Genomic DNA, 56,892 nt, shown 5'->3' on the forward strand with positions numbered 1-56,892 from the left:
TCGCAATTTGCGAGGCGCGCCTGCCACGCGCCACCTTACGTTCACCTCACTTCCGTCCGCTTTGGGACTCACGCGACTCGAGCCGATGAACTCCACACCACCCATGCGTGACGTCGCTTCTGCACAAGAACGGACTTCGGAGAATGCCGACAGACGCACCGGCACGGTTTCGGCAGACATGTCGCCAGCCGCGGCCTTCTCGACGCTGGTCGCGCCAATGGTCGCGCAGGTGGCGCTACGCGTCGGCAACTTGTGCAGGAGCGCCGATCCGGAAAGTCCTCACAAACTTCGTGTCGTGCTGCGTCGTCTGCGCTCGCTGTGGTGGGCTTACGATCCGCTTATCGACGGGTCGCAGGCAAGACGGCAGCGACGCGAATTCAAGGCCCTGGCTGACTCCGCCGGTCAGACACGTGACTGGGATATCCTGAAGCACTTACTGGCAGATGACATGCAGATGCCGCAACCTTTTGCGGCGCTCGTTGAACGTGTCGATCTGCTGCGCGGCGATGCGCTTCTGCACAGTCGCGCAACGATAGCCGCCGCGAACGTCGAAGCCATATTGGCGCAGGGAATCGCGGGCTTAATATTGCAACTCGACGCTCGCGCGTTTGACGAACCGCTTGCGGAATTCGCTGCGGACCGTATCGCAACGGCGAAAAAGGCGCTGCGAAAACGGATGAAGCGTCTGCTTATGGATCAGCACCACGGATACGCCGGGTTTCACGAAGTCCGGATCGCAGCGAAGAAAGTGCGTTATCTGCTGGAGTTTTTCGCGCCTCTGATCGATGGCGGGAGTGGGATCGGCATCGTCGAACTCACGCAAATGCAGGATGAACTAGGACAACTCAACGACATCGTTTCGAGCGAATCGCTACTTCTGGCGCACAGGGATCGGCTCGGCGAGTGCGGCGTAGTAGACGATGCGATCGCGTATCTGAGGTACCTCAGAGGCCATCACATGCAAAGCGCCGACGCCTCGTTGCGCGCTGTCGGCGACATGCTGGCCAGCGAGCATTCCGGCTCCGACATGAGCTAACGGCGCCTGCGTGCAGGCGCCGCGAATGCCGAAACCGGACGCACTGCCACGCAGTTGGCTTGCCCTACCGTTCCTTGCGCCGGCGAAATGCCCACCATCCGGCCAGTCCTGTGAATCCGGCCACGAGCAACACCATCACCCAGAAACCGTGCCGGTTTTCAGCGAGCGGAATACCGCCCACATTCATGCCAAAAAAGCCTGCGACGATATTGATCGGCATAGCCAGAACCGTGACCAGTGTCAGCGTGAAGAGCGTGCGATTGTTCTGCTCTTCCAGCCGGGAAATGATTTCCTCCTGCAACAGCCTGACCCGTTCGATTAGCCCGGCGACATCCGAGAGAACCACCGAAAACTCTTCCGTCGACTCGCGTAGATCCTGCACGTCCTCTGAGTGAAGCCAGCGCGGCGGCCTCGCCAGCAGCCGGAAGATCGCGCCGGGTTCAGGTGCGAGCATGCGTTGCAAGCGCGTCAGCATACGACGCATGGCGCCCAGATCGATCCGGTTCTGCGTCGGCCGCTGCGACAGGAATCGATCCTCTATCCGGTCGACGTCGGCGCTGGTGTGCCGGACGATCTGCACGAGCAGGTCGGCCTGATCGCGCATCAGGTGAACCAGCAATTCCGCGGGAGACCTGAATACCTCCCCTTCCCGAACGGATGCGCGCAATCGGTCTACCGAACGCAGTGGCTTGAGTCGCGCGGTCACGATGATCCGCTGATTCGCGTAAATCCACAGGGTCGCGATTTCTGAGGGAATAAACTCGAGATTGAACATGACGTCGTTCACGACCGCGCGCAACGCGCCGTCCGCATGTTCGATACGCGTGGAGTGCGAGCCCTCGCGCAAGGCGTCGAAGAAAGTCTCCGGCAAATCGAGTTGCGTCCTCATCCAACGTTCGCTCGCACTGTGCGCCAGATTGAAGTGAAGCCAGAGGAACTCGCTGCCTTCTCTCGCTGGGCCATTCGCGTCGTGCGCCTGCAGCCATTCGACGACTTCATCCGCATCGACAGACCGCCCGGCGCGCGTCGACGAAAAGAGAAAGCCACAGACGATCCCGGACGAGTCCGCACCGTAGGTTTGCAGTAGCAGGTCAGATTTCATAGGTCATTCAGCGTTTGCTTCCCGTGCGGGAATTGGCATATCAGGCAATTTGCGGCCGACATTGGAACTGCGGCGATCGCCACGCCACGCCTGCGCCAGGCGTCGCCCGAATTGAACCGCAATCAAAGGCCTGAGCATATCGCGACCGATCGGAAGATGGTTAATCAGGCAGGGCTCGCCACGTCGATCCGGCTGATCCTCAACGTTCAGCAGTCGAATCATTTAATTCGAGCGGTCACGAGAACGTCATATTTCACCCTTAAGTTGCAGGCCATCTAAGGCGACCCTATCGCCACAAGGAGTCTCGACATGAATCTCAAGCAACTTACGCTGATTCTATGTGCGTTGTGTGCCAGCGCCGCGCACGCCGCGGACATCACCGGCGCGGGCAGCACCTTTGCTGCGCCGATTTATACGAAATGGGCCGATGCCTATCAGAAAAGGGGCGGCGGCAAAGTCAATTATCAGGGTATTGGTTCGTCGGGCGGGATCAAGCAGATCATCGCCAAAACGGTGGATTTCGCCGGCTCGGATGCCCCACTGAAAGACGACGAATTAGCCAAAGATGGCCTGTTCCAGTTTCCCACGGTGGTCGGCGGCGTGGTGCCGGCCATCAACGTGCCGGGACTGAAGGCTGGCGAACTGGTGCTGTCGGGTGAAGTGCTCGGCGACATCTATCTGGGCAAGATCAAGAAGTGGAACGATCCCGAGATCGCCGCGCTGAACCCGAAAGTCAAGCTCCCGGATACCGACATTGCCGTGGTTCGTCGTGCCGATGGTTCGGGTACGAGCTTCATCTGGACGAACTACCTGTCCAAGGTGAATCCGGAGTGGAAATCCAAAGTGGGCGAAGGCGCGACGGTGAACTGGCCGACCGGCACCGGCGGCAAGGGTAACGACGGCGTTGCCGCGTTCGTTCAGCGTCTGCCGGGCGCGATAGGCTACGTCGAGTGGGCATATGCGAAGCAGAACCACATGACCTACGCGTCGATGAAAAATGCTTCGGGCACCATAGTCGAGCCGGCAACCGACACATTCAAGGCCGCGGCGGCGGGCGCCGACTGGTCGAAGTCGTTCTATCAGATCCTGACGAACGAGCCGGGCAAGAACGCGTGGCCCGTGGTCGGCGCGACGTTCGTGCTGTTGCATACGACGCAGGACAAAGCAGCACAAGGCGCCGAAACGCTGAAGTTCTTCGATTGGGCGTTCAGGAACGGCAGCAAGGCAGCCGACGACCTCGACTATATTTCGCTGCCGGAATCGGTAACGGCTGAAATCCGCTCGCAATGGAAGCAGAAGGTGAAGGACGCGTCCGGCAAGCCGGTCGCGCCGTAAGCGGCAGATACATCAGATGAGGCGCGCGTCGCATGCGCGCCTTTCTTCACCACGTGTCCGATCTTCCGGCACAGGTCAGGTCGCGACCTTCGACATCACCGCCGTAGCCGGGTCGTAGCGATAGCCCTTCTGCGCGAGTTGGTGGCTCATCGTCGCGCCGATCAGTTTTTGCTGCGTCTCTCTGGCGATCAACTCGTGATCCGGCTTGAGCCGCTCCAGTTCGGATGAAAGCCGCCTGACGAGCGCCACCTCGCCGGTGCTGCGTGCGTCGATGAACAGGATCCTCTCGCTTGCCAGACCGAGCCGCTGTTTGAGATCCTTGGCGTGCGTGACCCACTGTTCGGCAGTAGCGCGAAGCTCACTAAGGGCCTTTGCGTTGGCTTTGGCTTGTGCCGCTATCTGCCGTTGCAACACGGCGACTTCCTCCGCGCGCTCAGCCTCGTCGGCTCGAACGCTGGCCTGCTGAGCGCGCTGATTCTGTTGCGCGATCGCTGCGGATTGCGCTGCGAGGCGCTGCTCCAACTGCGCAACCTGCTGTTCCGCGGCCTCCGCGCGTTCCCTCGCCGCGGACGCATCCTGCAATACCCGAGCCAGATCAGCGCTCGCGGCCGCCTTCGCCTCATTCATGGTCCCGATCTGCTGCCGCGTCTCTTCCAGTTCCTGAGAGACGCGCTGCAGGTCGTTGAGATGAACCGAGATTTCGTCAGCCCGCGCGGCGGCGGCCTCGCGCTCCGCTGCCAGCGCAGCGCGCGCTTGCTCCAGTTCAGCCTCCAGCGCCGCGAGTTTCGCGAGGCTCCCGCTTGCCTGGACCTCGGCGGTTTTCGCGTGCGACAAGGCTGCACCTAGCTCCGCCGACAACCTTATCGCTTCTTCCGATTTCGCTTGATGAGCGTCGCTCAGGGTGACGATCTGCTGCTGCGCGTGATCGCGTTCCTGAGCGGCTTGCGCCAATTCATCGCTCTTGCCTGATATAGCAGCGACCAACTCCGCTCGTGCCTTGCGCTCTTCGTCCAGCAATGCGACCGTGGCTTGCTGCTCCGCAGCTTGCGACGTTACCTGCTGCACGAGTTCTTCTACGCGTGCCTCTGCCTGCTGTGCGCGTAACCCCGCCGCACTCAGTTCCCCGGACAGTCGCGTCACTTCTTCGGACTTCGTCTGATGGGCGTCGCCCAGCGTAGCGATCTGCTGCAGCGTCTGATCGCGCTCCTGAGTAACACGCGTCAGTTCCTCTACCTTGCTCGAAACTACCGCCGCCAATTCTTCACGAGCCTTGTGTTCCTCTTCAAGCGACACCTTCGCCGCTTCGAGGCCGGCATCTTGCGACGACACACGTTGCACGAGTTCTTCTATACGCGCCTCGGCTGCTTGCGCGCGTGACGTTGCCGCGTTCGCTTCCTGCGACCATCGCGTCAGTTCCTTCGCGTTCGCCTGACAGGCGGCGTCCAATGCTGTGACGTGCTGCAGCGCCTGCTCGCGTTCCTGAATGACTCGCGTCAGTTCGTCGTTCCTGTTCGATAGAACCGCTGCCAACTCTTCACGTGCCCTGCGTTCCTCTTCAAGCGACGCCTTCGCCGCTTCGAGGCTCGCATCTTGCGACGACACACGCTGCGCGAGTTCGTCTACGCGCGCCTCAGCCGTTTGTGCACGCGACGAAGCCACGCTTGCCTCTTGCGACCACTGCGTGACTTCTTGCGCTCTGGCCTGACAGGCGTCGCGCAAACTGGCGATCTCCTGCTGCGCCTGCTCATGTTCCTGAGTGACGCGCGTCAGTTCGTCGGTCTTACTCGATACGACCGTCGCCAACTCTTCACGGGCCTTGCGCTCTGCTTCGAGCGATGCGTTCGTCGCTTCCAGATTGACGTGGTCCACCGCCGCGCGCTGCACGAGCTCCTCGATGCGCGCCTCCGCCGCCTCGGCACGCGACGAAGCCGCGCGTGCTTCTTGCGACCATTGCGTAACTTCCTCTGTTCTGGCGTGACAGACATCACTCAACGTCACGATCTCGTGCCGCGCCTGATCGCGTTCCTGAGTGAGTTGAGCGACTTCGTCATTTTTGCCCGCGAGAGCCGTGGCCAGCTCTTCGCGCGCCAGGCGTTCCTCGTCGAGCGAAGCCTTCATGGCTTCCAGATCCGCGTCTTGTGCCGACGCGCGCTGCGCGAGTTCCTCGACGTGAGTCTCGGCCGCCTCCGCCCGGCCCGTGACGGTGGCGAGTTGCGCTTCGAGGCGCAGAGAGGCACTTTCCGAGGCGCTGAGCGCGTCCGTCAGCGCGATGACCCGCTGGCGCCCCGTTTCGACTTCATCGATCATTTTCTGATACTCGGCAAGCGCTTCGTCCCGTTCCGCGACGGCCGCTTCGAGATCCAGGTTCACTGCGGCCAGACGCTGACTGAATGCCCGCTCCGCATCGTGTTGGGATGCCGACCAGATCCGGTCCGCAGCGCTCATGACGGTTTCGGCCAGACCCTCCGGCAAGCCGGGCTGGACCTGCATTGCCGGCGTTTCGCCCTGCCGCGCTTCACGCCAGCGTTGCAGGGCCGCGACTATCGCCACCAGCGAACCGCCGCGAACCTCTTTCCAGATTGTCACTGGCGAAACTCTTCTGCCTTCTTCGACCATGCGATCGGCGATTGCAGCGATCTGTTCATCGGTGATTGTGTCTGCGTCCGTGGACATAAGCGTCTCAAGAATCAATGTAACGGGGCAAAAGGTTAAATTTTCAATACGGTACTACGTCTGCGGACGTCCGGCGACGTTCGGGATACAAGGTAAATGACAGCTGGCATGGCGCGGATGGATCTTATAGCTCAACGGCCGTTTCGAATCCACGGAACAGCGGACCATAAAGCGGCTATATCGGCGCGCATTGCTCGCCCAGAGAGGTAGCGGCGATACCGGTAGAAGAGCTTGCCTTGTTGACCGGCAACGAGGTTGCAACAATGCAGGCGAGCTGATTGGGCAGCCCGTCGGCGTGAAAACCCCCAACCGGCATCCACACGATTCACGCAACTTCACTGGGGCATACGGCAATGCGTATTTCGTTTCTGCACACGATGGAAGGAAACCGGCAAGTCTTTGAGCAGGCAGCAAAAACGCTTGGAATGCGGGCTGAAGATCTGCACCATGAAGTGAGAGCGGACCTGCGCGAAGCGGTCACCCAGACGGGGACGTTTTCAAGCGATTTGAAAGCCGAGACAAACCAGCGTCTTCTCGCGCTGGCGGCCCATTCCGACGCTGTCATTCTGACTTGCGCGACGCTCGGGCCGGCCGTGGCGGATCTCAAGCGCTCACCGGCGCCCATTGTCAGAGCGGACATTGCGTTGGCCGCAGCGGCAGCAAAAGTGGGCGGAAAAATCGTGGTGTTGTGTGCCGCTGAATCCGCAGTGGAATCCACGAGGAAGCTCTTCGTGGAGCATGCAAGCGGAAATAACGCGTCAGTGGAGGTCGTTCACCTTCCTCAGGTTTGGGCATTGTTCAAAGCGGGTGCCCTCGACTCGTGCCTGGCTGCAATCGCGTTGGCTGCGGACGACGCGTATGAAGCGGGTGCGACCATTGTCGCGTTCGCTCACCCGTGGATGGCGCCCGGCGCGGACCTCGTCCGCAAGGGAAGACGGCCGCTCGATAGTCCGAGCGAGGCACTCCGCGCTGCAGCGCAACTGTTCGGCGAATCTCCCGCCTTGTCAGCGAAGGCAAGTTTCCGATGAGAAAAGCGCGCGCGCGCTCCACATGCGCCAATCTTGCCCAACCGCTTCGTCGCCGAGCCCATGTGCGGGGCATCCAGGCATTGCCGGCAAACGCGCCGGCAGAGGCTCAACCGTCCACGAAACTGGCGCTTCGCCGCCAAATGTTATTATCGGAAACAACACCGTCCCCCAAAAGCGTGCATTCGAAGCATCAAGCCCTATGGACACCCACCTCGCCAAACCCGCCGACCCGTCCACCACCGACCTCGGCCGCCGCGTCCGCGCCGCCCGCCAGGCGCAGGATCTGACGCTGGAAACCGCCAGCCGCCTCTGCGGCGTTTCCCGCTCGACGCTCTCCAAGGTCGAAAACGGCCTGATGTCCCCCACTTTCGACGTGCTGCAGAAAATCGTCCTCGGACTGAAGATCGAAATCGGCGAACTGTTCGGCTCCACGCCGAAAGTCAGCGCCAGCGGCCGTCGCGCGCTCACCCGCAAAAACGAAGGCCAGCGCCACGCCTATCGCGGCTATCAGATGGAACTGCTCGCCACGGACCTCGCGCATAAAGCGATGCTGCCGTTTCGCATCCGCATCTCCGCGCACACGCTCGACGCATTCGACGACTGGGGCCGCCACGAAGGCGAAGAATTTCTGTACGTGATCAGCGGCAGCGTGTGCCTCTATTCGGAGTTGTACGCGCCGACGCATCTGAACGCCGGCGACAGCCTCTACTTCGACAGTCGCACCGGCCACGCGGCGGTCTCCACGAGCGAAGAAGACGCCGAAGTACTGTGGATGGCCACCAGCGCCGACATTCCGCACGCGCCGGCCGCCACCGAATCCGAATCGACGAAGAAGTAGCCCACGCACATACAACGCGCACGAACGCGGCTTACCGAGCCGCCAACGCCCGCTGCGCGAGTTGCGCAATATGCATTGCATGACGCCCCGTACCCTGCTGGATCTGTTCACGGCAACTGAAGCCATTGGTCAGCACGATCGTTTCGGCGGGCGCCTCACGCACTGCGGGAAATAGCTTGTCCTCGCCGATCTTTTCGGAAAGCCCGTGGTGCTCCGCGTTAAAGCCGAACGATCCCGCCATGCCGCAGCATCCCGTGTCGAGCAGTTTCCATTTCACGCCGAGCCTGTTTAGCAGCGCGGTGTCGCCTTGCATGCCGAACAGCGCCTTTTGATGGCAATGCCCGTGCACGATCACGTCGGCGGGAAGCGTCGGCCAATCGAACGGCTGACGCGCGACGAAATCGGAAAACAGGAAAGTCTGCGCCGACAGTTTCTTCGCTAGTGCATGACCGGGCAGTTGCTTCAGCAGTTCGTCCTTGAACACCGACAAACAGCCTGGCTCGAGACCGACCAGCGGCACGCCGGCGGCGATATCGTCCGCGAGATCATCGAGAATATGCGTGAGCAGTTCGCGCGCGCGTTCGAGCAGACCGAAGTCATACAGCGGACGCCCGCAGCACAACCGGTTCTTCGGCAACACGACGTGCCAGCCTAGCTGCTTTAAAACATCGGCCGCGGCCTGAGCTATCTCGGGCGTGAAGTGGTCGTTGAACGTATCGACCCATAGAATGACTTTCTTCACCTCACCGCGAGCGTCTGACGCCGTTTGCGGCGAACGCCGTGCGATCTGCCGGTAGGTGGCGTGAGCGAACCGCGGCAGTTCGCGCGCTTGCGCCACGCCCGCCACCCATTTGCCGAACGAGGCCAAACCCGGCGCCGACGTCATGAAGTTCGTCAGACGCGGAAAGCGCGCCGCCCAGGGCGCCCATTCGCCGATACGTCCCATGAACAGCGCCTGGCGCGGCCGGCGCTTCGTCTCGTAGTAATGCGAAAGAAACTCCGCCTTGTATGAAGCCATGTCCGTATGTGTGGGGCAATCGGATTTACAGCCCTTGCAGGCAAGGCACGTGTCGAGCGCTTCTTTCACTTCGCGGCTTTGCCAGCCATTGTCGATCACGCCGCCTTGCAGCATTTCCCAGAACAGATGCGCGCGGCCACGGGTCGAATATTTCTCCTCACGCGTCGCGCGATAACTCGGGCACATGGTGCCGCCTTCGAGCGAACGGCATTTGCCCATGCCGATGCATCGCTCGATCTCGCGCTGAAAACCGTTGCCTTCCTGGCTGGCAAACGTGAGCTTCGTTTGCAGCGTGACCGGCTTGTAGGCGGGCCCCATGCGCAGGTTTTCGTCGGCGCGATACGCATGCACGACCTTGCCCGGATTCAGGCGATTGGCCGGATCCCAGATCGCCTTGAACTGCTCCATTGCCTGCATCAGTTCAGGGCCGTACATGATCGGCAGAAATTCGGCCTTGGCCTGGCCGTCGCCGTGTTCGCCCGAGAGCGAGCCGCCGAATTCGACCACGAGTTCGGCCGCCTCGCGCAGAAACTTGCGCCATGTCGAGACACCTTCCGCGCTGCGCAGATCGAAAGTAATGCGCGCGTGCACGCAGCCATCGCCGAAATGACCGTAGAGACTCGTCTCGTAGCCGTAGCGATCCACCAGCGCCTGGAACGCACGCAAATAATCGCCGAGGCGCAGCGGATCGACCGCCGCATCTTCCCAGCCGACCACCGGGTCCGGCATGCCGGAATCGACCGACAACGCCACCGCCGAGGCGCCCGTCTCGCGGATCGACCACACCTTCGCCTGTAACGCGCGATCTTCGACGAGCATCGCGGAGACATTCGGCCCTGCTTCGCCCGCGCGGAAGTAAGCGGCGGCGGCTTGCGCCTGCAGCATCACCGCCTCCTGCGTGTCCGCGCCGAATTCGAGCACGACCCACGCGTCGCCTTCGGGCAGCAACGCGATCTCGTCCTTCTTCAAACCACGCACCTGCAAGCCGCGAATGATCGCGCGGTCGAGTCCTTCGATAGCGATCGGATCGCAGCGCATGAAATGCGGCACGGCATCCGCTGCCGTATAGATATCCGTGAAGCCGACCACCACGATCACGCGTTTCGCAGGACTCTTCACGAGGCGCACTTTCGCCTGCAATGTCACCGCGCACGTGCCCTCGGTGCCGACCAACGCGCGTGCCACGTTGAAACCGTTCTCCGGCAGCAGTTGATCGAGATTGAAGCCCGACACGCGGCGCTTGATCTGCGGGAATTTCGCGCGAATCTGTTCGGCGTAGGTGTCGCGCAGCCGCTTCAGTGCGGCGTAGATTTCACTCTGGCGGCCACCTGCCGCGATGATGCGTTCGAGTTCATGTTCCGATGTCGGGCCGACCCAGAAGCGCGCGCCGTCGAAGGTCGCGATTTCCAGCGCCTCGACGTTTTCGACCGTCTTGCCGGCCATCACCGAATGCGCACCGCACGAGTTGTTGCCGATCATGCCGCCGAGCGTGCAGCGGCTGTGCGTAGCCGGATCGGGCGCGAAGGTGAGGCCGTGCTGTTCGGCGGCATCGCGCAAGGTGTCGCAGACCACGCCCGGCTCGACGATCGCGACGCGCGCGGCCGGATCGATCGACACGACACGGTTCACGTACTTGCTCGCGTCAGCCACTACCGCCACGTTGACACATTGACCGTTCTGCGACGTGCCGCCGCCGCGCGCGAGAAACGGCACGTCGTTGCGACGACAGGCGGCGAGCGCGGCCACCAGATCGTCGATATCCGCGGGCACGACAATAGCGAGCGGCACTTGCCGATAGTTCGACGCATCCGCCGCATACAACGCTTTCGAGCCCTGATCGAAGCGCACTTCGCCACGCACGTGGCTGCGCAAATCGGCTTCGAGCGCCTGCATTACAGCGGCGCTGCCCGCATAAGGCGTGGCAACGCGCGGCGTATCTTTCAGCGCGCGACGGCCGGCATCGTCCAATTCATGGAGGCCCGCGCCCTGTTCTTCATCAAATGACGTTCCCACTGCGCTCCCCGTCTCCCGTGCCTGGGCTGCCGCCTTGCGCTCACGCAGCCTGGTTCGCGGTCATCTTGAAGATGCCCTGTGCGTTGCCCGCGTCGAAACGCAGGTCCGTTTCCCAACGACGCGCGTCCTGATCGAAAGTCCGCTTACGCGTGATGAACTCGTAGAACGAACCCGGCACTTCACGCGTCACGATGTTTGCGTCGGCTGCCCGAAACTCGCGCAGCACGGTGTCGGCGCGATACGCCGTCTGGAACACGCGGCCTGAGCGCGAACGCTCCACTTCCGGTTTCATCGGACGACCCTTGGCCTTCTCGTCGTCGGACAGTTGAAAGACGTCCGCGACGCGATCGGTGGCGTGGTTGAACGCGTTGCCTTCGGTCGCGATCCACGCCATTTCCGCCGATTCCTTCAACAATACTTCGTAATCGGCTTCGCGTGGCGTCTCATGCTGGCGCGCAAACGCGCCGACAATGACCGGCAGCAGTTCATGCGCTGCGTCGAGCGGCAACACACCGTCGCGCTCGAGCTCCCACAACTGGCCGAGGGCACGCGGCGTCAGCGGATCGCGCGACTCGCCGATCACATTGGTCACCGCCCGCTGAAACTCCGCCGAGAACCGCTCGGGATGCAATTCGCTGACGAAAAACTGCGCGATTTCATCCGGGGCGTCGTCGTGTGCCCACGCGCGGCCGGTCATGCCGAGGCGGTCGAGCGGATAACGGCCGTTGATGCTGAAGCCGAGCGGACGCAGAATGCGCGCAAACGCGGCTTCGCCCGTCGGCAGCGCGCCGCTGTGCGGCCAGCGCACCGTGCGCAACGCGCCGTGGTCGAAGTACACGCTGCCGCCCGCCGCGAACGTCTCCTCCGTGTACCGGCGGCCGTTCGCCGAGCGCGCCAGCAGATCCTCGAAAAGCGCCATGTTCATCGCCTGCGCGAGCTCGGCGCGCGTGACGATACCGCCTTCCCATTCGTTGAGGATCTGCGGATGATTCAGCGTCGCGAAGAGCCGGGCGGTTTTGTCGGCGCCGAGGAACTTCAACAGCAGTTGTTCGACATTCGCATTCTTGATGTTTCGCATATCGGTTCTCTACTTGGCTCTACGCGCGCTGGCTGATGTGCTCGAAGCGACCTGCCGGTGCGCGCGCAAGGCACAGGATGGCATGGTCAAAGGCGTGATTATTCAAATCGGCGGGCTCGCCGTAAAGCGAGATAAAATCGCCACTTGATGCGTTTCTGGAATCAACGTGCGAAAGTTCAAGATCCCCAACATGGGCGCGCTGCTCGCTTTCGAAGCCGCCGCGCGGCACGAAAGCTTCACGCATGCGGCGCGCGAACTCTTCCTGACCGAGAGCGCGGTGTCGCGGCAGATCAATACGCTGGAGAGCAACCTTGGCGTGCGGCTGTTCGTGCGCGTCAAGCAGCGCGTGATGCTGACCAAAGCGGGCAAAGTCTATAGCGCACAGGTGCGGCGCTCGCTGGAACAGCTCGATCGCGACACGCTGTCCATCATCGCGCATGGCAGCGGCGGCGGTTATCTGGAACTGGCGGTTCTGCCGACTTTCGCGTCGCAATGGCTGATTCCGCGGCTCGCGGCATTCAATGCGCAATATCCGGACGTGCGCGTGAACATGGGCGTGCGAACCGGCACGTTCCCGTTCGCCGAGACCCATTTCGAGGCCGCGATTCATTACGGCAAGCCCACGTGGCCGGGCACGTCGGCAGATTTTCTGTTTAGCGAAGAAGTCGTGCCGATATGCGCGGCGAGTCTGCTGAAGCGACCCGTTAAGAGCGCCGCCGATCTTCTGGACTATCCGCTTGTTCATTCCACTACGCGGCCGGACGGCTGGGCAGCCTGGTTCGCCAATATGGGCGTCGACGATAACCGGACCATGCAGGGCGTGCGCTACGAACTCCACACCATGCTGATCAGCGCGGCCGCCGCCGGCCTCGGCATCGCGCTGGTGCCGCGTTTTTTTGTCGACGCGCAGCTCGAACAGCTCGGGCTCGTGGTCCCGCTCGATGCGCCCGCAGTCGCCGACTCGGCGTATTACCTCGTCTATCCGACCGAGTTGAGTCACGGCAAGCCGCTCGCGAGTTTCCGCGAGTGGCTGTTGCACGAAGCAGCAGCCTATAGCGCGGTGAATCCCGAATTAGCCGGTCCACGCGATACGGATTGACCCGGCCTCGGATCAGGCGTCAAACCAGGCATTGAGCCAGGCACCGGCCAGGCCTCAGGCGCCGGCTTGTTCGCGCGCCTGCGCCAGTGCGCTCAGATTGCCTTCGCCAAAACCGTGGTGTCCCTGGCGCTGCACGATCTCGAAGAATATTTCGCCGGCGCGGCGGCGCACGAAGGTCTGGAAAAAAAGCAGCGGCACCCCGTCCGCGCCGATTTCGCCGTCCACCAGCAGGTGCGTGCGCTTGAGCCGCTCGACGTCGAGCCCGTGGCCCGGCAGACGCGCGTCGAGTAGCTCGTAATAGCGCGCCGGGGGCTCGACGAATTCCACGCCGTTCGCGAGCAACAGCTCGACGCACGTGAAAATGTCGTCGGTTGCAAGCGCGATATGCTGCACGCCTTCGCCCGGATGGTCCGGCAGAAACTCGTGCATCAGGTTGGTCCGGCGCGTCCCTTCCTCATACAGGGGCACACGGATCGCGCCGCATGGCGACACCATCACGCGCGATTCCGCCGATACATGCCAGTTGGCGTGCAACTCGTGAATCTCGCGGAAATTGAGCAGGTCGTGATAGAAGTCGAGCCATTCCTGCATCCGGCCCTCGCCGACCGTTTGCGTCAGATGATCGACCGCGACGAGGCCGGTGCCTGCGTGGCTCAAGTCGGCTTGTGCCGTGTCGATCTGGATGGGCCGGAAGTCGATATCGAAGATCGAGATGTCGCCGAGGCCGCCACGCTGGCCGCCGCGGCCGCGCCAACGGTCGACGAAATAGATATGCGAGTCGCCAATGCCCTGAATGGCCGGAATCAGCAGCTCGCCGGCGCCGATCTTCTCGCCTTCGAACGCCCATGCGCCAAGTTCGATCGCACGGTCGAACGCGCGTTGCGCGTCGGCCACGCGAATGCCGATCGCGCAAATGCCCGCGCCGTATTCCTCGGCATAGCGCGCGGCAAACGAATCCGGCTCGGCGTTGATGAGGAACTGCATCCCACCCTGGCGATATAGCGTGACGTCCTTGCTGATATGACGCGCAATCGCCTTGAAGCCAAGTTTGGTGAAGGTTTCACCGAGCGCGCGCGGGTCGCGCGCGGCGAATTCGACGAATTCGAGGCCGGCCGTGCCGAGCGGATTGTGCTCAGGGGCCGACACGGCGCGCAGCGCGGCGTCTGGAGTGGGCAAGTCGCTGGGCATGGCAATCTCCTTGACAGTCTTTCGACGCCGTTTCCGGCGTTTCTGATGTTCGATTATGACGTTTCACGCGAGCCGCCGGCGACCCACGGTGTACCGCGGCAACGCGGCCCGTGGCGGCTTTTTGCACCGTGTTTGTACACCGCCCGGCAAACCATTCGCAACCTTCATTTTGTACTAGATGGTTCACAAAGTGGAGTAGTAGTCCGACCGGGCCGACGGACGGCCTCGCAACACTCGGGACGCACTCACCGCCCCGCAAAATCATGACCGGACGCGGGACGCCTTATTTGCGACTCCGTTTCCGCACTCCTTGTCCCGTTGCCGCACCCGCCGCCTTATCCGCACTCACCGCACTGGCCGCCATGCGCTGCTGCGCGACCTCGCGCACCGCGTCGATAAACGCCCGCCCAGCCGGCGACGGCTGCGTGTCCGAGCGCCGGATCAGTCCGACCGGCTCGCCGGTGCCGGCAAAAGGCAACGGCAAACGTACCAGCATGCCGTGCGCCAGTTCATATTCGACCGCGCTCAGCGGCACGAACCATACCGCACTGTTCTCCAGCGTCAACGCACGGCCCGTGGAAACCGACAATACTTCGACGAACGCGGACAACGGCGGCACGCCCCACGCACTCAGCAGGCTTTCCGCCGATTGCCGGATCAACGTGCCGAACGGCGGCAGCACCACGGGAAAATCTTCGAGCGAGGTGGCCGGCAAACCCGCTCCCAGCGCCAGCGGATGCCCGGCGCGCACCACCGCGATCAACGGCTCGCTGAACAGTTGCTCGAAACTGAGCCCGACCATCCGCTCAGGATCGGCCAAACGCCCGATCGCGAATTCGATCGTGCCCGCTTTCAGACGCTCGAGCAATTCCGGGTTGGCGCCAGTCGCGAGGCGCACGATCACGCGCGGCCACAGCGCGGCGAACCGCTTCAGCACCGGCGGTATCAACACCGCGGCGACCGTCGGCAGAATGCCGATTTCCAGCGTGGCCGCGGCCGCGCCTTCCGCGTGCGCGAGCAGATCGACGCCCTGCCGCAGCGCGCTGACGCAGGCGCTCGCGTGCGGCATGAAGAGTTGCCCCTCGCGGGTCGGCACCGCGCCGTGACGGCCGCGCTCGAACAGCTTTACCCCGAGAATCGCTTCGAGCTCCGCGACCGTCTTGGAAACGGCGGGCTGGGTGATCGACAGGCTGCCGGCGGCCCGCTGGACGCTGCCGAACTGCGCGACGGCCAGAAAGCACTGAAGATGACGGAATTTGACGCGGCTGTCCGCGAGGCTGCGTTGCATAACGGCAGGTTATACGAAAAGGGTGAAAACGTCATTTTGCATAACCTTCCAGTTTGGATAAAGTCCCTCCATCGCGCCGTATCCCACAATTCCTCGAAGGAGACACTGATGGACGAGTCCTTTCTCACCGCGCGTGATTTCACGTCGCATCCTTCTTACATCTATCCCGGCTACGGTTCGTCGGTCAAACGCGGCCCGACGCGTCCACTGATTCCGCTGAAGGAAAAGCTGCGCGATCAGCATGTGCCCGTCTACGGCACCGAAGACCTCGGCGCGCTCGATCACGATCTGACGCGCAACGCCGTGCGCAACGGCGAGCCGCTCGGCGAGCGAATCATCGTGACGGGCCGCGTGCTCGACGAGGGCAACCGCCCGGTGCGCAATACGCTGGTCGAAATCTGGCAAGCCAACGCCGCCGGCCGCTATGTGCACAAGGCCGATCAGCACGACGCGCCGCTCGACCCGAATTTTCTCGGCGCGGGCCGCTGCATCACGGACAACGAAGGCCGCTACCGTTTCCTGACGATCAAGCCGGGCGCATACCCGTGGGGCAACCATCCGAATGCCTGGCGTCCGAACCATATCCATTTCTCGCTGTTCGGCGACCATTTCGGCTCGCGCCTCGTCACGCAGATGTACTTTCCCGGCGACCCGCTACTGGCGTTCGACCCGATCTTCCAGGGCACGCCCGAGCATGCCCGCGACCGTCTGATCGCGAACTTTTCGCTCGACACCACGCAGGAAGCCTATGCGCTCGGCTACGACTTCGACATCGTGCTGCGCGGTCGCAACGAAACTCCGATGGAGCGCTAAGCCATGACCATCCTCAAGCAAACGCCTTCGCAAACGGTCGGGCCTTACTTCGCGTACGGCCTGTGTCCGCAGCAATACGATTTCGACTTCAAGAGCCTGTTCACGCCCGTTGTGGCTGATCGCGAAGCGGCCGGCGAGCACATCACGATTGTCGGCCAGGTGTTCGACGGCGACGGCAAGGTGATCGGCGACGCCATGCTCGAAGTGTCGCAAGTGGACGCGAGCGGGCGCTTCCCGGAGTCGCGTGAAGAAATCCTGAAGACGGGCTTTCGCGGCTTCGCGCGCGTGGGCACCGGTACCGATCCGCACAAGCGCTTTGTGGTGGAAACGGTGAAACCCGGCCGCGTCGGTCCGGATGCAGCGCCGCATCTGAATGTGGTCGTGACCATGCGCGGCATGCTGCTGCATACCTTCACGCGCGTCTATTTCGAGGACGAAACCGCGGCGAATGAAAAAGACCCAGTGCTGGCCGCGGTTCCCGCGGATCGCCGCGACACACTGATTGCGCGCCGCGAGCCGAATGTGGCGAACGTTTACCGCTTTGATATTCACATGCAGGGCGATAAGGAAACCGTCTTTTTCGACCTGTAACGCGGTTTTCCCTACACTTTCATATTGCTTTCACATACACTGAGCATGATCCTTCTAGCGACTGGATCGCGAAACTCCGAGTAGTTGAGCCCGCCTTGCGCGGGCTTTTTTTTGATTTCTGGATACTGAAGCCGTTGGCACGACCCGGTCAGCCGGCATGCGAACTCCGTGCACTGCCATTAGCAACGGAAATGATCCATGCTCTGTCCGGCGTAAATCGCGCGTGCGAGCCAATCCGGCTTATCGCCGTGACCGTCCCAGGTATTGCCGTAGGCGTCGCGATACATGACGGCCCGCGTTGCGGACGCATCCGCTTCGATCGCCTCGGCGAGCGCTTCCATCGTAATGCCGTATTCGTCCATGCGTCGGCGGATCCACACGATCAGGCGCTCACGCGCATTCCCGTCGAGGTCGAACAGCCGTTGTTCTTCTCGCTCTTTCATAACGTACCGGTGGCGCGGCTAATAATGCTCGCGTTAGAAAAAACAAAGGCTTCGCTAAACAACGCGAAGCCTATGCGTGATTCAAATGGATCGAGTGCGAATCGAACTCGCGATGCCTGTTCCGGTGCATTAAAACCCGCACCTGAAAATCATGCCCGATAAATCCTGCATTAGGGGAATTCGTCGGCAACCGGATCGAATTGCGCTCTTGTCTCGCCTCGTGGTTCGAGGCTGCTTCAGCGTATGGAAAGTCATTCTAGCATCCAATTTCTTTGGCCCGAGCAACGAACTGGAGACCCGGCGATGCGTTGCTTTTCAATTCCGGCTGGTTTTATCGACGCTACGGGACAAGCGGTAATACTCACTGATACTCACTGACCCGAAATGAGTTGGAGTCGGCGGCAATCGTGAAAAACAACACGCCCCTCTCTCATGCTATGTTCCACTGATTAACACGCCTGCGCATAGGAGACACTCGACCATGTCCGCTTCAACCGCCATCATCACCATTCTCGCCGCGCTCCTGCTAGGCGCGATGAGTCCTGGACCGAGCTTCGTAATCGTCGCCCGCAATGCGATAGGGTTGTCACGCGGCGACGGTCTCGCCACCGCGATCGGCATGGGCGTCGGCGGCGTCTTTTTCAGCGGCATCGCACTGCTCGGCCTCTATACTTTGCTGGCCAGTGTCGAATGGCTCTATGTCGGCCTGAAAGTGGCCGGCGGTCTTTATCTGATTTATCTCGCCTCGAAAATCTGGCGCGGCGCCGTCAAACCGCTCGCCTTCGATACGACGCAAGCCGTGCCGGCCAATGCCCGCAAATCGTTCTGGATCGGCTTGAGCACACAACTGAGCAATCCGAAGACTGCCGTCTATTACGGCAGTATCTTCGCGGCCCTGCTGCCGCAACATCCGCCGCTGTGGTGCTACTTTGCATTGCCGCCCGCGATCTTCGCCATCGAAGCCGGCTGGTACACCATCGTCGCGTTGTGCTTTTCGAGCAAGCGGCCGCGCGAAATCTATCTGCAATGGAAAGCCTGGGTCGATCGCATCGCTGCGAGCGCTGTCGCCGCGCTGGGATTACGCCTGATCCTGACGGCACACAAAGTGGGCATCTGACACACGCTACCGCTCGAACGGCTGGCCGTGTCGCGCGACACGGCCAGCCGGGAACGGGTGTCTCTTCGACAGGCGCGCGGCGCAAGCGATTCTCAGCGCCCACCAAAACAGTTACAAGTTAAGTGTTGACGCCGCCGCCCCCGGCGGTTACTGTTGCGTCCGAAGTTCAAGAAGTTCGATTGCTGTTCATCAATGTCTCGCTCCTCAGCGGTATTCGTTGTCCTCTCCCTCCTTGACGCTTCACGCGCTCTTTCACAGAGCAAATTCTTCTATTTTTACTTCAAGGATTCTTTATGGATACCGGTACCGTTAAGTGGTTCAACGACAGCAAAGGCTTTGGCTTCATCACCCCGGACAAGGGCGGCGACGACCTGTTCGCGCACTTCTCCGAAATCAGTGGCGACGGCTTCAAGACGCTGGCTGAGAATCAGAAAGTGAGCTTCGAAACGAAGCAAGGCCCGAAGGGTCTGCAAGCGGCTAACATCAAGCCGATGTAAGTTTGAAGGGCTCGGTGTCCGGCAACGGACATCGGGCTGCAGCGACATCTTCGCGGAGCTTTGTCTCCCACAGTTGGCGCGATCGCCTGGAGCTGCATGTCATTCAAGCAGCTTGCCTGAGCGCCATACGCCTCGTTGCACCTCATTGTCCCCTCCGGCTTCAACGCCCGATTTTTCGCTTTCCGACTGCGTCAGGATTCGGCCCGCAATAGCTTGAATCAGATCGTTCGTGCGACTCGTACAAGGGTCCGCAAGGAAGGCGCGCACTCGAACATTATTAAAAAATAAAATGCAAAACACACATATTCATCATTACAACGGCTATGCCGTCAAACCTTCGGCGCACCGTTTGCCCGATGGCACTTTTTCATCGAATCTGCTGCTCGAACGCGCCGACAGCGCGCGTGCCGAAGGACGCTACCAGTTCTATTCGCTCGATTACTTCACGAACGAAGAACAGGCCTTGCAGCACTCGGCAAGCTGGGCACGTCATTGGGTCGATACGCGCGGCTAAGCTCGCGATCGGCACGAGATCCCGCGCGATGAAGCGCACATGAACCGTGCGTTCGTCTTGCGGTATGAACTACCGGCACCGGCGTGCCAGTCGGCACGCCACACCATCACACGCGCAACTGCATTATTGGTTTTCTTCCGTCTTGATGCGCGCGCGTAGTTCGAACTTCTGAATTTTTCCCGTCGATGTTTTCGGCAATTCGCCGAAGCGCACCGCTTTCGGCAACTTGTATCCCGCAAGAAACAGCCGGCAGTGCGCAATGATCTCTTCCGCGCTCACCTGGGCGCCTTCCTTGAGTTCGACGAAGGCGCACGGCACCTCCCCCCACTTCGGATCGGCCATCGCCACCACGGCGGCAACAGCCACCGCGGGGTGACGATACAGCGTGTCTTCGAGTTCGATACTCGAGATGTTCTCGCCGCCGGAGATGATGATGTCCTTGCTGCGATCGCGAATGCGGATATAGCCGTCGGGCATCCGTACGCCGAGATCGCCGGTATGGAACCAGCCGCCTTCGAAGGCCGCTTCCGTCGCGCGCTCGTTCTTCAGATAGCCCTTCATGCAGATGTTGCCGCGGAACATGATCTCGCCGATCGTCTCGCCGTCGTTGGGCACGAGTGCCAACGTCTGCGGATCGAGCACGGTCACAGCCGCCTGCAAGTGGTAGCGCACGCCCTGGCGCGCATTCAGTTCGGCGCGCGCGCTGTCGTCCAGTGTCTCCCACGCCTCCTGTTTCGCACAGACCGCGGCCGGCCCGTAGGTCTCGGTGAGTCCGTACACGTGCGTGAGATCGAAACCAATTTCCTTCATCTTCGCGATCACCGCCGGCGCGGGCGCCGCGCCCGCCACCATCGTCGACACGCGATGGTTGATGCCGTCGCGCCATTCGGCCGGCGCATTCGCGAGCGCGCTCTGCACGATCGGCGCGCCGCAGTAATGCGTGATGCCTTCATTGCGAATCAGATCGAACACCGTCTTCGCGTCGAATTTGCGCAGACAGACGTTGACGCCGGCACGCGCGGCCACCGTCCACGGAAAACACCAACCGTTGCAGTGGAAGAGCGGCAAGGTCCAGAGGTAAACCGCGTGCTTGGGCATATCCCATTCGAGGATATTGCTCACCGCATTCAGATACGCGCCGCGATGGTGGTACACCACGCCCTTCGGATCGCCGGTCGTGCCCGAGGTGTAGTTCAGCGCAATGGCGTCCCATTCGTCGGCCGGCATGGTCCACGCGAATTCGGGGTCGCCGGATTGCAGGAACGCTTCATAGTCTGTTGCGCGGATAAATTGATCGGCGTGGGCGGGCATCGCGTCCGCTACGCTGATCACGCGCAAATCCGGGAATTCCAGCGAGGCGCGATGCGCAAACTCGCCATATTCGGTATCGACGATCAGCGCCTTGGCCTCCCCGTGGCGCAGCATGAACAGCAGCGACGAAATGTCGAGCCGCGTATTCAGCGTATTGAGCACGGCGCCGGCCATCGGTACGCCGAAGTGCGCTTCTATCATCGGAGGAATGTTGGGGAGCAAGGCCGCGACCGTGTCGCCACGTTCAATACCGGCCCGCTGCAATGCGCTGGCGAGACGCCTGGAGCGTTCGTAGGTTTCGCGCCAGTTGCGGCGAATCTCCCCGTGGACGACCGCCAGCCGTTCACCGTAGACTTCTGCCGCGCGCACGATGAAATCGATCGGCGTGACGGGAATATAGTTAGCCTCACGGCGCTCAAGGCCTGCTTCGAACATGTGCTTCATCGCGTTGTCTCCTGAGGCGCTCGCCGCGCCGTCAACTATTCTGATTGATAGACTAGGCTAACAACTGTCATGGTGAACTGTCTGTCATTCAAATGACAGAGTGGCGCGCCCTGGCGCTTCCGAACCCAGATTCACTCAAATCGCCCATCTATCCCGCAAGCCGCCATGAACGACGCTCCGCTCACCGCCCCCGCCGACGCCCGTCCGAACAGGCAGGAGCGGGTCGCGCGCGCCGACCTGCCGGGCCTGTTCGCCACCTGCGCGTGGTTTCGGGCGCTCGCCGCAGAGCATCAGGCGCTGGTGGTCGCCAGCGCGTACGCGGAGCATATGGAAGGCGGCGCATGGATCGCCCGGCGCCAGGAGCCGTCGGATTACTGGATCGGCGTGCATTCCGGCCTCCTCAAACTGGCCATCTACAACGCTTCGGGACGCAGTTGCACGCTGTCCGGCGTTCCGCCGGGCGGCTGGTTCGGCGAGGGCAGCGTGATCAAGCGCGAACTGCGCAAATACGACGTCGCGGCGATTCAACCTTCGCTCGTCATGTTCGTGCCGTCGGACACATTCCATGCACTGCTGGAGTCGAGCCTGCCGTTCACCGGCTTCGTGATCCGGCAACTGAACAACCGCATGGGCGAATTCATCGCGTCGATCCAGAATAGCCGGCTACTCGATGTCGACGCACGCGTCGCACAGTCGCTCGCGCAACTGTTCAACCCGGATCTCTACCCCGATACCGGCCGCGCGCTTGCCATTTCGCAGGAAGAAGTCGGCCTGCTGGCGGGCGTTTCGCGCCAGCGGATCAATCAGGCGCTGCAAAACCTCGAACGCCTGCAGATATTGCGTCTCTCGTACAACCAGATTCATGTGCTCGACCTGGAACGCCTGAGCGCGTTCGGCCGGGAACAGATCTAACGCCACGTCCGGCCGGCCCTTCGGCCCGGCCATATTCCGAACGCCGCCGCGCGGCCGCCTCCACCCGTCAGCCTGTTTTTTGTGCAACAGGATCAAGAAAGTGCCGCCCGCGCCGTTATGCGAACTATGCAGCGCAGATTGCAGCCCTCTCCACTCTCCTGGCTCCACATATTGTCGAATCCGATAATGAACCGTCTGACACTGAAACAGAAACTGTGGGTGCCGCTGCTGCTGTGCTGGGCGGCGCTCCTGATCGTCACCGTTGTCAACGCGTACGAGGCACGTAACGCTCAAATGGACGCACGGCGCGCGGATCTGGCCGACGTCACCGATATGGCGGCGTCGATCGTCGCGGACTACGCGAAACAGGCCGACGCCGGCAAGCTCTCCGTCGACGAAGCGAAACAGCAGGCCATTGCCCGCGTCAACGCACAACGCTATGGCGCGTCCGGCTACGTGACGATCGTGCGCAGCGATTCGGTCATGATCGATCACCCGATGAGCCCGAAGCTGAACGGCAAGGACATGAGCGCCTTCCGCGACGCCAAAGGCAACGCGCTGTATCACGACATCGCCCAGGCCGGCGGCTCGGCGGCCGGCGCCGGCTACCTGCGCTACTGGTGGCCGAAGCCCGGCGAAACCACGCCCAGCGAGAAGATCGGCTATGTGAAGCGCTTCGGGCCGTGGGGCTGGGACTTCATTGCCGGCGCCTACATGGACGACATCCAGGCACAGTTCTACGCGACGCTCACGCGCTCGGCGGGCATGCTGGTGGTACTGGGCGTGATCGTGTCGTTCGTCGCTTCGCGCGTGGTGCGCAACGTGTCGCGCTCGATTGGCGGCGAGCCTTCCACGGCCGCCGCGATCGCCATGCAGATCGCGCGCGGCGATCTCGCCACACACATCGACTTGCGCCGCGACGACACGTCGAGCCTGCTGTTCTCGCTGCGTGAGATGCGCGATCAACTCGCGTCCACCGTCGCGCGGATCAAGACCTCGGCGGAGACGATCACTATCGCTTCAAAGGAAATCGCCGCGGGCAATCTGGACCTGTCGAGCCGTACCGAGGAACAGGCGGCTTCATTGCAGCAAACCGCCGCCAGCATGGACGAGCTCACCAAGACCGTTACGCAGAACGCCGACAATGCGGCGACCGCATCCGAACTGGCACGCGACGCTTCGGACGTTGCCGCGCGCGGCGGCCAGGTGGTCAACGACGTGGTCGAGAAAATGGCCGGGATCACCGACAGTTCGCGCAAGATCGGCGAGATCATCAGCGTGATCGAGGGTATCGCGTTCCAGACCAATATCCTGGCGCTGAATGCCGCGGTGGAAGCAGCGCGTGCCGGTGAAGAAGGCCGCGGCTTCGCGGTGGTCGCGGGCGAGGTGCGCAATCTCGCTCAGCGCAGCGCGACAGCGGCAAGGGAAATCAAGGTGCTGATCGATCAGTCCGTCACGCAAGTCGGCGAAGGTTCCACACTTGCGGGCAAAGCAGGCAGCACGATCGGCGAGGTGGTCGACGCGGTGCGCCGCGTGACGGCCATCATGAACGAGATCTCGGCGGCTTCGAAGGAACAGAGTTCAGGTATCGGCGAAGTCAATCTCGCGATCCGCCAGATGGACGATGTGACGCAACGCAATGCCGCACTCGTGGAGCAGGCTGCGGCCGCGGCCGGTTCGCTCGATGAGCAAACCGACCGGCTGCGACATGCCGTCTCCGTGTTCAAGGTCGGCCAGCCTGCGTGATCGAGTCGTGGTTTTCCGCGCCTGAAGACCGCTTGCAATCGAAAAAGGCTGTCACCGGGATGCCGGTGACAGCCTTTTTGTTTGCCATCGAGAAGCCGCGGCCCACGCAGCGCACTAAGCGGCGCTCCTGCGTGTGACAGGCCGGTCCATGATCGCATCGGACCCGAACAGCGTGAGCACGATGTCGGCCAGCACGCCCGATTTCTTCCAGCGCAGATAGTAGCGATGCGCTGTCTGATATGGAGGGTAGTGCTCTGGCATTGCGCTCCAGGGCGCGCGTGCGTGCAGCACCCACATGACGCTATTCACCACCCAGCGTATATCGATGCTGGGACGGCCGCGCCGGGGTCCATGCTCCTTCATCTCAGGCAGCAGGGGCACGATGCGATGCCATTGCTCGTCGGTGAGATCGCTATTGGGCGGCGAATGAGGCCGCGACTTTGAAGCGGAAGTATTCATGCGGTAAGAAGGCACAGCCGCAGCACACGTGCTGGCGCCGTCACGAAATAGGGTCTATCCATCAATGAATTTGAGACTAACCCAGGCACGCTTTCGCGAAGGTTAATTCTTGTCAGATGGCGAGGCGCAATCGTCAGAGAATGCGGGACGATTTCTAAAACAGGACGAGGAGGCTTCGGCTTCGCGACGCGTACGGCATCGGACGGTTACGCCGGTGCCGGCCATCAAATCGCGCGCGCATAAAAAAAGGTGCCGCGAACGGCACCTTTTTGCACAACGAGCTTCTGTGGAAGCTTAGAAGCGGTGACGCAGACCGACCGTAGCAGCCGTCTGGTTCTTCGACGACGACGGCAGTTGCGTGATGTCGCCGCTGTAGATCGAAGCGACACCGCCGTCGCCCATTGCGTGCTGGTACACGGCTTGAGCGTAGACGTCCGTACGACGCGACAGCGAGTAGTCAGCCTGCAGGCCGATCTGGTGGTAACGCACCGACTCCGAACCACCGTTCGCGCCAACGCCGTAGCCCTTGCCGTCCGTGAACGTGTAAGCAACGCCCAGGCCCAGAGCCGGGGTCACGTTGTACTTGCCGTTGACTTCGTAGTTGTTAGCGCGCAGCGATTGCTGACCGCCCGTGAAGTTGTCCGAACGCGATTGCGTCCATGCCAGACCGACGGTTGCCGGGCCGAATGCGTACGAACCAGCAACGCCGAATTCACGCTGACGGAAGTTGCCGACGTTGCCTGCCAGTGCGTTGACGTACGAGCTGTCCGAAGCACCGTTGTTGCCGGCGCCCGGGTTGTTCTGCTGTGCGTAAGCAGCGCCCAAACGCAGACCTTGCCACTGGTATGCAGCACCGACGCTGTATTCGCGGTTGTTTGCGAATGCGCCAGCCTGGTTCGAGAAGCCGTACGTGCCGCCGAACGTGAAGCCAGCGTAGTTAGCGCTCGAGTACTTGATCGAGTTGTTGACTGCGTAGCCGCCGTTCGTGTTCAGGTTGTCGTTGTTGAACGGGTGCGCGAAGTACGTGCCGCCCCAGCTGCCCGTTGCGGTCAGCGGTGCCAGGTAGTCTTGAGCTGCGTCGTATTGACGGCCCAGCGTAACCGTACCGAATTGCGCGCTCGACAGGCCGACGAACGCCTGACGGTTGAACATGCCGTTGTTGTTAGCGAACTTGCCGTTGTTGATGTTGAAGCCGCTTTCCAACGTGAACACTGCCTTCAGACCGCCGCCCAGATCTTCCGAGCCGCGCAGACCGAACATGCTTTGGTTGATGCCGCCGCTACCGGCTGCCCACTTGGAGTTGTGGTTGACGTTGCTGGTGTAGGTCAGGCCGGCGTCCAGCAGACCATACAGGGTCACGCTGCTTTGTGCGTGAGCGACGGAAGCGAACGATGCGGCAACCGCAACGACGATTAGACTCTTTTTCATGCGTGGGACTCCTGTTCGATAAATTTACACGGGGAGCGGGACTTGCCTCGGCAGCGCGTGCTATGCACCCGCTGCCGCCCTGTTCGCCGACCCGTTCCGGATCAGCCGGGCACCCTTGAAACGAAGCGTGAGTGTAGGGGGACACCCTGGCAGGGAGGTCCGCAATCCACGCAACAGGATTTTTCAGAATCCGCAACAATCTAATTGCCGCACAGACTAAGTCTTTGTTTTTACGTCATTTATTAACAAATATAGCGACTGTCGCACCCACTCTGGTCATAAGTATTTTGCAACTTTTCAATATTGCCAGTTGTGTGTATGCAACAGCGTTTTAATAATCCTGACGTAATCGGGTCGGACCGAATGGAAATCAGCGATTCCAATTGCTCGAAAATTAGGCAATACCCTGCGCGCATGCAGGATATGTAAATTTATTTTGGAAATGCGGGAACTTAGTTTAGTTAATACAGTCGCGTTTTTCGCGATGCGATTACCGGTTTTCGTTGAACTCGGATATTGATGACTTCTTTTGCCAAGAGAATGTGAATTCAATGATTCGGTTCTGTGGGGGTGCGCGACGTGCAGCCGGCGGGCCATGCAGCGCCCCCCTAGCACTTGAGGTTCGGGACAGCACTCAGTTTCTGCGAGCGCGCCCGCATTAAGAGCGGCGCGAGTGATTCATCTGGAATTGAATTCCCGCTGTCCGCGCCGGAAGAGAAAAGCCTTCAGCACGGGCATTGTCCGGAGGTGAAATGCGGCGCCGACCGCCGCGTGACAAAACCCGTGCTGAAAACGAACGGTAAATGTCGAACAACCGTCCGTATTGATTTAACGGCACGGCCGTGCCTTTTTTTACACGGAGTTTCCCTAATTACCGTCGAGCACGGCCTTGTGAGTTGTGACTCGTGCCGCGACTGGCGGAGCGCCCCTTTATCCCGGAGAGATCCGCCCGGCCGCGAACTGACCGATTTCGGGCGCACGCTGCGCGCCTCGGCATTCGTGCGCGCGTCTCGATTCGCCTGGGTTATGTCCGAATGTAGAAATTGCCCTGATGCGCGACCAAACTTTCAACGTCCATTCGTGCGTCGATGGAACATCAATGACGATCTGACCGGGACCGAGACACCTCGCCGCCAGCACCGGTCAGGAACGGCTCGAGCCCGAATAGCCATGCAAAGCAGAAGGCGACTCGTGCCAACGCGCTGATTTGCCGTTGTGGCACGCTCTCGCCGACGCCTTCCAGCGGCGTGGCCAGCACGGAGGAAGTCTGGGCAATATCAGTCGCTCTATGGTCGGGTCGCATGACAGTTCTCGTTATGGCTATAGTCCGGAAGCCGAGCTTATGCAAACGACGTGCCACTCCACGGAGCAAGCGCCATCAGGAAAACGTCACGGTTTTGCGAATCGAACAACTCTCTGAACTCCTTGTCCGGAAGCGCGCTTTCTTGTGTCTTGTTCGGTCAAGAGCGTGACCCCATCCGCCGCTTGCGTCCGCCGCCTGTTTCGAACGACTAAACTCAATTCCGGTCTTTCGAGGGGCGCTTTCTGAAGCAAACCCCACCCCTCGAATTTTTTTGCCTGCCGCTCCCTCGGGCGGCAGGTTCTTTTTCCATGGACGTTTTAGGTACCCGGCGCTGTGAATCGCCGTGAGCGAAAGACGATCAGTTCCGGCGGGGGAATTCGCGTGACGCTTTCGAGGACAGGTATGCAGCTACCGAACGTAGATAACTTCATCAAGGACTTCCAGCACGGCGTCACATACAACATCTGCGCCTATCGCAAACTCTCAGGCCAGGAGATGACGCGCGCAATGCAGGTTTTCATTCAGCAACAGGGTGAGCATCAACCGAAGCAAGGGTCCGTAGTCAAGATCTTTTCCCTGGTCGGTCTTGGTGAGCAGTAGTCGTCGCGAAGCACGAAACGCCAATTGACAGGCGTGGAATACGCTCGCAATCGCGCCGCGCGGCCAATCGCTTCGCGCGAGACACTTCGCTCTACAGAGCACGCGAGCGGCAATAGGGTGAAAAACGCCCTCGCCGCGCGACGGCTGCGACGCATGTTGCGAGCCGGGCAAACCTTATTGATGCCGCGGTCTAATCGAACATGGACAGCAGATCGGCGATGTTCGCATCAGGCAATCGCTTGGCAAGCATGTCCCAGAAGATCACGTCGTGCATCGCGCTGGCATCTTCGGCCGTCTTCCACTGACGGGCACCGACAATAGCATCGGCCGTTTCGCGAGCTGCGGAAACAATTGTCTGAATGTCTTGTGTGTGCATGAACCCGTTAACGGTCGCGTGCAGAGCTTTTTTAGTCTCATGCGCAATCGTTTGCTAAAAAATTTTATCCATCTCGCACACGCCTACAACAATGCCAGTGCGGTGAACGAGCTGATCATTGCGCTTCGCATCATGCAGAGCCCACCCCGTGCTCAAGGAAAGCGAAAACGCCTTCCTCGACGACCAGGCCAGTCGCAAGCGGACACCCACTCAGCGGCCGAGGGCAATTTTACCTCTTCCGGTGTGGTGAACCATTTTACGGCGGTTATCAGAAAACTTCTGTCCGAGATGGCCAGGCGGCGAGGCACCGCATTGCGAATAATTCGAGGCAATCGTTTTTCCCGGCGCGAACGGCATTTTTTTTGACAACGCATGTTGCGGCAGAGCAAATTCGTCGTGTTGTTCCAATTCAACCCCTACACGTATTCTTTTGATATATTTCGTGCGCCCGGTTCAATTTACCGATGTTGACAGCCAATTATCCGCATTGCATCTAAATGAATAAAGATGGTTCGCTATACATTCCGTCCCACTCACGGAGACGGACAGGTGAATTTCCAGATCTTACCCATTTGCCAGGGTCGAATCAGAAGCCCAGCATGGCGGCAAGCTAGCTCGCCGCCCAGTGTCGTCAGCAGCCAATGTGTTGGCTAATTCGGCCATCAATTACTGACAAGAGAATCAAATGTATAGCATTCTCCATTAAGAAAAAGACAGAGTCTTTGGGGAGAAGACTCTGCAGACCATACATTTCCGGGGAAAAATAAATGGACTTGGTACATACTCTGCCGCTTAACACGCGGCAAAGTGCCGTGCCGATGCACACGAATGCTCTGACTCGCGTCGACATCGCGCTGTTCAATGGATTTGCACTGCCTACGGTTGCAGCAATTATCGAAATTTTCCAGAAGGCGAACTCGCTTGTCGCAGCGCAGCGATCGGGCCGCACACGGTACGACGTGTCGCTGCTTTCCGCCGCGGGTGGGCGCATTGCGAGTTCGTCATCGGTATTTGTCTGGACCGACGACGTCCAGTCGCATCGAGGTACGAACGACACGCACCTGTTGTTCATTGCCGGCGGCGCGGGCGTACAACAGGCATGCCGCGACGAGCGGTTGAGCGACTGGTTGCGCCGCAGGCATCCATTCAGCGAAATCGTGCATCCGATCGCGGAAGGTCTGCAACTGCTGCAAGCAGCCGGGCTGCCAAGCCGTTACTGCCCACTTCTGTATGCAGGCAGCGAAGCGCTCGGTCTGCAATCGGCCCGACCACTGACTGAAGCGCCGGGAGCTGTCTCGACAGCATTGCGCATCGTTGAAGAGGATCTCGGCTCAGAACTGGCACAGCAGGTTGCCGAGTCGATCGCTCCGCAACCCAAGGCACCGTTCAGTTCGTCGGTTACGTCCGGCGCGGCGCCGCAGATTAGCGAAAAGATCCTGGCATCGGCACGCTGGCTGGAAGCGAACGTCGATCGGCCCATCTCCATCGACGATGCGGCGCAGGTCGCCGCGATGAGCGAGCGCAATTTCCTGCGCCGCTTCAAGAGCGAGATCGGCATGACGCCCTCCGACTATCTGCTTCAGGCCCGTTTGAACATGAGTTGCCGGATGCTTGTCGAATCACGTCTGCCAATCGACAAGATCGCACGCCGCTGCGGTATCGGCAGCGGCGGACAGTTGTCGAAGCTTTTCAGGAAATATCTCGCGACGACGCCGACGGACTATCGGATGCGCAACGAAATGGCGCAGTAGAAAGCAGCGGGTACAGGCGGCGGGTCGACGTTTGACGTGAGAGCACGCCATTGCCGATCCGTGCTTGTCCGCCGGCGTTGTACTACTCGTGACGAACCCGGGCTTTTGCACGTCGAATTACCTGCCTCGAGCCGGCCTTATTCGCATTGGCCAAAATTGGGGCATCTTCCGCCAGCGCGTTGCGGGCGCCAGTTCGCTCTCCTATTCTTAACTCGGGTCATCCGCAAGATGATCTGACGGGCTCGCGCAAGCGAGACCATCATCACCTCGGAATTAAGCCTGCCTCTTTCAGGGCGCAGGCTCTTTTTTTGGGGCGCTGCCGTCACGCGCGGCGGAAAAGAAGCTATCGCCGATCCTGACGGGATAAGGCGCCCACGGATAGTGCCTGCCCCACTCTGCCGAGCCTGTCGCTTGACGATATCGGCCAATATTGTGGTTCATTCAGCCGCGCTTTCATTGCACGAGTACGGCTTCGGTAGTATCAAAACCAGTCGACCCGATCCCCAGTCATCCAGAGCAATTGTGTTGAGCAGCTGGCTATACGATCGCAACGTCCGAATGAGTGGCTTTCTATTTCGGGTGGTCGAGATAAATCAACGTATCAGGTGAACAGGAAGATATGGGCGAGTTTATTCCAGAGTATCTGCTCCGAGAACAGGCGGCTGTGGGCGCGCTTGTGTTATTCGGAGTTCTGCGCATTGTCGCCGCTGCTGTCGCCTTCGGGAAAGGCTGGCGTGTGTCGGTCATGCAAGACTATTGCATAGCAATAGCCTTACTCTACTGCCTACCGCAGCTATTCGATCTGTTCACGCACTCGTACGGAATGCAGGCTGCCGCCGCGGCCGCGGAGCTCGAAGGTAAGGTAGCGGGCTCCGCGATTGCACTGTTCTTCTCACCTATTCTGAGTCACAGGCTCGGCTACGAATAGAAGCTCTTCGCGTCTTGAACCTTGAAAGATCTTTCGGTGAGCGGCCGGTACAGTTCCTTGTGGACCTGTACCGGTCCGGCAGCCCGATTCTCTGCTTGCGCACTCGCAAGCGCTCAAGTGCCACCGGTGCCGCCCGTTCCACCGGTTGGTCCTCCGCCGTTGCCCCCGCCGGAGATCGGCGCGGCCGCACCCGCAGCTACCACAGCGGTTGTCAACGACGACGCCGGCTGACCGCTCGCAGTAATCGCGCCCGCTGTCTGCAAATAGTCCAGATCGAGATCCGGCGGCTGCCCAGGCGTGAACGAAACCGTCAAGAACGAAGATGACGAAAGCGTGAACCCGTACTGCGTCTTGATCAACTGCGCAACAGCAGCCTGCGCGTTCGCGATCACCGTGCTGTTGGACAGCGCGCTCTGAAACGTTGCGTTACTCGAGATTCCTGACAGCAACCCGCTCACCGTAGTTCCAAGCTGGCCAGCCAGATAGCTCAAGAGCAATTCGGTCAACGGAGTCACGTTGTAAGTGCCCGCGCCGGGAGCAAACGAATGGAGCACGACGGCCCCGCTCGACGCCGTGATCGCACACGGTCCGTCAAAGTGGAAGGTCGCCGAATATACGCCGCTTGCGTTGGCCGTCACACTGCTCGCACCATTCTTGCAAGTCAATACAATGCTGGCGTTTACCACTGGCTGGCCCACGGCAGCCGTGCCGCTCACCGTCGCGCCAGGCGAGTCGCCGCCGCCGCCACATGCAACCAGTGCGCTGGTTGCCAGAACCATCGATCCGAACTGCAACGTGCGCAACGCGGCACCGTTTAGAAGCTTCATCGCCTACCTCCAGAGAAAGTCATTCACAATTGACCGGCACCAACGCCCGTCCATCGTCCACACCCTGCAAATCGCGTCCACAGATGCCACGCGAAAACGCGCTGCCCGTCGATACAGCAGGCACACTCACTTGCGGCTTCGGCCTCGTTCCGTCGCCTCCAGGGCGCCCGTAACGCAGATACGCATCACGCATCCGGTAAAGCTGGGTCGAGAAGTACTCGCCGCTAAAGCGGCCCTGATTCAACAGGTATTGCTCCGTGCTATACGGGAAGGTCATATTCGCGGCCGCATTGGCCGACAGGAAATTCGTCGATCCCACGCGTGTGCGGAAGTCGAGCCCGAACTGTTCAGCGCCATACACCTGGCTGATTCCCGGCTTCATGCCCTGCCGCAACGTCAGCGGGAAGCTGATCGCGGCGCCCACAAACGTGCCCTGCCCGCTATGCTCGCCATGCACGCTCACTGATACGTCGTCGAACCAGCGCGTAATCGTTGCAACGGGACCTTTGTCGCCGCCGACAAAGCGCGCGACGCCCGCTTCGATCCACAGCTTCCAGGACGGCTGCACCCAGCGGTAAGTCAACTCGGCATTTTTTTCGCTCGGCAGTTCGTCATGGCCCGGTTCGTGGTGCAAATAAGCGAGCCGCAGGCGGATCAGATCGGGACGTCCGGGCACGAACACCGTGGTTTCGTTTTGCACACCCACATACGAGTAGTCGAACTTGCCGATCGATGCCACGTTGAACACTTGCGGCATGATCCAGAAGCTTTGTGCAAGCGCCACCGCATTCAGACCGCCGCGCAAGCGGTAGTCGCTGAACACGCGGCCCTGGTCCATGTTCTTCGTGTTGTAGATCGGCGCGATATAGCTCGCATACAACTCCGCGCCGCGCCAAAGCGGCACGAACCCCTCAATGTTGGCGCCCAGCGAGATGTCGAAATTGCCGTACTCGGTGCCGTACAGGTAACTGAGGACCGGCTCGATCTGAATTCGCGTCAGACCATGTGTGTGTTCGTTACCGTGCCATGCAATCGAATCCGCGTCATAGGTCGGACGCGTACGCATGGTCAAAGAGGCACTGGCAGCCGTCGGCGCGCCGCCTTCGACGAACCGCGAAAACGCGTCACGATCCACAATGACCTCGCCTAACGGCTCGTTGGCCTTCTTGATGACAACGTGAATCCTGTCGGTGCCGTGCGGCGCATTGATGCTCGCCACGCCAAGCACAATACCGAGAGCGTCCGCTTCGTTCTGGTTGTACCGATGGTTTTCGTACTCGACAACCAGATCACGGCCACTCATCCCGACACGAACACGCTCGAGGCCGGCGGCAAACAGTTGCGCCGCGATTTCGTCGAGCGCCGAGGCATCCAGCGCTTCTGGAACCGCGGGAAACTGCACATCCGACGATCTGGTCCTCGTCACATCACTCAACATCACAGACGCATACGACTGCAGCGGCGGCACATAGGTAATAGGCGCTGCGGCTGATGCGTTGCCATTACCGGCAGCAGCGCGCGTGTCCACCGGCCGCAGGCTGGTGAGACGGATAGAGCCGTCATCGTCGGCATTCGCGGTCTGGATGGCCGGCACCAGCGGGCCGTCGCACAAGCCATCTGCACAACGCGTACTGCTAAAACGTCTTCCAAGTGGAATCTGAATGGCCACCGAGAACGACGTACGCGGCGAGACTCCATCCGTTGAGCGGATCGAACGCATGAACGTGCCGATCACGTTCGCATCGGCTAACCAGCTAATCCGCGGAGACTGATAGCGCACGCCTGCATAGGGGGTCTTCGAATCGTCTTCTGCGAGCAGCGACAATCCCGTATTCCACAGCGAGACTTGTGCGCCGCCGAACAAACCGTCGAGGCGGTCGCCCTGTCCATAACCCGCAGTGAGCGTCACCGGTCCGAATGCTTGCGACACCACACCGTATTTCGAACGGAAAAAATGCGTCTGACCACCGATGTCCGCGACGCCGAATGCGATACTCGGCTGATACTTGAAAAACTTCGGTACTTCGAGCTTGACGTCAGCCATCAGGTGACGAAGTACGACATGCTCCTCATGCGCCAGCGGTGCTCCGACATTCGCCGGATAGTTTGCCAGTCCGCCCGACAATTCGACGTACGGAAACAGGCCAACGGCTCCCCAGTAAATCTGTGATCCGGTCGCCGTCTTCCCGTAACGAGGGTCGATGAAATCGTTGTACTGCACTTCACCCACGCCTTGCGGCAAGGCAAATCCATATGGAATAACCAGACCACCGGCCTGACCTAGCGCGTTCAGCGCTGGATCCGCCGCGTGCGCCGAAGTCGAAAACGCCAGCACGGCAGCCAACGCCAACGTCTTGCGGCCTCCTATCGGTTCGTGCCCAAACAAATTTCCGCCCATGTCTATAGTTGTTGGTATCAAAGCGCCCGGCGGTGAATGGATCCCTTCTCGGTCGTCACCGAAACTCATCGTCGCAATGCGGCACGCAAATCAATCAGGCATAAATATGCACTCCAAATTAAATTGAAGATGCGATGTTTATATTTGCTGCATTAGTACGGCATACCGTGCTGTCTGCTAGAGACGATCGCCATGACCGGCGATGTCGGGAAGTATCTTCTGGTTGCGGTGCATCATACATAGTCCGCCGCAGCGAAAATGATTGCTGACGGAAAAAGCTAACATGTTGGCGGATTACTACATTCGGCCGTTCCATGTGAAGACGGCCACGCAGCCCCGCGATGGTTCTTGATATCTGCGCCGCGACTTTTTTTCGTTCTGGTCGCGGCGATTTTGACAGGGCTTAGCGCCGGTAAAGCGCCGCAAGCGCGTGCGCCTCCTCGGCCAGCTCTGCGCGCAGCTTCTCCGGTTCCATTACTTCCACATGCGGGCCGAACGAGCGCAACCACCAACGCAAACGTTGACTGAGCAAAACAGTCCCCTGTACCTCCAGACCAGTGCTCGTGTGCCACGTTTCCTGGTCTGCCGCGAAAGGGGTCTCGAGAAGATGATCGCCGGCTCCGTTGACAAAACGTACTTTGAGCGTCGCTTCACCTTCCACCATGAAGTCGAACTGGCGCTGCTGCTTTACGTAGTCGTCGAGCTTGAAAGAGCGCGGATACGAAAACGATTCCATCATCATATTCGCGCTCGCCAGGCGGTCCAGTCGGTACATGGTCGGATTCGAGCGTCCTTCGGTGCCGCCTATCAGATACACGAGACCGCCTACTTCGACCAGACCGAGCGGCAAGATTACCTTGCACTTGTCATTCGCCACATTGGAGCGCGGACGATAGAGAATTTCCAGCTTGCGCTCATGAAACAGCGCTTGGGAAATCGCGGCGAATATCTCCGGATCGATCTGGGGATACTGCAAGGCGAAACCGCTGTGCTCCACTGCGACCTTGTCCGCCCACCGGCGATAACGACGCTCGTCTTCGGTCACCGCTGTTTCCAGACGCTTGTCCGCCACCTTGAACAGATCGGAGAGCGCCTCGGCAACCAGCGTGGGGATTTGTCGCGATGTGAAGCTACGCAGCACATGCAGCGCGAGCGCCTCTTCTCGCGTCATGATGGCACCGGATTTCCCGGCCATACCGCCCGCGCCGGCGCCTTTACGCCAGAACCATGCCGCCCCGCGCTTCTCCATCTCGACAAGACCCTCGAGATGCAGTTTCTCCAACCGCCGCTGTACCGTTTTAATGACCGGCACGTCGGACTCGATGACCTCCAGCTTCTTATGAACACCAGGGGTGCTGAGAAACTCGGCATTGCCGCCGGCGTTAGGCAATACGCTAATTATCTTGCTATCGAGAGTGTCCATGCAGCAGAACTTGGATGGTTGCAGGCTTTGCGTCACAGAGGTTAACGGCGGCGCGCAATGGATCTTAAGCAAATACTCAAAAGATTGGCGGGATTTCTTCAGTTGAAGAACCGGTCCGTAGGCCTGATATCTCTCGACGCTGCCTGTCACCCAAGCCGTCATGTTCCATGACGCAACAGAATGCCTCGACGGAAACTGCTTTCCCTGCGTAACACTGACAAGCGCGGCTCAACTGGTTGATTCCGGCGAACATCCCGAGCGCCGCGCCTGGATTTCCCGTCTTGATTGCAGTATCGGCCTCTTCCAGGATATCCGCGATTTGCTCGGCACGGGTCGGCTGCTGATTACCGCGACCAAAAAGATGACGGTGAACGCGGATAGCCGCAAACGCCGGACCGAATGTATAGAAGCCCCAAAAAACTATCGACGCCGTGCCGAGTAATCGTTCAGTCGGGTTAGTGGATCGCAGTAGGCGCTCGTGATACGCATCCAGTGTCGCGCCGGTGCTTCGACGACAACAGGCCGTTCGACCGATGCCAGCCAGCCGGCGAGGCGCTCGGCCTGTGCATTGGCGCGCGAAGGCAGCCATGCCGAATCCCAGAACATCAGGATATTCGGCCTCGAAATCGCGCCGCAGCGTTTGCAACGCGGCAGTGGACCCATGAGTCGGCACGCGCGTTCGTCAATCTGCGGCAGGAAGTCTGCAGCAGGCTCGATCACCGAGGAACACGGCTCCGTGCACTGCAGATAGTGGATCGAGCCGTGGCATTCCTCGATACGGCTTTCCAGGAACCCCGCCTGTTGGAATTGTCCATCCACATTGCTCGTGAAAACAAAGGTGCCGTGACGCAGGCGCTCGCCCCAGCGCCTGAGAATGGCAAAACCCGGATGAGGTTCGACCTCGCGATAAAGCTTCAGGCGGTGTCCATAAAATCCCCAGGCGAGTTCCGGCTCGTCCATGAAGGCGCGCGGATTGGCAATGGACTGGAAGTCGCACCCTGCTTCGGCTAGCGCCGGATAGGCGCGCCACAAGCCTTCATTGCCCCGAAAATCAGGCAAGCCCGAGTCGACGCCCATCCCCGCTCCCGCGGTAATCAGCAACCCGTCTGCTTCGCGCAGCCATGCGATCGCTTGCTGTAGCCGTTCTTCCTGCATTCGAATCACCTCGATATCCCGCATCGCCATATATCCGCCATTTCCTTTCCCGGCGATCGCCGTCTACTCGTTCAGACACGCACGTACCCGGCAATCAGGCTACCGCGTCGATGAGACAAATGGTGTCCCGGTTTCAATCTGACTGGCCAGAATTGAACGAGACAGCCGTTGTCTGATCGCACCGCTATCTTGTCGCCGTGACAGCGTCGAAACGATGAAAATGAAACGAACTTTAAACCACGGCGAAATCCCTTCGCCAGTATCGCCTCTGCGTACCTGCCCGTTTCTAACTTTTCGCCGGTTACGACACAGTTGAAAGAGAAGTTATTTTCGTGGAGAACCTTCAGATGGCGTGCCATATCGACGTACACAACACCGTCGTTCAACGACGCGTTCCGCGTGACGGACACGCCGTAAAACACATTGGCGTAGCCGTCTTCAACGGTTTTTCCCTCCTCGACACTGTGTCTATCGTTGAAGCATTTCAGGCGGCGAACAGATTTGCACAAGATAGCCAACGCGACGCGCCGCACTACGACGTCCGGCTGCTTTCGGCAGCAGGCGGAAGGATCGCCAGTTCATCGGACGTCTTCGTGTGGACAGACAGTGTTGAAGCGCGCGGCTACGCGGGCCACTTTCACGCTTTGTTCATTGCCGGTGGTACGGGCGTGCACGACGCCAGGCGTGATGAACGGTTGCTGGCGTGGCTGCGCTGCGCCCACTTGCGCAGCGAAAACGTTCTTCCTATCGCTGAAGGTCAGTTCCTGCTCGAAGCTGCGGGGTTCGCATCTTCAGCGGGTAGGGGAAGTGCTCGTGGCCGCGTGCCGCACCATCATTCCCGCCGCGATCCGGAACCGGCTACGCAACGTGAAGTATCAAGTCCGCTTGAGAGTGCCTTGAGTGTCATCGAGGCGGATCTCGGCACGGAAATCACGTGCAAAGCCGCAGCGTGCCTGGCGCCACGAGCATCGACACAGTTCACATCGGTGTTGAATAGAAACATATCGGGAAGCGTAAGCGACAAGATCGGCGCCTCGGCGCGGTGGCTGGAAGCGAACGGCGATCAGCCGATTTCCATCGACAGAGCAGCAGGGATCGCCGCGATGAGCGAGCGCAACTTTCTTCGCCGCTTCAAAGCGGAAATAGGCGTGACGCCATCCGGCTATCTGCTTTATGTCCGGCTCGATATGAGTTGCCGGCTTCTTGTCGAAACCGCGCTACCGGTGGACAAGATCGCGCGGCGGTGCGGATTTGGCGGTGGCGCGCAGCTCGCCAAGCTCTTTCGCAAACACATGGGCGCAACACCCACCGAGTACCGCGGCAGCAAGCGTCAGCCGCACGATTGCTAATCGTAAGCCGACATCTTTCCTGTCACTCAAACGGCACCTCCGTTCGCCTCGGTCCGTACCGGGGCGATAAAAGTCGACGCGGCCTTCAGACCTCTCGTTATTCCAGCCTCTCACTCCACCTGTTTTTCACACGACAGTTTTGTGCAAAACGTTTCTTTTATGGAAGCGGCGTTCGAAAGCGCGTGGAATAGGAGTCCTCCTCATCGGCCCCACGCGCGTCCCCGTTGCGTTTTATCTCGCCGCGCCTCGCCGGCGACTCTTCCTGTTGGGCACCTGCAAGTACCCGAAATGCCTTTTGACGTTCTGCAGCAATTTCTACCTTTGTGTACATTCGCGCTTGGACTTCGCTGCGGAACATTTGCACGCGGTCAAACGGACATTTCGTCGTTGCGCAGGTCTTTCTTCTCTTGGTGCGAGACAGCTGAAAGATTCACGCAAGCTTATGTCGATCGATATTAAGCGGTGTTGTGATTATCAAGAATGCAGATGATTCGAAACCCTGGCCAGCATCCCGTCACGCTTCCATTGCCCGTTACCCCAGTTGCACTCTGCGTGCACATCGAGCACGAGCGCGCGGCCTGCAATCGCCGTAAGCCGCGCTGACGTCCTCACAGCCGCAATCACGTTTTCACCCTGCCTTGGAATTGTCATGCTCGGCCTAGTCCGTATTGCCCTTAGGCGACCTTACACTTTTGTCGTGCTGGCGATCTTCATCCTCATCATAGGACCATTGTCCGCGATGAAGACGCCAACCGACATCTTTCCCGACATCCGGATTCCGGTGATCAGCGTCGTGTGGCAGTACACGGGGCTGCCGCCGGACCAGATGGTCGGCCGGATCACCTCGCCGTTCGAGCGCACGTTGACGACCACCGTGAACGACGTCGAGCACACCGAGGCGGAATCGGTCGCAGGCTTCGGGATCATCAAGATCTTCTTCCAGCCGGGCGTGAATATCAGCACGGCCAATGCGCAGGTGACGTCGGTCGCGCAGACGCAATTGCGCCAGTTGCCGCCCGGGACGACGCCGCCGCTGATCCTGAACTACAACGCGTCCACCGTGCCGATCATCCAGTTGGCGTTGTCGGGCAAAGGACTCTCGGAGCAGCGTCTGGGCGACCTTGGTCTGAACGCGGTGCGCCCGGTTCTCACGACGGTTGCGGGCGCATCGATTCCCTACCCGTTCGGCGGCAAGACGCGCCAGGTACAGATCGACGTCGACCCTGCAGCGCTCCAGGCGCGCGGCTTGTCTGCGCAGGACGTGGCTAACGCACTCGCCGGCCAGAACCTGATCACGCCGGTCGGCACCGAAAAGATCGGGGACTACGAGTACACGCTGCAACTGAACAACGCGCCGTCGCAAATCAAGGCCTTGGGCGATCTGCCGGTCAAGGCAGCCAACGGCACCACTGTCTACATTCGCGACATTGCCAACGTGCGCGACGGCAGCCCGCCGCAAACCAATATCGTTCATGTGGACGGCCACCGTTCGGTGCTGATGTCCGTGCTCAAGAACGGTTCCGTGTCCACGCTCGGCATCATCGCCGGCGTCAAACAGCAGATCGCCGCCGGCAAGGCGTCATGGCCCGACGCCCTGCGGATCGATCCGATCGGCGACCAGTCGCTGTTCGTGCGGGCGGCCATCACCGGCGTGGCGCGCGAAGGAGTGATCGCGGCTGTGCTGACGAGCCTGATGATCCTGCTGTTCCTCGGCAGCTGGCGCTCGACCCTCATCATCGCCACCTCGATCCCGCTTGCCATTCTCGGCTCCATCGCCACGCTGTCGGCGCTCGGCGAAACGCTGAACATCATGACGCTCGGCGGACTTGCGCTGGCAGTGGGGATTCTGGTCGACGACGCGACGGTCACAATCGAAAACATCAACTGGCACCTCGAGCATGGCAAGGAGGTCGAGACGGCGATTCTCGACGGCGCCGCCCAGATCGTCACGCCGGCGTTCGTCTCGCTGCTGTGTATCTGCATCGTGTTCGTGCCGATGTTCTTCCTGCAAGGCGTCGCGCGATTCCTGTTCGTACCGATGGCCGAGGCCGTCATCTTCGCGATGATCTCGTCATTCTTTCTGTCGCGTACGCTCGTGCCCACCATGGCCAAGTATCTGCTCAAGCCGCATGCGCACGGCGAGCACGACGAGAAACGCCCGGGTCCGCTCGGACGTTTTCAGCGCGGCTTCGAAGCACGCTTCGAAAAAATACGCACCCGCTATCACGGCCTGCTGGAACTCGCGCTGACGCACCGGCGCCGGTTCGTTGCCGGCTTTCTCTGCTTCGTGCTCCTCTCGTTCGCGCTCGTGCCGTTTCTCGGCCGCAATTTCTTTCCCGCGGTGGATGCCGGCCAGATCCTGTTGCACGTGCGCGCGCCCGTCGGGGTTCGCGTCGAAAAAACCGCGCAGATCTTCGCGGATGTCGAAGACGCGATACGCCGGATCATTCCGCCGGCAGATCTGGGCACCGTCGTCGACAATATGGGCCTGCCTGTCAGCGGCATCAACACCGCGTACAACAACACCGGCACGGTCGGCTCGCAGGACGGCGATATCCAGATCGCGCTGAACGAAGGCCACCGTCCGACCGACGAATATGTGCGCCTCATGCGCGAGCGCTTGCCGCACGAATTTCCGGGCGTCACGTTCTCGTTCCCGCCGGCCGACATCATCAGTCAGATCCTGAACTTCGGTTCGCCCGCGCCGATCGACCTGCAGATTCGCGGCAACAATCTGGATGCCAACTACGCCTATGCAGACCGGCTGCTGCGCGAGGTTCGGGATGTACCGGGCGTGGTCGATGCGCGGATCGCGCAGTCTCACGCCAATCCGACCTTCAACGTCGACGTGGATCGTACCCGCGCGCAATTGCTCGGCATCACCGAGCGCGACGTGACCAACAGCATGGTGGTGAACCTTGCGGGTTCGAGCCAGGTGGCGCCCACCTTCTGGTTGAACAACGCAAACGGCGTGTCGTATCCGATCGTCATGCAAACGCCGCAATACAGCCTCGATTCGCTCTCCGCGCTGCAAAACCTGCCGATCACCGCCAGCACCGGCGGTGCCGCGCAGATCCTCGGCGGCCTCGCAACGGTCGAGCGCACCAGCAGCAACGAGGTGGTCAGCCAGTACAACATCCAGCCGATGGTCGAGATCTTCGCGACCACCCAGGACCGCGACCTGGGCGCCGTATCCGCCGATATCCAGCGCATCGTGCACGAGAACGCCGGCACGTTGCCCAAGGGCTCGACGGTCGCGCTGCTCGGCCAGGTGCAGACCATGAACAGCGCCTTTGCCGGCATGTTGTTCGGTCTGCTCGGCGCGGTCGTGCTGATCTATCTGCTGATCGTCGTCAACTTCCAGTCGTGGGCCGACCCGTTCGTGATCGTGACCGCACTGCCGGCCGCGCTGGCAGGCATCGTGTGGATGCTGTTCGCGACCCATACGACGCTCTCGGTGCCCGCACTGACGGGGGCGATCATGTGCATGGGCGTCGCGACGGCCAACTCGATTCTCGTGGTCAGCTTTTGCCGCGAACGTCTCGCCGTACATGGCGACCCGTTCAAGGCCGCGCTCGAAGCGGGCTTCACGCGTTTTCGCCCAGTACTGATGACCGCGTTGTCGATGATCATCGGTATGGCGCCGATGGCACTGGCCCTCGGCGAAGGCGGCGAGCAGAACGCGCCGCTCGGCCGCGCCGTGATCGGCGGCCTGCTGTTCGCCACCACGGCTTCGCTGTTTCTCGTCCCCGTCATCTTCTGTATCGTCCACGCGCGCCCCGGGCGCGCGGCTACCCCGGCATCCGTCTCGGGAGGTCCCGCTCATGTCGTCTGATTCCACGTTGCCCAGTCACCCGCCGTCGCGCCGCACGCTTGTCGTCGCGGGCATTGTTGGCCTGCTGGTCGTCCTCGGCGTTGTCATTGCCGGCGTCACGCTGCGAGCGGAAGACGCCCGCAAGCTGAAGAGTTGGACCGATGCCCAGGCCGTGCCAACGGTCACTCTGATTCTGCCCGTGCGCGATGTCAACGGCCCGTCGCTGCAATTGCCCGGCCGCCTTGAAGCATTCACGCGGGCGCCGATTTTCGCGCAGGTCAGCGGCTATCTGAAATCATGGAGCGTCGACATCGGCGCGCCGGTCAAAGCGGGCCAGGTACTCGCCGAGATCGAAACGCCCGAACTCGACCAGCAGTTACTGCAAGCGCGCGCCGATCTGCAAAGCGCGCAGGCCAACGCCGTGGTGGCGGGCACGACGGCGAAACGCTGGGAAGCGCTACGTGGCACGGATTCCGTCGCGCAGCAGGATGTCGACCAACGCACCGCCGATTACACCGCGAAAGAGGCCATCGTCGCCGCCGCGAAAGCCAACGTCGATCGTCTCGTCGCGACCAAGGCGTTCGCGCGGATCGTCGCGCCGTTCGACGGCGTGGTGACGGCCCGCGATACGGACGTCGGCGCGTTGGTGAGCGCGGGCAGCGGCGGCGCCGGTCAGGAGCTGTTCGCCGTCTCCAAAGTCGACCAGCTGCGTGTCTATGTACAGGTGCCGCAAAACTATGCGCCCGCGATCCACGACGGCACGACCGCCACCCTGACGGTGCCCGAATATCCCGACCAGCAGTTCACCGCACGCGTCGTGGCCGCGGCGGACTCCGTCAATTCGAGTTCTGGTACGACACTGGTTCAGCTGCTGGTCGACAATTCCAATGGCAAGCTGCTGCCGGGCGGTTTCGCGAGCCTGAAATTCACGCTGCCCGCCGCCGCGCATTCCGTACGCGTGCCGGCGAGCGCGCTTGTGTTCGACAGCCGGGGAACCGTGGTCGCCACCTTGGCCGCCAACGGTCATGTGCTCTTCAAGCCTGTGAAGATCAGCCGCGATCTGGGCGACTCCGTGGAAATCTCTTCAGGACTGGCCGCCACCGACCGCGTGATCGACACGCCGCCCGACGGACTCGCCGACGGCGACAGCGTACAGACCGCGGCCGCCACGGACAGGAAGGCGGCCGCCCATGGTTAAGGTTCGACTTCCAGCGCTTCTCGCGAGTGTGGCGGCATTGTCAGCGTGCTCGCTCGCGCCGCAATACCAGGTTCCGCCCACACCCGTAGCCGCGCAATACAAGACCGTTGGACCGTGGACCACCGCGCAACCGGCGGACCGGATAGACCGTAACGGCTGGTGGAAGATGTATGGCGACGCCCAGCTCGACACACTCGAAACCAGCCTGCTGGCAAACAATACCGATCTGCGCGCGGCTTACGCGCACTATGCGCAAGCCCAGGCGTTCGTGGCGCAGGTCGAGTCGGGTCTGTACCCGTCCGTCAGCGCTAGCGCCGTGCCGCAGCGCGACCGCCAGTCCGACAACCGCCCCTTGCGCGCGGGAGGCCCGAACGACTACAACTCCGTCACGCTCGGCGGCCAGGTCAACTACGATCTCGATCTGTGGGGCCGCGTGCGCGACTCCGTTGTTGCGGGCAAGGACGAAGCGCAGGCGACCAAGGCCGATCTGGCTTCCGTGCAATTGAGCCTGCAGGTCACACTGGCAGACAGTTATATCCGCTTACGCGGCCTCGACCAGCAAACCGATCTGTTGAACGAAACAGTGGCGGCCTATGCGAAGGCACTGCAACTCACGCAAACCCTGCACAACGGCGGGATCGTGTCGGGCCTCGACGTCTCGCGCGCGCAGACCCAGTTGTCGTCGGCAAAGTCGCAGTTGTCGCAGAACCTGGCGCAACGCGCGCTCATTGAACATGCGATCGCCGTACTGGTCGGCGCCTCCGCGTCCGAATTCAGCCTGCCGCAGCAGACCGCCGCCATTGCGTTGCCGGCCATTCCGACCGGCCTGCCTTCCACACTGCTGCAGCGCCGGCCCGACGTCGCGGCAGCGGAACGGCGAGTCGCGGAAGCCAACGCGAAGATCGGCGTGGCGCGGGCGGCTTACTTCCCGGACATCACGTTGAGCCTGCAAGGGGGCGTGCAAAGCGCGGCCTATGCCGGGCTCGTGAGCGCGCCCAACCTGTTCTGGGCCATTGGTCCGCAACTCGTGCAATACGTGTTCGACGGAGGCTACCGTCGCGCTCAGCTCGACGCCGCCAAAGCGGCCACCGAGGAAGCTGGAGAACTTTACCGCGGCGTGGTGTTGTCCGCTTTCCAGCAGGTTGAAGACAATCTGGCCTTGCTGTCCTACCTCGGCACGGCACTGGGAGAACAACGCGACGCCGCGAGCGCCGCGCAGTACTCGGTGGACCTTGCACTACGTCAATACCGCCAGGGCACCGTGGGTTACCTCGATGTCGTGCAGGCGCAAACCGTACAGCTCGACGCGCAGCGCGGCCTGCTCGACATCCAGACCCGCCAGCTCAGCGCGAACGTGCAGTTGCTGCATGCGCTCGGCGGCGGATGGTCGAGCGATGAACTGGCCAAGGTGGCTGCCACGCCGGCACTCGTCGCGAGTTCGACGCAGTACGGCGCCAACTAGCGTTTTCCGCCACGCCCCTACTTCGTACCGTGCGCAAGCGTCTCGTATCGCTGCGGGGTGATGCCCCGCGCGTCGTAGAGAAATGCAGCCGTTTGCCAAATGGTTTGATCGGTTTGCGTCTTTCCGAAGCTCGGCATGGCGGTCATGTTCACGCCATGTTTGATGACCCAGAACATCAGCTTGGGGTTGTTGCGGCGGCTGGCGGCCAGCAGCGCGGGTGCGGCCGGTTGAATCCCCTGCCCAACGAAGCTAAGCGGCTTTCCTGGCACACCGTGGCAAGCGGCGCATGTCGAATCGTAGAAGCGCGCGCCGGCTTCGATATTCCTGAGCGACATCAGATCGCCAGGCGGCACGTCTTTGCCTGCGTGACGATGCAGCGACGCCTCGTAAGTGGAGTGCAACATCCACGCGATGACGGGGTTGTCTTTCGAGCTCGCGGATACGTCGTAGACGCCGGAAAAACCGAATAGAACCGCGCCGATTGCCAGCAGGACGAGAGTGGCAACGATCGTCGCAGCCACGCTGGCGACGGGATGACGAATTTGCATGGAAACGCTCCAGAGTCGCTGTACGCGCGTAGATTGGTCGGCCCATCTCATCGCCGGTTGATACGTCACCAGCACGTCGCAAGCGCGATGAAGATGAGCGACCGATCGTAGCGCGCACGCCGTTACCGGACCCCGTCGTCTGGATTACCGTCTTGTCATCTTGCCGGCTTGGCCAAGCGTGCTCAGCCAACCCGTTCGATGAGCGACTGCAACACCGTTTCCAGCGTCACACTGCCCTTTATCGTCTGGTCCGGCCTCTCGAACTCGATCCAGCCCTCGTTGAAGCCGTGCAGCATCTGCATGCGCGGGGTAGGATTTTTCATGCCCTGCGACGTGAAGAGCGCTTCCCACGTATCACGCGGCACGGTTTCCACGCGCACGTCCTTGCCAAGCAAACGCGCGAACGTATTCGCCACGTCGTTTGGGGTGACGCGCCGCGGGCCTTCAAGTTCGACGATCCGCTTGCCGGTCCACGTCTGCTGCAACATGCTGGCCGCGACCCGGCCGACATCGGCGGTTGCCACCATCGGAACCGGTTTATCGAGCGGTTGCAGGAAGCTGGGGATGACGCCCGCCGTGCGCGCGGGTTCCACGTCCCACGCCGCGTTTTCGATGAACCAGCCTGCGCGCAGGAAGGCGACCGGCATCGGCAGCGAACCCAGTTGCTGCTCCATGTATCCCAGTTGCTGCAACAGGTTCGGCTGGGCAGCCTGGGCGCCGATCGTCGACAGGCACACCACTTTCGGCGGGCTCGCCTGTTTCAATGCCTCACGCAACGTGCCGACCAGGTGGCGCGATTCCGCAAAGTCCGGCGACGGATCGAAGTTCGGCGGCAGCAGAATGAACACGCCATCGACGCCGGAAAACGCGGTGCTCAGCGCCTGCGTGTCGGACATCTCCGCGACAGCGATTTCACAACCCTGCTCCTTCCACTGAGCCCCCTTTGTGGCGCTGCGAACCACGGCGCGTACGTCCTTGCCAGCCGCCAGCAGCGCACGGGCAACCACACCCCCGACCTGACCTGTGATGCCGGTTATTGCAAACATTTCGCTCTCCAGTTGAACGCGGCATGAACCGCTTGAGGAGAATTGTGAAGACTTGATCGCTCTGCACAAATAGCATGAATGTCATTTCATATATGCTTACGGGGCATCACAACCCGCGACCGTCGGCCAGTCGGCCGTCCATCGGACCGATCCGATCGCTTTTGCGTGTGTGTTCAAAGCTCCGAGGCCTCGATTCTGGCTATCGCGAGCGTGATCGGGCAGCGAGAACTCTCGTGTTCACTTCCCGGTCGCTTCGGCGTTGCGCCCCGGGCTCGTTTGCTCGCGCATCAGCAGAAGCAGGAGCAGCGCGACAAGCACGAGAACAATCGTCAGACCGACGAAGAGCAGCGTCGCGCGCTGAATGTCGGCGTGCTGCACGGCGATGCCGAGGCCAATCACAGGTAGCGAGATCGCCACATAAAGCACGACGAAAAAGCTCGATGTCACTTCCGCGCGCCGATGCATAGGCGCAGCGGCAGCGATCTCGCCCAACCCGGCGCGAAAGCTGATGCCCTGCCCGACTCCTGCCAGCGCGGTGCCGAGTAAAAGCGCGCCGAGTGAGCGCTCGGGCACGCACAGGCCGACACACACCAGTCCCACAATGAGTCCGATGCAGCCGGCCGTTTGCCGCCAGCGGGCGACCATGAGCGTCTGGACGATCTGACCGAGCGCCGAGCATGCGAACAGCAAGAACACGATCGAGCCGGTCACGATACCGCTATGAAAGCCGAGTACCACCCGGATCAATTGAGGTGCGACCGCCGCGAAGAAACCGACCACGACGAAACCCGCGAACCCTGCCAGGGCAGCGGGAATGAAGGCACGCCGCACCTCGGCGGGAAGCGAGATTTTCTGGATGCCGAGCTTGACGCGCGCCGGGATCGCGGCGGTCTCCGGCACGCCGGCCACAGCAAGCACGGCGATACCGACGAGCGCCAGATGCACCGCATAGGGCAATTGCATCGGCCAGGGAAAGCGTTCGACGAGAAAGCCGCTTAACAACGGGCCGCAGCCTAGCCCCAGCATATTGGAGGAAGTAGCCGCGAGCATGGCCTTACCGCGCCATGCAGGCGGCGCAAGTTCGATCACGGCGACAGTTGCGGTGCCCGTGAATATGCCGGCCGACACGCCCGACAACAGGCGGCCCAGAATCAGCAGCGCCAATCCGTCGCTCAGCAGGAAGGTCAGCGCTGACGCGGCGGACGCACACAGCCCCGCGAGCAGCATGCGGCGGCGGCCTAGCTGATCGGACCAGTTGCCGATCAGCAGCAATGCACTCAACACCCCGATTGCATAGGAGGCGTAGATCACCGTAATGACGGTCGGTGTAAAGCCGAATTGCAGTTGGTAGTACCGATAGATTGCAGTCGGTAGTGTCGTGCCCGTCATGTTGATGGCGAACGCCAACGCTACAGCGAGAAATGCGATCGGCGAGTGCGGTGCCACAGAAGCTGTTTTCATCAAACGTCCCAACGGTTGCTCGAAGACTGCGCGCAATTATGGGCAATTTCTCACAGGTCTGCTGACGCCGCCGGCGCTTCACCGCAATCCGCTATGCAGCGTCTCCTTATACGCATACGCAGCCACCAACGTGCACAGGCCCGCGCCGATCACGAACCACGCCGGCGAATACAGATCGCCGGTACGCGACACGAGGTATGTCGCAATGAATGGCGCCGTTCCGCCGAGCAGCGTGACCGGAATGTTCAGGCTCACCGACAGCCCGGTGTATCGCAGCTTCGTGGGCATGATCTCGGCCATCGCGCATAGCGCCGTGGCCGAATGCGGCGCGAACGCGAGGCTCATCAGGCACAGCCCCGCGACCGTCTTGCCGAAGTCATGCGGATCGAGCAGATGAAACGCCGGGTACGTCACGAGCATGATGGCGAGCGAACTCACGAGCATCAACGGACGACGGCCGACAATATCGCTCAGGTGCGCAAAGACCGGCAGCAAAGCGCAATAGAAGATCAGGCTGTACAGGTTGGCGCGCTGCGCGTCCGCGAGCTTGACGCCGAGCACCGCGGACAGATAAGTCGGCGAATAGATATAGTAGATGTAGATGCACGCCGAGGGCGCGGAGATGAGCCCCATTCCGATCAGAATCGCCTTCCACTCTCTGCGCAATCCGGTCACGAGCGGCGTGCGCTCGATCTCCGCAGTCTGTTGCACCGACGAGAAGTGCGGTGTTTCTTCCAGCTTCAGCCGCAGGTAGAGCCCGACGAAACCGAGCGGCAGTCCCGCGAAAAAGGGCAGACGCCAGCCCCAGGCGCGCAGGTCTTCGGCCGACAGCGCCCCGGTGATGATCGACGCCACCGCGCCACCCACCAGCAACGCAAGGCCGATCGTGAAGGTCTGCCAGCCGGTATAGAAACCGCGCCGGCCGGGCGGCGCATATTCGGCGATGAACGAAGTCGCGCCGCCATACTCGCCGCCGACGGAAATGCCCTGCACCAGCCGCGCGGCGGTGAGAATAATCGGCGACGCGATCCCGATCGCGCTATAGGTGGGCAACAGGCCGATCACCGTAGTCGAGCACGCGATCAGCATCACCGCGACGGCAAGCGGCGTCTTGCGGCCGTAGCGGTCGCCGAGGTGCCCGAAGATCAGCCCGCCGAGGGGCCGCGATGCATAGCTGATGGCGAACACCGCGAACGTGAGCAGCAGGCTCGCTGCTTCGTTGTCGGCCGGGAAGAACAGACGCGCGATCACGGACGCAAAGTAGCCGTAGATCACGAAGTCGTAGTACTCGATAAAGTTGCCGACACAAGCGGCAACGAGCGCCTTCTTGTGCTGCGCGACACGCTGCGTTTCGTTCACAGCGAGAGCGATCGATTCCATCACGCAAGTCTCCATATTTGTTTGTTATTGGTTGTCGGGGTGGCCGGCGTCCTCTTCGGACGGCCTGGCCGGCTCAGGTTCAGGCCACGGTGCTGCCCGCGTCGACCACGAGTGCGGCGCCGTTCATATGCGACGCGTCGGGCGACAGCAGGAACGCGACCGTGTTCGCGACGTCTTCCGGGCGGCCGTAAGCCGCGTGAGCGGCGCGCGCGACGCCGCCGTGCTGCGCGGCCATGTCGTTGATCGCGTCGATCATCGGCGTCTGGATCGGGCCGGGCAGTACCGCGTTCACGCGCACACCACTGCCCATGCATTCGAGCGCCGCGCTGCGCACGAGCCCGAGCACCGCATGCTTGCTCGCGACATACGCGGACAGGTTCGCGCGCCCGCGAATCGCCGAGGTCGACGCGGTCGCGACGAAGCTGCCGCTGCGCTCGCGCAACGCCGGAATCGCATGCTTCAGGCACAAGAACATGCCGCGCACGTTCACCTTCATCACGAGATCGAACGCGTCGTCCGGATAGTCAGCGAGCGGCTTGACCTGTCCGGCGATCCCGGCGTTGCCGACGAAGGCGTCGAGCCGCCCATGACGGCGCAGCGCGAACGCGACCAGCTCACGCACGTAGTCCGCATCCGTCACGTCGCCCGCGAACGTGTCCGCCGGCGCGTCGAGCGCGCGGCAGCGCGCCTCGGCTTCGGCGGTCGTACCTGCACTGCGGTCCGCGAGCACGATCGCCCAGCCGCCGGCCGCGAGCCGCGCACATACCGCCGCGCCAATGCCTCCGCCCGCGCCGGTTACGATCGCCACTTTCCTGTCGGCCGTGCTCATGTTCCCGCCACTCCGTTCAGGGATAAAGGCGCTTCAGCAGCCGGCGATCCTCGACTTCGAAGCCGCCGCCGTACACGTCCGACGTCATGAAGTGCGCGCTCAGCACTTCGGGCTCGAGGTCCGCGATCGGATCGAACGCGCTGTGATGCAGCTTCCAGTCGATGCGGCCGCGCGCCGGCTCGGTGTAGCGCAACGGCGTGCGGCGATAGACGACATCCGAATACGCGATGCCGAGCTTCGACGGATCGGGTAGACGTCGCACATGAATCTCGCCAGCGGGCTGCTCGGCCTCGTCGGTCAGCAGCACGAGCGGCGCATCCGGGTCGGGCGTGAAGCTGAAGTCCGCGAGCGGCACCTTGCGGCGGCGCACCCAGCCGCTTATCTTGCCGTCCGCCGTTTCATCGAACGCGTAATCCGTGTCCTTCTTCGTGTAGCCGAACAGTTCGCGGCCCGCGGCAATGCCCATCGGGTCGCTGCAGTACATGAAGATGTGCGTCTGCGTGAAGAGGTCTTCGTAACGCACCGGCACGGTCACCATCAGATCGAACATCTGGCCCGCATGCACCGCGAGGGTGTGGCCCGGCGACAGCATGAAGCGGAATGCAACGCGATCGTTCACCAGTTCGAACGGCGTGTCCTTCAGAAGCTCGCGCACCTTGGCCTGATCGACGCGCGTGACGACTTCGAGCGTGCGCAACGGGCACTCCCACTCGACGGGATAAGCGGGCGAGTAAGGCGGGTTCACACCGCTGCCTTCGTGCATCTTGTAGTTACCGAACATCAAATGTCTCCTTGAAGAAATGAGAAGGTACTCACGAAGCGAGCACCGGAAGATTGCTTTCGCCGACACGCCGGCCCACCGGTTCCGGCCACGCGGGCGCGGCGCCGGGCGCCGGCGAGACGATCGCGTCGCGGCCGACGTCGGCGACGTCGGTGATGCCGCACAGCGCCATCGTCGATTCGAGTTCCTTCTGGATGAGTTCGAGCGTGCGCGTGACGCCCGCCTCACCGAGCGCGCCGAGGCCGTATAGAAACGCACGGCCGATCATCACGCCGTGCGCGCCCCATGCGAGCGCGCGCAGCACGTCCTGGCCGCTGCGGATGCCGCCGTCCATCAGTACTTCGGTCTGCCGGCCGACTGCCGCTGCGATCGCCGGCAACGCGCTGATCGACGAGGGCGCGCCGTCCAGTTGCCGGCCGCCGTGATTCGACACGACGATCGCATCGGCGCCGGCCGCGACCGCGAGGCGCGCGTCGTCGGCATCGAGAATGCCCTTCACGATCAGCCGTCCGCCCCAATGGCGCTTGATCCAGCGGACGTCGTCCCACGTCACGCTGCGGTCGAACTGCCGGCTCACCCATTCCGCGAACGCGAACGTATCCGACACGCCCTTCGCATGACCGACGATGTTGCCGAACGTGCGCCGCCGCGTGCCGAGCATGCGCGCGCACCATGCGGGCCGCGACAGCATGGTGGACAGATTTCGCACGTTCAGTTTCGGCGGCACCGACAGGCCGTTGCGCACGTCCTTGTGGCGCTGCCCCTGGATCGGCAGATCGAGCGTCAGCACGAGCGCGGAACAGCCCGCGTCGCGCGCGCGCTCGATCAGCCGGACGATGAAATCGCGGTCCTTCATCATGTATAGCTGGAACCAGAACGGCTGCGCGACCTGCTCGGCCACGTCCTCGATCGAGCAGATGCTGACCGTCGACAGCGTGAACGGTACGCCGAACCTTGCGGCCGCCCGCGCGGCGAGGATCTCGCCGTCCGCGTGCACCATGCCGGCGAGGCCGGTCGGCGCAAGCGCGAGCGGCAGGCTGCATGCATGGCCGAGCAGCGTCGACGCGGTGCGGATCGCCTCGACGTTGCAGCCGACGCGCTGGCGGAACCTCAGGCTGCCGAGGTCCGTTTCGTTCGCCCGATAGGTGGATTCGGTCCACGAGCCGCTGTCCACGTAGTCGTAGAAAATCTTCGGCACGCGCCGGCGCGCGAGCCGCTGCAGATCGTCGACACAGGTAATCGTATCGGCCATGTCAGGCCTGCGCTGTCGCGTGGAACGCGACCACCGGCGACGACTGCTCGCCAAGGCCCGCGATCCCGGCACGCACGGTCTGGCCGGCCTGCAGGTAGACCGGCGGCTTGAAGCCCATGCCGACGCCGGCCGGCGTGCCCGTTGCGATCACGTCGCCCGGTTGCAGGCTCATGAAGCCGCTGATGTACGACACCAGTTCCGCGACGCCGAAGATCATGTCGCGTGTGTTGCCGGCCTGGCGGCGCACGCCGTCCACGTCGAGCCACAGCGGCAGTGCCTGCGGGTCCGGCACCTCGTCCGCGGTGACGAGCCACGGGCCGAGCGGACCGAACGTGTCCGCCGCCTTGCCCTTGTCCCACTGCCCGCCGCGCTCCAGCTGGAACGCGCGCTCGGATACGTCGTTGACCACGCAATAGCCCGCAACGTGCGCAAGCGCGTTGTCTCTCGTCACGTAGCTGGCGGTCTTGCCGATCACGATGCCCAACTCGACTTCCCAGTCGACCTTCGCCGCGTCGCGCGGCATGCGGATCGGATCGGCCGGGCCGTTGATCGCGCTCGTCGCCTTGAGGAACAGGATCGGCTCCTTCGGCAGCGCCATGCCCGCTTCAGCGGCATGGTCTGTGTAGTTCAGGCCGACGCATACGAACTTGCCGACCGCGCCGACGCATGGGCCGAGCCGTTCGCCCGGCGCGACCGCCGGCAGCGTTTGCGGATCGAGCGCCGCGACGCGCGCGAGCGCTCCGTCCGCGAGCGCCGCGCCGTGCCAGTCGTCGATCACGCCGACCAGACTGCGTACCCGCCCTTCGTTATCCAGCACGCCCGGCTTCTCCGCGCCGGGCTGTCCCCACCGTACCAGTTTCATCTCGATTCCTGTCTCTTTCTGTCTATAACGTACTTGGTGTGCAATGTACGTTTTTAAGATAATCGACCGGGCGATGCAGTGTCAAGAGAAGTTTTCGCGACGTGGTCTCCGTGGCCGGAAGGGACGCGCACGGAATCGCGAGCAAATCGGCTACCATTTCGCAACCTCCGCCCGGTCGCGATTACGTGTGGCAAATTCAGAGCGTTTGCAGGAACCGTGGTGTCTGCCGACAAGCAGCGCCGTCGCCTATTCAGACCATGTCAGAAACCATTGAAAAGCATTCCGTTCAGGAGCGCGCGTATGCGCTGCTCAAAACGATGATCGCGGATGGCCGGCTTGCACCCGGTCAGAAGCTGCTGGAAGCGCAGGTCGCGAAAGCCTTCGGAATCAGCCGCTCGCCGGCGCGTTATGCGTTGCAGGCGCTGTGCAACGAGCGGCTCGTCAACGAAGCCAGCGGGCGCGGCTACGAGGTGGCCGGCAAGATGAAGCCCGGTGTCGCGCGCGAGCGCGCGGTGCTCGACGAAGTGAAGATCGCCGCCGTGCAGCAGTGGGAGCGCATCTACGTCGAACTGGAGCGAGAGCTATGCGCGCGCGTGATGTTCGTGTCGGTGCGGATCGTCGAGGAACGGCTTGCCGAGCACTTCGGCGTGAGCCGCACAGTCGCACGTGACGTGCTCGCGCGGATGCACAGTGTCGGGCTCGTCGCGAAAGACGCGATGGGCCGCTGGATCGCAACCCGCATCACACCGGACAAGACGCATCATCTCTACGAGTTGCGCTGGCTGCTGGAGCCGGAGGCGTTGCAGCAGGCGGCGTCTCACGTGAGTTCCGACTACCTCGAACAGTTGCGCGAAACGGTGGTCGATGCGCTAGACGGATTCCCGCGCGAAGGGTTCGATACCGACGTGGTTGAACACGACCTGCATATCCGGTTGCTGTCGCACTGCCCGAACGGGGAGATTCTGCAGGCGCTTGCGCGCACGCGGATGCTGTTCGTGCCGACGCGCTATCTGTTCGATCCGGTGCTGCGCATTCCGCTCACATCGATCGAAGATGCGCTGAACGAGCACCGGACCATCTACGACCTCCTGCTCGCGAAAAAGCCCGCGAAAGCCGCTGCCGCGCTGCACGCCCATCTGAAGCAGGCGGACGCCCGCTGGCTGCAGAGGTTTGAAGGCGCAGCCAGTGCGACGCTCGAAGAGCTGCCGCCTTATTTGACACGGTTATGAATTAGGGGATAAAGCGGGGACAGACAGGGCCGATTCGAACGGAGACACCCGGCAGGCGCAGAAACCGCTCGGCCGTGAATCTCTCACCATGCAGAGCAATACGCCAGAGACCTTCACGGCGCGAAAGTTGGGCCAGGTTAGGGCGACTGAACGTGAATTGCGAGGCAGACTGGCCTTTGGCGGAGCAAAGGCCGGTGGGCAAAACTTGCGGATAATTTTGGTGGGCCGGGTCGGAGTCGAACCGACGGTGTCCTTTCGGAGGCGGATTATGAGTCCTGAGCCACTGTTCGTAAACACAGGCCGGCGGCCGGTCTTTCACGGTACATCAAGGCTTTGCGGGGTGTCGCAATACTGTATATGCGTACAGTATTTGTCGTTTTAAGGCAGAAAAACCCACACCCTTTTTCGCCCTTATTTACACCCGGGCGTCGCCGGGCGGATAGCGCACACATATGCCTGCAGCGCCTTCACTTTGCTGATTTCGTTGTCGTCGTCTCCAGCGACCCGGAAAACGCGCTCCGCAACCGCTCGGTCGAGGTCTGCGTAGGCGGCGGCACCATTGCCCACGCCGGCGGCGGCGGGAGTTCCGGTTGCGTCGTTGCCACCGGCTGCAGAACAGTTGGTGACGGCGACCCGCACCCGCTCAGTGCCAGCAGCGAGAGCAGCGCGGTAATTGCGATTGTCGGTTTCATGGGCGTCCTTCTCCTTCGTGATTTGCGCATCCGCCGCGGAGATCGCCGCTTCAGCTTCGTTGTGCGCGTCGATTGCACGCTGCTCGGCGTCGAGCGCCGCCTTCGAGATCGCGTTCAGATCGCTGGTGTGCTGCTCGTTATCCTTCGCGTGAGCAGCCTGCTCGGCGAGCAGCTCGCGGTTCTCGTATGTGTAGGCGCCGCCGGCGCCGATAGCGATGCCGAGCAGGCCGGCGGCAATGCCGGTGATGAAGTAGCCGTTCATTGCATCTTCCCTTCGCAGATGGCGCGTTCGGTCGCGCGTCGTTTCACAAGGCCCGGCAACTGGCGGCCGCCGGCATACGTCCAGCGCGACAGCTCGGCGCATGCGCCGGCATAGTCGCCTGCCCTCACCTTCCTCGCCATCGTCGATCCGCAATACGCAGTGGCGCCGACGTTGTACGCGAAGTCGACGAAAGCAACGCGCTGATACCAGGTCATCGCCGCGAGCGGCGTGCATCGGTCAACATCCTGCGCATGCTCGGCGAGACGCAGCTCGAGGCGTTGCTCGCACTCCTGCGGCGTGAAGCGCTGGCCTAGCTTCACGTTTTTCGTGTCGCCCATGCACGCCGTGACTATTCCAATCGGGTCCGGAGCGGCGACGAGCACCGTACCCTCAAACTTCGGCACGATGGTGATGAGCGCCGCCGCCGCGGTCGCGCCCACAATCGCCGCGAGACTTTTCTTGCCCGGACGCGCCATCATTCCTCCAGTGACGATTGATGCAGATAGGCCAGCACGAGCCCCACGGCGCTGATTGCGAACGGGACCGACAACACGATCCACACCGGCAGGCGGTCGATCCACGCCTCGGGCAGCGCCGACCAGACGCCGCCAACGAACGAAACAGCCGTAGACGCGATCAGCGCGCGCACCGAGTTGCGCCGGTGGGCGCTACGCCAGTAAGAGACCGGCTTCATGAATTCACCTTTGACTTGAAAAATGCCCACAGCGCGAGGCCAAGCATCACGGCCAGCGCCCATACGCCTTTCTTCGCGAGCTCCACGCGCAGGTCCTGATAAAACTTTTCGCGCGCCTCCAGCTTCTTGATGACGGCCTCGTGGTAACGACGGTGGCCGTCCCAATCGCCTCCCGGAAACGCATCATGCAAATCGTCGACGCGGCGAATGACCTCTTCCACCTTGCGGTCCGTCACCGCCATTTGCGTGATGTTTTCGGAGTGGCGCTGGCTCATGTCGTCCCGCAGGCCGTTGAGCGCCTCGACGATTTCCCTGTTTCCTTCCATTCGCGCCCCGGAAATGAAAAAACCGCCCGAAGGCGGCCAATAAAAAAGCCAGCTCGAAGGCTGGCTTTGCTTGATGCTCGACTGGCTTTACGTCCCCGTCGCTGATGCTCCGCTCGCTGCTGCGGGCGTTGCTACCGATTCTTTGTAACCTGCTGCAATCGAGTCGGCGACCGACTGCACTACGAGATTCTGCACGTACGCATCCGGTGTGCGACAGTCCGCGCCGAAGTGGTCGACGCCCGGCGAGTTTGCGGACGGAACGGCGGCTCCGCTTCCGAATGAGAAACTAACGCCAGTTTCCCCAATAAAACGAATCGGCGCGCCGTCCACCAACGCTTGGGTCATCGCACTGCTCAGCCCCGCCGACGCTGAATATTGTGTGTCACAGGTAGGAATCGGGCGAACTGCGAATACAGCTTTGCCGGCAACTGCGGCGCGCTGCGCGAACACTGTCAGGTCTTGCGCAAACTGCTTAAGAGCTATTTGCTGAGCCGGGTCGCTGGCCGGCGTCACCATATCGTCGAGCTGGAAATTGACGATCATCCACTCGCTCGGATCGGTTTTGAACTGATCCGGCGTCGGCGGAAGTCCGTTGTTTTCGCCCATCACGATCTGGTGCAGCGTCGTGCCATCCATCACCTGGGCGGTGACATTGGCCGTCACGCCGCGCGCCGCGAGTGCGTCCTGAAGCGTTTGCACCGTAGCTTGCGCATCCGATGCGCCGGCGGCCGACGTGGATGCAGCCTGCGCCACCGCGGCCAATTGCGCGTGAACCGTCGCTCCGGACGCGGCCGAAACAAGCGGCTTGCCGTACATGGAGATAGTCAGCGCCTTGGCTGCGGGCTGAGCATCGCCGCTGCCGCCGCCACACGCGACGAGAAATACTGCGGCCAGCCCGGCCGCCACCATCATTCGAATCATCGATTCCCCCGTTAGGTTGTTCTTCGTTTTTGACTTACAAAAGTTTACACGGAG

The 56,892-nt window shown here is 61.6% G+C and carries 51 protein-coding genes; 21 read left to right on the plus strand and 30 right to left on the minus strand.

Annotation, left to right across the window (positions count from 1 at the left end; all coding sequences use genetic code 11):
- Positions 1-178: 178 nt before the first annotated feature.
- Positions 179-1,036, plus strand: a complete 858-nt coding sequence (locus tag NE850_RS29735; RefSeq protein WP_007178893.1) for a CHAD domain-containing protein — start codon at positions 179-181, stop codon at positions 1,034-1,036.
- Between the two features lie 64 nt (positions 1,037-1,100).
- Here NE850_RS29735 and NE850_RS29740 read toward each other — a convergent pair whose 3' ends face one another.
- Positions 1,101-2,138, minus strand: a complete 1,038-nt coding sequence (locus NE850_RS29740) for a transporter (RefSeq protein ID WP_310699770.1) — start codon at positions 2,136-2,138, stop codon at positions 1,101-1,103.
- Positions 2,139-2,141: 3 nt separating this feature from the next.
- On the minus strand, positions 2,142-2,360 hold the full coding sequence (locus NE850_RS29745; protein ID WP_165187643.1) for a hypothetical protein: 219 nt from the start codon (positions 2,358-2,360) through the stop codon (positions 2,142-2,144).
- An 87-nt stretch (positions 2,361-2,447) separates the two neighbouring features.
- Here NE850_RS29745 and pstS point away from each other — a divergent pair, with 87 nt between their 5' ends.
- Positions 2,448-3,473, plus strand: coding sequence for a phosphate ABC transporter substrate-binding protein PstS (pstS, locus tag NE850_RS29750; protein ID WP_310699771.1), 1,026 nt, complete (start codon positions 2,448-2,450; stop codon positions 3,471-3,473).
- Positions 3,474-3,548: 75 nt separating this feature from the next.
- Here pstS and NE850_RS29755 read toward each other — a convergent pair whose 3' ends face one another.
- Positions 3,549-6,146 carry a DNA-binding protein gene (locus NE850_RS29755; RefSeq protein WP_310699772.1) on the minus strand — a complete coding sequence of 866 codons (2,598 nt, stop codon included), beginning with the start codon at positions 6,144-6,146 and terminating at the stop codon, positions 3,549-3,551.
- A gap of 377 nt (positions 6,147-6,523) precedes the next feature.
- On the opposite strand from NE850_RS29755, the gene NE850_RS29760 reads away from it, so the two are divergent.
- Together NE850_RS29760 and NE850_RS29765 are read left to right on the plus strand one after the other, a co-directional pair.
- A complete protein-coding gene (locus NE850_RS29760; RefSeq protein WP_310699773.1) occupies positions 6,524-7,174 on the plus strand; it encodes an arylsulfatase in 651 nt (216 codons plus the stop codon).
- Between the two features lie 199 nt (positions 7,175-7,373).
- Positions 7,374-8,012, plus strand: coding sequence for a helix-turn-helix domain-containing protein (locus tag NE850_RS29765; RefSeq protein WP_007178887.1), 639 nt, complete (start codon positions 7,374-7,376; stop codon positions 8,010-8,012).
- A gap of 31 nt (positions 8,013-8,043) precedes the next feature.
- On the opposite strand, the gene NE850_RS29770 is transcribed toward NE850_RS29765, so the two are convergent.
- On the minus strand, positions 8,044-11,043 hold the full coding sequence (locus NE850_RS29770; RefSeq protein WP_310699774.1) for an FAD-binding and (Fe-S)-binding domain-containing protein: 3,000 nt from the start codon (positions 11,041-11,043) through the stop codon (positions 8,044-8,046).
- 40 nt (positions 11,044-11,083) lie between these two features.
- Positions 11,084-12,121 (minus strand): DUF1338 domain-containing protein, encoded by a 1,038-nt coding sequence (locus NE850_RS29775; protein ID WP_007178885.1) that lies wholly within the window; start codon positions 12,119-12,121, stop codon positions 11,084-11,086.
- A 166-nt stretch (positions 12,122-12,287) separates the two neighbouring features.
- Here NE850_RS29775 and NE850_RS29780 point away from each other — a divergent pair, with 166 nt between their 5' ends.
- Positions 12,288-13,220 (plus strand): LysR substrate-binding domain-containing protein, encoded by a 933-nt coding sequence (locus NE850_RS29780; protein ID WP_007178884.1) that lies wholly within the window; start codon positions 12,288-12,290, stop codon positions 13,218-13,220.
- Between the two features lie 54 nt (positions 13,221-13,274).
- Here the strand turns inward: NE850_RS29780 and NE850_RS29785 are convergent, their stop codons facing one another.
- The gene (locus tag NE850_RS29785; RefSeq protein ID WP_165187633.1) at positions 13,275-14,408 is read right to left on the minus strand and encodes a 4-hydroxyphenylpyruvate dioxygenase family protein; all 1,134 of its coding nucleotides are present in this window, start codon (positions 14,406-14,408) and stop codon (positions 13,275-13,277) included.
- 283 nt (positions 14,409-14,691) lie between these two features.
- Positions 14,692-15,696 (minus strand): pca operon transcription factor PcaQ, encoded by a 1,005-nt coding sequence (gene pcaQ / locus NE850_RS29790; RefSeq protein ID WP_007178882.1) that lies wholly within the window; start codon positions 15,694-15,696, stop codon positions 14,692-14,694.
- A gap of 108 nt (positions 15,697-15,804) precedes the next feature.
- Here pcaQ and pcaH point away from each other — a divergent pair, with 108 nt between their 5' ends.
- Together pcaH and pcaG are read left to right on the plus strand one after the other, a co-directional pair.
- The gene (gene pcaH / locus NE850_RS29795; protein WP_007178881.1) at positions 15,805-16,509 is read left to right on the plus strand and encodes a protocatechuate 3,4-dioxygenase subunit beta; all 705 of its coding nucleotides are present in this window, start codon (positions 15,805-15,807) and stop codon (positions 16,507-16,509) included.
- 3 nt (positions 16,510-16,512) lie between these two features.
- Positions 16,513-17,100 carry a protocatechuate 3,4-dioxygenase subunit alpha gene (gene pcaG / locus NE850_RS29800; protein ID WP_007178880.1) on the plus strand — a complete coding sequence of 196 codons (588 nt, stop codon included), beginning with the start codon at positions 16,513-16,515 and terminating at the stop codon, positions 17,098-17,100.
- A gap of 179 nt (positions 17,101-17,279) precedes the next feature.
- Here pcaG and NE850_RS29805 read toward each other — a convergent pair whose 3' ends face one another.
- On the minus strand, positions 17,280-17,543 hold the full coding sequence (locus tag NE850_RS29805; RefSeq protein ID WP_007178879.1) for an H-NS family nucleoid-associated regulatory protein: 264 nt from the start codon (positions 17,541-17,543) through the stop codon (positions 17,280-17,282).
- Positions 17,544-18,024: 481 nt separating this feature from the next.
- Between NE850_RS29805 and NE850_RS29810 the strand changes: the two genes are divergently transcribed.
- The 3 genes from NE850_RS29810 (at position 18,025) to NE850_RS29820 (ending at position 19,671) form a co-directional block, all read left to right on the plus strand.
- The gene (locus NE850_RS29810; protein WP_310699775.1) at positions 18,025-18,660 is read left to right on the plus strand and encodes a LysE family transporter; all 636 of its coding nucleotides are present in this window, start codon (positions 18,025-18,027) and stop codon (positions 18,658-18,660) included.
- Positions 18,661-18,953: 293 nt separating this feature from the next.
- The gene (locus tag NE850_RS29815) at positions 18,954-19,157 is read left to right on the plus strand and encodes a cold-shock protein (RefSeq protein WP_007178877.1); all 204 of its coding nucleotides are present in this window, start codon (positions 18,954-18,956) and stop codon (positions 19,155-19,157) included.
- A gap of 289 nt (positions 19,158-19,446) precedes the next feature.
- Positions 19,447-19,671, plus strand: a complete 225-nt coding sequence (locus tag NE850_RS29820) for a hypothetical protein (protein WP_007178876.1) — start codon at positions 19,447-19,449, stop codon at positions 19,669-19,671.
- Positions 19,672-19,794: 123 nt separating this feature from the next.
- Here the strand turns inward: NE850_RS29820 and NE850_RS29825 are convergent, their stop codons facing one another.
- The gene (locus NE850_RS29825; protein ID WP_007178875.1) at positions 19,795-21,426 is read right to left on the minus strand and encodes an acyl-CoA synthetase; all 1,632 of its coding nucleotides are present in this window, start codon (positions 21,424-21,426) and stop codon (positions 19,795-19,797) included.
- Positions 21,427-21,591: 165 nt separating this feature from the next.
- On the opposite strand from NE850_RS29825, the gene NE850_RS29830 reads away from it, so the two are divergent.
- Together NE850_RS29830 and NE850_RS29835 are read left to right on the plus strand one after the other, a co-directional pair.
- Complete coding sequence (locus NE850_RS29830; RefSeq protein ID WP_007178874.1) at positions 21,592-22,338, plus strand: Crp/Fnr family transcriptional regulator; 747 nt, start codon at positions 21,592-21,594, stop codon at positions 22,336-22,338.
- 186 nt (positions 22,339-22,524) lie between these two features.
- On the plus strand, positions 22,525-24,084 hold the full coding sequence (locus NE850_RS29835; protein WP_007178873.1) for a methyl-accepting chemotaxis protein: 1,560 nt from the start codon (positions 22,525-22,527) through the stop codon (positions 24,082-24,084).
- 114 nt (positions 24,085-24,198) lie between these two features.
- Here the strand turns inward: NE850_RS29835 and NE850_RS29840 are convergent, their stop codons facing one another.
- Both NE850_RS29840 and NE850_RS29845 read right to left on the minus strand, forming a co-directional pair.
- A complete protein-coding gene (locus tag NE850_RS29840) occupies positions 24,199-24,543 on the minus strand; it encodes a transposase (protein WP_007178872.1) in 345 nt (114 codons plus the stop codon).
- 294 nt (positions 24,544-24,837) lie between these two features.
- Positions 24,838-25,971, minus strand: coding sequence for a porin (locus NE850_RS29845; protein ID WP_007178871.1), 1,134 nt, complete (start codon positions 25,969-25,971; stop codon positions 24,838-24,840).
- Positions 25,972-27,676: 1,705 nt separating this feature from the next.
- Between NE850_RS29845 and NE850_RS29850 the strand changes: the two genes are divergently transcribed.
- Entirely contained in the window at positions 27,677-27,874 is a 198-nt protein-coding gene (locus NE850_RS29850; protein WP_007178869.1) for a hypothetical protein, read from the plus strand.
- A gap of 190 nt (positions 27,875-28,064) precedes the next feature.
- Here NE850_RS29850 and NE850_RS29855 read toward each other — a convergent pair whose 3' ends face one another.
- The gene (locus tag NE850_RS29855; RefSeq protein WP_007178868.1) at positions 28,065-28,250 is read right to left on the minus strand and encodes a hypothetical protein; all 186 of its coding nucleotides are present in this window, start codon (positions 28,248-28,250) and stop codon (positions 28,065-28,067) included.
- Between the two features lie 210 nt (positions 28,251-28,460).
- On the minus strand, positions 28,461-28,658 hold the full coding sequence (locus NE850_RS29860) for a hypothetical protein (RefSeq protein ID WP_157187740.1): 198 nt from the start codon (positions 28,656-28,658) through the stop codon (positions 28,461-28,463).
- Positions 28,659-29,017: 359 nt separating this feature from the next.
- Between NE850_RS29860 and NE850_RS29865 the strand changes: the two genes are divergently transcribed.
- The gene (locus NE850_RS29865) at positions 29,018-30,001 is read left to right on the plus strand and encodes a helix-turn-helix domain-containing protein (RefSeq protein WP_310699776.1); all 984 of its coding nucleotides are present in this window, start codon (positions 29,018-29,020) and stop codon (positions 29,999-30,001) included.
- A gap of 619 nt (positions 30,002-30,620) precedes the next feature.
- Positions 30,621-30,929 (plus strand): hypothetical protein, encoded by a 309-nt coding sequence (locus NE850_RS29870; protein ID WP_007178866.1) that lies wholly within the window; start codon positions 30,621-30,623, stop codon positions 30,927-30,929.
- Positions 30,930-31,042: 113 nt separating this feature from the next.
- Here the strand turns inward: NE850_RS29870 and NE850_RS29875 are convergent, their stop codons facing one another.
- The 3 genes from NE850_RS29875 to NE850_RS29885 form a co-directional block, all read right to left on the minus strand.
- Positions 31,043-31,756: a carboxypeptidase regulatory-like domain-containing protein gene (locus NE850_RS29875; RefSeq protein WP_165187631.1), complete on the minus strand. Its 714-nt coding sequence runs from the start codon at positions 31,754-31,756 to the stop codon at positions 31,043-31,045.
- A gap of 19 nt (positions 31,757-31,775) precedes the next feature.
- A complete protein-coding gene (locus NE850_RS29880) occupies positions 31,776-34,154 on the minus strand; it encodes a YjbH domain-containing protein (protein ID WP_007178864.1) in 2,379 nt (792 codons plus the stop codon).
- 403 nt (positions 34,155-34,557) lie between these two features.
- Positions 34,558-35,739 (minus strand): YafY family protein, encoded by a 1,182-nt coding sequence (locus NE850_RS29885; protein WP_007178863.1) that lies wholly within the window; start codon positions 35,737-35,739, stop codon positions 34,558-34,560.
- On the opposite strand from NE850_RS29885, the gene NE850_RS29890 reads away from it, so the two are divergent.
- Entirely contained in the window at positions 35,738-36,019 is a 282-nt protein-coding gene (locus NE850_RS29890) for a hypothetical protein (protein ID WP_157187739.1), read from the plus strand. The genes NE850_RS29885 and NE850_RS29890 overlap by 2 nt on opposite strands.
- Here NE850_RS29890 and NE850_RS29895 read toward each other — a convergent pair.
- Positions 35,998-36,762 (minus strand): Sir2 family NAD-dependent protein deacetylase, encoded by a 765-nt coding sequence (locus NE850_RS29895; RefSeq protein WP_197740263.1) that lies wholly within the window; start codon positions 36,760-36,762, stop codon positions 35,998-36,000. The two genes, NE850_RS29890 and NE850_RS29895, sit on opposite strands and share 22 nt — an antisense overlap.
- Positions 36,763-37,079: 317 nt before the next feature.
- On the opposite strand from NE850_RS29895, the gene NE850_RS29900 reads away from it, so the two are divergent.
- The 4 genes from NE850_RS29900 to NE850_RS29915 all read left to right on the plus strand — a co-directional run bounded on the left by NE850_RS29900 (position 37,080) and on the right by NE850_RS29915 (position 44,555).
- Entirely contained in the window at positions 37,080-38,081 is a 1,002-nt protein-coding gene (locus NE850_RS29900; RefSeq protein WP_007178861.1) for a GlxA family transcriptional regulator, read from the plus strand.
- 649 nt (positions 38,082-38,730) lie between these two features.
- Positions 38,731-41,916 (plus strand): efflux RND transporter permease subunit, encoded by a 3,186-nt coding sequence (locus NE850_RS29905; protein ID WP_007178860.1) that lies wholly within the window; start codon positions 38,731-38,733, stop codon positions 41,914-41,916.
- Entirely contained in the window at positions 41,906-43,093 is a 1,188-nt protein-coding gene (locus NE850_RS29910; RefSeq protein ID WP_007178859.1) for an efflux RND transporter periplasmic adaptor subunit, read from the plus strand. The genes NE850_RS29905 and NE850_RS29910 overlap by 11 nt, the downstream gene beginning before the upstream one ends.
- On the plus strand, positions 43,086-44,555 hold the full coding sequence (locus tag NE850_RS29915) for an efflux transporter outer membrane subunit (RefSeq protein ID WP_310699777.1): 1,470 nt from the start codon (positions 43,086-43,088) through the stop codon (positions 44,553-44,555). The genes NE850_RS29910 and NE850_RS29915 overlap by 8 nt, the downstream gene beginning before the upstream one ends.
- A gap of 17 nt (positions 44,556-44,572) precedes the next feature.
- On the opposite strand, the gene NE850_RS29920 is transcribed toward NE850_RS29915, so the two are convergent.
- The 8 genes from NE850_RS29920 to NE850_RS29955 all read right to left on the minus strand — a co-directional run bounded on the left by NE850_RS29920 (position 44,573) and on the right by NE850_RS29955 (position 52,714).
- Positions 44,573-45,103, minus strand: coding sequence for a cytochrome c (locus NE850_RS29920; RefSeq protein ID WP_007178857.1), 531 nt, complete (start codon positions 45,101-45,103; stop codon positions 44,573-44,575).
- 182 nt (positions 45,104-45,285) lie between these two features.
- On the minus strand, positions 45,286-46,149 hold the full coding sequence (locus tag NE850_RS29925; protein WP_007178856.1) for an NmrA family NAD(P)-binding protein: 864 nt from the start codon (positions 46,147-46,149) through the stop codon (positions 45,286-45,288).
- Between the two features lie 237 nt (positions 46,150-46,386).
- Positions 46,387-47,610, minus strand: coding sequence for an MFS transporter (locus NE850_RS29930; protein ID WP_007178855.1), 1,224 nt, complete (start codon positions 47,608-47,610; stop codon positions 46,387-46,389).
- Positions 47,611-47,688: 78 nt separating this feature from the next.
- Complete coding sequence (locus NE850_RS29935) at positions 47,689-48,990, minus strand: MFS transporter (RefSeq protein WP_007178854.1); 1,302 nt, start codon at positions 48,988-48,990, stop codon at positions 47,689-47,691.
- A gap of 79 nt (positions 48,991-49,069) precedes the next feature.
- On the minus strand, positions 49,070-49,819 hold the full coding sequence (locus NE850_RS29940; protein ID WP_007178853.1) for an SDR family NAD(P)-dependent oxidoreductase: 750 nt from the start codon (positions 49,817-49,819) through the stop codon (positions 49,070-49,072).
- A gap of 16 nt (positions 49,820-49,835) precedes the next feature.
- Positions 49,836-50,600 (minus strand): acetoacetate decarboxylase family protein, encoded by a 765-nt coding sequence (locus tag NE850_RS29945; RefSeq protein WP_007178852.1) that lies wholly within the window; start codon positions 50,598-50,600, stop codon positions 49,836-49,838.
- Positions 50,601-50,631: 31 nt separating this feature from the next.
- Positions 50,632-51,852, minus strand: coding sequence for an alpha-hydroxy acid oxidase (locus NE850_RS29950; protein WP_007178851.1), 1,221 nt, complete (start codon positions 51,850-51,852; stop codon positions 50,632-50,634).
- A gap of 1 nt (position 51,853) precedes the next feature.
- A complete protein-coding gene (locus NE850_RS29955; protein WP_007178850.1) occupies positions 51,854-52,714 on the minus strand; it encodes a fumarylacetoacetate hydrolase family protein in 861 nt (286 codons plus the stop codon).
- Positions 52,715-52,971: 257 nt separating this feature from the next.
- Between NE850_RS29955 and NE850_RS29960 the strand changes: the two genes are divergently transcribed.
- The gene (locus NE850_RS29960; RefSeq protein WP_007178849.1) at positions 52,972-53,943 is read left to right on the plus strand and encodes a GntR family transcriptional regulator; all 972 of its coding nucleotides are present in this window, start codon (positions 52,972-52,974) and stop codon (positions 53,941-53,943) included.
- Positions 53,944-54,354: 411 nt separating this feature from the next.
- Here the strand turns inward: NE850_RS29960 and NE850_RS29965 are convergent, their stop codons facing one another.
- The 5 genes from NE850_RS29965 to NE850_RS29985 form a co-directional block, all read right to left on the minus strand.
- Positions 54,355-54,897 carry a lysis system i-spanin subunit Rz gene (locus NE850_RS29965; RefSeq protein ID WP_310699778.1) on the minus strand — a complete coding sequence of 181 codons (543 nt, stop codon included), beginning with the start codon at positions 54,895-54,897 and terminating at the stop codon, positions 54,355-54,357.
- Positions 54,894-55,373, minus strand: coding sequence for a lysozyme (locus NE850_RS29970; RefSeq protein WP_310699786.1), 480 nt, complete (start codon positions 55,371-55,373; stop codon positions 54,894-54,896). Before NE850_RS29970 ends, NE850_RS29965 begins: the two co-directional genes overlap by 4 nt.
- The gene (locus NE850_RS29975) at positions 55,373-55,591 is read right to left on the minus strand and encodes a hypothetical protein (RefSeq protein WP_310699370.1); all 219 of its coding nucleotides are present in this window, start codon (positions 55,589-55,591) and stop codon (positions 55,373-55,375) included. The genes NE850_RS29970 and NE850_RS29975 overlap by 1 nt, the downstream gene beginning before the upstream one ends.
- Entirely contained in the window at positions 55,588-55,917 is a 330-nt protein-coding gene (locus NE850_RS29980) for a hypothetical protein (RefSeq protein WP_310699779.1), read from the minus strand. The genes NE850_RS29975 and NE850_RS29980 overlap by 4 nt, the downstream gene beginning before the upstream one ends.
- Positions 55,918-56,004: 87 nt before the next feature.
- Entirely contained in the window at positions 56,005-56,616 is a 612-nt protein-coding gene (locus NE850_RS29985; RefSeq protein ID WP_310699780.1) for a hypothetical protein, read from the minus strand.
- Between the last annotated feature and the right edge of the window lie 276 nt (positions 56,617-56,892).

It is taken from the genome of Paraburkholderia sp. USG1, from assembly GCF_031570135.1.
Classification (GTDB): domain Bacteria; phylum Pseudomonadota; class Gammaproteobacteria; order Burkholderiales; family Burkholderiaceae; genus Paraburkholderia; species Paraburkholderia dioscoreae.

Coding starts and splice junctions, on each gene's coding strand:
- NE850_RS29945 (WP_007178852.1), bottom strand. CDS start 50,600: ATGTTCGGTAACTACAAGATGCACGAAGGCAGCGGTGTGAACCCGCCT.
- NE850_RS29870 (WP_007178866.1), top strand. CDS start 30,621: ATGGGCGAGTTTATTCCAGAGTATCTGCTCCGAGAACAGGCGGCTGTG.
- NE850_RS29755 (WP_310699772.1), bottom strand. CDS start 6,146: ATGTCCACGGACGCAGACACAATCACCGATGAACAGATCGCTGCAATC.
- NE850_RS29825 (WP_007178875.1), bottom strand. CDS start 21,426: ATGAAGCACATGTTCGAAGCAGGCCTTGAGCGCCGTGAGGCTAACTAT.
- pcaH (WP_007178881.1), top strand. CDS start 15,805: ATGGACGAGTCCTTTCTCACCGCGCGTGATTTCACGTCGCATCCTTCT.
- NE850_RS29810 (WP_310699775.1), top strand. CDS start 18,025: ATGTCCGCTTCAACCGCCATCATCACCATTCTCGCCGCGCTCCTGCTA.
- NE850_RS29885 (WP_007178863.1), bottom strand. CDS start 35,739: ATGACGGCTTGGGTGACAGGCAGCGTCGAGAGATATCAGGCCTACGGA.
- pcaG (WP_007178880.1), top strand. CDS start 16,513: ATGACCATCCTCAAGCAAACGCCTTCGCAAACGGTCGGGCCTTACTTC.
- NE850_RS29805 (WP_007178879.1), bottom strand. CDS start 17,543: ATGAAAGAGCGAGAAGAACAACGGCTGTTCGACCTCGACGGGAATGCG.
- NE850_RS29930 (WP_007178855.1), bottom strand. CDS start 47,610: ATGAAAACAGCTTCTGTGGCACCGCACTCGCCGATCGCATTTCTCGCT.
- NE850_RS29940 (WP_007178853.1), bottom strand. CDS start 49,819: ATGAGCACGGCCGACAGGAAAGTGGCGATCGTAACCGGCGCGGGCGGA.
- NE850_RS29735 (WP_007178893.1), top strand. CDS start 179: ATGTCGCCAGCCGCGGCCTTCTCGACGCTGGTCGCGCCAATGGTCGCG.
- NE850_RS29760 (WP_310699773.1), top strand. CDS start 6,524: ATGGAAGGAAACCGGCAAGTCTTTGAGCAGGCAGCAAAAACGCTTGGA.
- NE850_RS29765 (WP_007178887.1), top strand. CDS start 7,374: ATGGACACCCACCTCGCCAAACCCGCCGACCCGTCCACCACCGACCTC.
- pstS (WP_310699771.1), top strand. CDS start 2,448: ATGAATCTCAAGCAACTTACGCTGATTCTATGTGCGTTGTGTGCCAGC.
- NE850_RS29975 (WP_310699370.1), bottom strand. CDS start 55,591: ATGAAGCCGGTCTCTTACTGGCGTAGCGCCCACCGGCGCAACTCGGTG.
- NE850_RS29880 (WP_007178864.1), bottom strand. CDS start 34,154: ATGGGCGGAAATTTGTTTGGGCACGAACCGATAGGAGGCCGCAAGACG.
- NE850_RS29920 (WP_007178857.1), bottom strand. CDS start 45,103: ATGCAAATTCGTCATCCCGTCGCCAGCGTGGCTGCGACGATCGTTGCC.
- pcaQ (WP_007178882.1), bottom strand. CDS start 15,696: ATGCAACGCAGCCTCGCGGACAGCCGCGTCAAATTCCGTCATCTTCAG.
- NE850_RS29960 (WP_007178849.1), top strand. CDS start 52,972: ATGTCAGAAACCATTGAAAAGCATTCCGTTCAGGAGCGCGCGTATGCG.
- NE850_RS29775 (WP_007178885.1), bottom strand. CDS start 12,121: ATGCGAAACATCAAGAATGCGAATGTCGAACAACTGCTGTTGAAGTTC.
- NE850_RS29980 (WP_310699779.1), bottom strand. CDS start 55,917: ATGGAAGGAAACAGGGAAATCGTCGAGGCGCTCAACGGCCTGCGGGAC.
- NE850_RS29855 (WP_007178868.1), bottom strand. CDS start 28,250: ATGCACACACAAGACATTCAGACAATTGTTTCCGCAGCTCGCGAAACG.
- NE850_RS29890 (WP_157187739.1), top strand. CDS start 35,738: ATGTTCCATGACGCAACAGAATGCCTCGACGGAAACTGCTTTCCCTGC.
- NE850_RS29900 (WP_007178861.1), top strand. CDS start 37,080: ATGGCGTGCCATATCGACGTACACAACACCGTCGTTCAACGACGCGTT.
- NE850_RS29745 (WP_165187643.1), bottom strand. CDS start 2,360: ATGATTCGACTGCTGAACGTTGAGGATCAGCCGGATCGACGTGGCGAG.
- NE850_RS29740 (WP_310699770.1), bottom strand. CDS start 2,138: ATGAAATCTGACCTGCTACTGCAAACCTACGGTGCGGACTCGTCCGGG.
- NE850_RS29830 (WP_007178874.1), top strand. CDS start 21,592: ATGAACGACGCTCCGCTCACCGCCCCCGCCGACGCCCGTCCGAACAGG.
- NE850_RS29935 (WP_007178854.1), bottom strand. CDS start 48,990: ATGGAATCGATCGCTCTCGCTGTGAACGAAACGCAGCGTGTCGCGCAG.
- NE850_RS29910 (WP_007178859.1), top strand. CDS start 41,906: ATGTCGTCTGATTCCACGTTGCCCAGTCACCCGCCGTCGCGCCGCACG.
- NE850_RS29850 (WP_007178869.1), top strand. CDS start 27,677: ATGCAGCTACCGAACGTAGATAACTTCATCAAGGACTTCCAGCACGGC.
- NE850_RS29950 (WP_007178851.1), bottom strand. CDS start 51,852: ATGGCCGATACGATTACCTGTGTCGACGATCTGCAGCGGCTCGCGCGC.
- NE850_RS29815 (WP_007178877.1), top strand. CDS start 18,954: ATGGATACCGGTACCGTTAAGTGGTTCAACGACAGCAAAGGCTTTGGC.
- NE850_RS29840 (WP_007178872.1), bottom strand. CDS start 24,543: ATGAATACTTCCGCTTCAAAGTCGCGGCCTCATTCGCCGCCCAATAGC.
- NE850_RS29925 (WP_007178856.1), bottom strand. CDS start 46,149: ATGTTTGCAATAACCGGCATCACAGGTCAGGTCGGGGGTGTGGTTGCC.
- NE850_RS29895 (WP_197740263.1), bottom strand. CDS start 36,762: ATGGCGATGCGGGATATCGAGGTGATTCGAATGCAGGAAGAACGGCTA.
- NE850_RS29965 (WP_310699778.1), bottom strand. CDS start 54,897: ATGAACGGCTACTTCATCACCGGCATTGCCGCCGGCCTGCTCGGCATC.
- NE850_RS29875 (WP_165187631.1), bottom strand. CDS start 31,756: ATGAAGCTTCTAAACGGTGCCGCGTTGCGCACGTTGCAGTTCGGATCG.
- NE850_RS29785 (WP_165187633.1), bottom strand. CDS start 14,408: ATGCCCAGCGACTTGCCCACTCCAGACGCCGCGCTGCGCGCCGTGTCG.
- NE850_RS29955 (WP_007178850.1), bottom strand. CDS start 52,714: ATGAAACTGGTACGGTGGGGACAGCCCGGCGCGGAGAAGCCGGGCGTG.
- NE850_RS29845 (WP_007178871.1), bottom strand. CDS start 25,971: ATGAAAAAGAGTCTAATCGTCGTTGCGGTTGCCGCATCGTTCGCTTCC.
- NE850_RS29865 (WP_310699776.1), top strand. CDS start 29,018: ATGGACTTGGTACATACTCTGCCGCTTAACACGCGGCAAAGTGCCGTG.
- NE850_RS29915 (WP_310699777.1), top strand. CDS start 43,086: ATGGTTAAGGTTCGACTTCCAGCGCTTCTCGCGAGTGTGGCGGCATTG.
- NE850_RS29905 (WP_007178860.1), top strand. CDS start 38,731: ATGCTCGGCCTAGTCCGTATTGCCCTTAGGCGACCTTACACTTTTGTC.
- NE850_RS29835 (WP_007178873.1), top strand. CDS start 22,525: ATGAACCGTCTGACACTGAAACAGAAACTGTGGGTGCCGCTGCTGCTG.
- NE850_RS29820 (WP_007178876.1), top strand. CDS start 19,447: ATGCAAAACACACATATTCATCATTACAACGGCTATGCCGTCAAACCT.
- NE850_RS29970 (WP_310699786.1), bottom strand. CDS start 55,373: ATGGCGCGTCCGGGCAAGAAAAGTCTCGCGGCGATTGTGGGCGCGACC.